A 56,968-nucleotide genomic window follows, 5' to 3' on the forward strand; every position below is an offset into this window, starting at 1 on the left:
AAGACCCCTTGCCGGTCACCTCTGACCGGCAAGGGGTCTGCCCTTTCTACCGTTTGCGCAGCAGCAGTACTGCGGAGTCGACATGCGGAGGTGGGGTGAAGGCCTTGCGGGGAAGGCGTAAGCCGATCGACAGGTCGTAGTGCCGGAACCACCGGTTCGCCCCCGGTGCGTCGCCGCGGATCCACCGGTTCGCCACCTGCCGCTGCAGCACGAGATCGGCCGACACCAGGCGGGATCCTGGCGCCAGCAAACGCTTCAGCAGTGCGGTGGAGACGTTGTACGGCGGACTCGACACCACTCGGAACGGCCGGGACGGCAACCGCAGATCAGCGGCATCGTTCCGGACCACCGTCACCGGTGCGTCCGCGAACCTCCGCCGCAAGCGGTCGACCCGGCCAGGGTGGAGTTCGACAGCGACCACCCGGGCTCCGGCCCGGACCAGCGGAGCGGTCAGCGCACCGAGTCCTGCTCCGATATCGAGGACGAGTTCGCCGGGCTCCACCCCGGCGGCGTCCACGACCCGTTGGGCCCAACGACTATCGAGCGGATGCCATCCCCAGGCACCCCGCGCCTGCCCGGAGCCGGGCACGACGGACCATCACAAAGTACGTAATCATGCGGCCGACCATAGACCGTCGCACCGCAAGCCCTCAAAGCATTTTCGTCACCGCGCGGGTACGACGGTCGCCTGAGTGACCGTCGTACCCGCGTTCCGGAGGTCGTGCGCTCGGCGGGTACTCATCCGAACGCCTCCCAGCCACCCAGGCGCGGTGGCCGTTGGCGCTCACTATTCCAGCGCCTCCGGAGCAGGCAATCGTTTCGACAGAGATGGAAATATCGTTGTCTTATAGGCTTTTCGGGCTCGTGCCGAGTGATCGGACAGTCGCCGACGTACGGCGCTCAGCCAGCTCGAGGCGCTCCCTGCGGGCTGCTGTCAGACCGTCCTTGGCGAGTTCACGGCGTACGTCGAGAACGCGGACGGGCAGCGCGTCGGTCATCAGCAACGGCGCGTACTCGGCCTGGTCGGTCTTCCAGCCGTCGCCGTCGCGGGTGAAGGTGAAACGGACCAGGAGGCCTTCGGCCTTGGTGCTGTTGGGTTCGCGATGCGCGGCGACGAGGTTGCCGAGGCCGTACGCGACCCACTTGCCGTTGTGCTGCTCCATCGGCTGCACTACATGGGCATGGTGCCCGATCAGCAGGTCGATGTTGCTGTCGGCAAGCAGTTGCGGCGCGACCTCACGCTGCTGGTCGTTGAGCTTCGGCGAGTACTCCGTGCCCCAGTGGCAGCTGACCACGACGATCTCGGCGCCGCGGTCGCGGGCGTCCTGAGCGCGCAGTGTGATCGTGGGAACGCTGATCTTGCCGGCCCGCCAGGTCTCGCCGTTCGGGTACGGCAGGCCGTTGAAGCCGAACGTGAAGCTCAGGAACGCGATCTTCACCCCGTGTACGTCGACGATCGTGGGCGTCTCGGCCTCGGCTCGGCTGCGGGCAGTGCCGGAGTGCTCGAGGCCGGCCTGCTCGAGCGTCTTCAGGGTGCGATCCACGCCGGGTGCACCGCCGTCGAAACTGTGATTGCTTGCCGTGGTGCAGACGTCGTACCCGGTCTGTTTGAGGGCGGCGGCCATCTGTGGCGGGCCTTGGAAGAGTGGGTAGCCGTGGTACGGGCCGCCTAGTGGCGCCAGTGGCGTCTCGAGGTGTGCGACCGCGATGTCGGCCTGTTGAACGAGCGGCTTGACGCTGCCCATCAGCGGGGCGAAGTCCCAGGCGCCGTCGCGGCCGTCGCGGCGGGCGGTCGTCCAGAGGCGCTCGTGCAGCAGTACGTCGCCTGTGGCGACCAGGGTGATCCGGTCGGGTCCGTCGGTCGGCTTCGCCTTCTGCGGCGGCGCTTCGACGCCATTGCTGTTGCCGTTGCCGCTGCCGTTGTCTTGGCCGTTGCCAGTGCCGTCGCCCGGGTCCGCGGCCGTATCGGCGATGCAGCCCGCTGTTGCCACCGCTCCGGCTCCGGCCAGCATCGCGCCGAGCACCGTCCGCCGTCGTACCGCCATCGCAACCCCCAAGCCCTCAACCCCAGTCGGACAGGAGACGCCTCCATCCCAGGTTTGGTTGCCGCGGTGGCTCGATCGTGTTCTACGTCATCTCCGGCGCCAACTGCCGGTGGCTCTAGGCGATCAGGTTGTTGCTGTCCGGGCGATCGGCCTCGGCCGCCGGGTTGTCCTGGCAGGCGCCGACAAGGGCGTCGAGCGACAGGTCGAGGGTGGCCGCGACGGCGGCGACCGTGAAGAGGGCCGGCGTCGGGATGCGGCCGGTCTCGATCTTGCGGAGAGTATCGACGGAGACCCCACAGGCCGCCGCGACATCGACCATGCTGCGCTCGCCCCGGGCTTCGCGGAGCAGGCGGCCGAGCTGCCGGCCGCGTTCGCGATCCCAGCTGGAAAGAGGTGGTCGGACCATAAGCGTGATAATAGTACCGGTATAACTATCCGGGAAGACGAAGGAAGCATCCGATGGTCGAGCTGAAGACACCCGCGGAGATCGAGCACATGCGCGCGGCCGGCCGAGTCGTTGCGAACGCACTCGCCGCGGTGAAGAAGGAGGCCGCGGTCGGGGTCTCGCTGCGCGAGCTGGACGAGGTCGCACGCGACGTACTGCGGTCCGCCGGAGCGGTGTCGCTGTTCGAGGGCTACCAGCCCGGGTTCGCCGGCAGCCCGTTCAGCGGCGTCATCTGTACGTCGGTCAACGACGCGGTGCTGCACGGACTCCCCAGCGACCAGAAACTCGCCGACGGCGACCTCCTGAACGTCGACTGCGGCGCCTCGATCGAAGGCTGGTGCGCTGACTCGGCCACCAGCTTCTGCGTCGGCGCACCGCGACCCGAAGACCTGGAACTCATCGCCACCACCGAACAGGCCCTCGCAGCCGGCATCGCCGCCGCAGTCCCCGGCAACCGTCTCGGCGACGTCGGCGCCGCCATCGGCCGCATCGGCCGCGCCGCCAACCTCGGCACCAACCTCGACTTCGGCGGCCACGGCATCGGCCGCCGCATGCACGAAGACCCGCACATCCCCAACGGCGGCCGACCCGGCCGAGGCCTCAAACTCCGCGCCGGCCACGTGTTCGCCATCGAACCCTGGTTCTGGACCGGCCCTGGCACCACCTACGTCATCGACGAAGACGGCTGGACCCTCCGCTCCGCCGACCGAACCCGAGGAGCCCACGCCGAACACACCGTGGCCCTCACCGCCCACGGCCCCGAAATCCTCACCCTCCCGTAGCGGCACTAGTCTTTTCGGGATGTCCGCCGAAGCCAACGCAGCGTTGCCGGAGATCGCACGGCGCTTGGTGCGGACGACCTTCGGGGAGCGGGCGACCGAGCCACGCGCGCTGGCGTCGGGCGAGTGGTCCCAGGCGTTCGAGTTGTCCCTCGACGGCGCGGAGGCGGTCCTGCGCATAGGTGCTCACGGCACGGACTTCGCGAAGGACGAGATCGCGGCGGGTCTTGCCGGACCCCATCTCCCCGTTCCGGCCATGCTGACGAGAGGCATGGTCGAAGGCTGGCACTACGCGATCTCGGCACGTGCGCACGGAACGGCCTTCGACGATCTCTCCGCCGACGACGCCACCGACGCACTGCCGCCTCTGCTGAACGCGATCGACGACATCGGCAGGATGGACCTCACCAGCACGACTGGCTACGGCATCTGGACACCCGACCGACGAGCGCCGTACACGTCCTGGGTGGACGCACTCCTGGCTATCGGCACCGAGACTGCACGGGTGCCTGGCTGGCGGGCGGCACTGGCCGACTCCGACATCGGACTGGGACCATTCGAGGCCGGACTGACCGCGATCGCCGCGCTCGCGCCGTACCTGCCTGCCGAGCGTCGGATGATCCACGGCGACCTGCTCAGCCGCAACGTGCTTGTTGCCGACGGCAACGTCAGCGCCGTACTGGACTGGGGCAACGCGATGTACGGCGACAGCCTCTACGACGCCGCCTGGCTCATCTACTGGTGGCCGTGGTACCCAGACTGGCGAACCATCGACATCAACGCCGCCCTGCTGGCCCACTGGCGCGCCACCGGACCGCTCCCGGCCAATCTCCGCGAGCGGTTGCACGCCTACCTCATCCATATCGGTCTCGATGCCATCGCCTACTGCACCTTCCAGCGCCGCTGGGACGAGGTACGGGCGAACGCCGAGACCGTGGTCGCGCTGGCCGAGAGCGCGCCGGGCGAGATCGGCCTCGAGTAGCGCAACCCGACGGGTGCGGTGAGGCCGGGCGGGAGTTGGACTTCGTGGCGAACATGTGTTCGACTGTAGTGCATGAGGTGGGCAGGTCAGCAAATCGATGTGGAGACTCCGGGGACGTTGCCGGGGCTCGGGTCGATCGCGGGTCTGGTTCGGTCGGTGACGACGCCGGAGTTCCGCGGGATCACGTTCCATGAGGTGCTCGCGCGGTCCGCGCTGAACTCGGTGCCGGGGACGATGCTGCCGTTCAACTGGACGATCAACCCGTACCGCGGCTGCACGCACGCCTGCCGGTACTGCTTCGCCCGCCCGACACACCAGTATCTGGAGCTCGACCAGGGCGAGGACTTCGATCAGCAGATCGTGGTGAAGACCAACGTCGCGGACGTACTGCGGCGTGAACTCGCGCGACCGTCGTGGACCCACGAGCCAGTTGCCCTAGGCACCAATACCGACCCGTACCAGCGCGCCGAGGGCCGCTATCGCCTGATGCCCGGGATCATCGAGGCGCTGGCAGGTTCCGGTACGCCGCTGTCCGTGCTGACCAAGGGCACGCTGCTGCGGCGCGACCTCGATCTCCTGACAGCGGCCGCCGAGCAGGTGCACGTCGGCGTCGCGATCTCCCTTGCCCTGCTGGACGAGGAGCTGCGGAAGACGCTCGAGCCCGGCGTACCGTCGGTCCGCGGACGTCTCGACCTCATCCGTGCGGTGCGCGACGCTGGCCTACCGTGCGGCGTGATGGTGGCTCCGGTGCTTCCGTGGCTGACGGACTCGTCCGAGCAATTGGATCAGCTGTTCGCCGAGCTCTCCGCAGCCGGCGCGACCGGCGTCACTCCGCTCGTCCTCCACCTCCGCCCAGGTGTGAAGGAATGGTTCATGGGCTGGCTGGCGCGCGAGCATCCCGAGCTGGTCGGCCGCTACGAATCCCTCTACGGCCACGGCACCAACGCGTCCCCCAGCTACCGCAACGCCTTCGAGTCCAAGGTCCGCCCCCTACTCAACAAACACGGCTTCGGCCGCACGTCGAGCCACAGATCCCACGAGCCCAGCCGCCCACCCCGACGTACCACCCAACGATCAGACACTCAACAAGAAGCGCTGTTCTAGCCATCCCGGAGTGTAGCCGTGCGCCGGTTCGGCGCGGGCCGATTGAGATACTTCGGCGGTGGATGGTGAGGCGATGGGGGTCGGAGTGCGGTCGGACGTGCTGCCTGGGCGGAGCGCATCGGCGGACGGCGCCGGATGGCTAGTGCGGCCTGCGGTGGTGGAGGACATCGAGGTGATCGCGGAGTTGCGGGCCGAGGTGATGCGCCCGGACCTGGAACGCCTGGGGCGCTACGACGAGCACCGTGTTCGGCAGCGGTTCCGTGACTCGTTCTCCAAGCAGCACACGTCGGTCATCATGGTCGACGGAGAGCTCGCAGGATGCATCACGCTCCGGCCTGCCGAAGGTCGGCTGTGGCTGGAGCACTTCTACCTGGCACCGCGACTTCAGGGGCGAGGCCTTGGGTCCGCCGTCTTGCGCGCAGCACTTGACGAAGCCGACGCCCAGGGCGTGACCGTGGCCTTGAACGTCCTGCAGGGCAGCGATGCGCGTCGCCTCTACGAACGCCACGGATTCGTCCTGGAATCCGAGGACCCGATCGACGTCTTCATGATCCGCCCGCCGGCCAACGGTGTGCAGACCGACAGGTAGTGCACCTGCGATACACCGTACACAAGGACATACGAGCGCTCAGCTGCACTGCGGACGGTCCGACACCACCTGTCCAACTGCACGCCGCCACCCCTTGCTGAGGACCCACATGCGTGTACTCCACGGTGTAGCAGCCATCGCGTAGAGCTTCAGCGGAAGGTGTTGGCGTTTGCGCGGGCCCATTCTCGGTAGGGCAGGGCGGGGCGGCCGAGGATTTGAGGGACTGTGGGCTCGGGGGTCATGGGGTGCTCGGCCATCATGCGGAAGCCGTCCAGTAGCCACTGGGCTGTCTCGAGGCCGATCAGCGGAGCGAGGCGATCGAGGTAGGCCTGAGGGGTCAGCTCCTCGTACTTCAGTTCTCGGCCGATCGCCGCGGCGATGTGCTCGACCTGCTCGGGTGCGGTCAGACCTTCGGGTCCGCTCATCATCAGCTTCTGGCCGGTGAAGGTCTCGTCGAGGAGTACGACGCGCGCCACCGCGGCGATGTCGCCGAGGTCGATCGGTGTCTGCACCGCACCGGCGTACGGCGTCCGGACCACACCTGAGGTCTTGATCGACTCAGCCCAGTCGAGCGTGTTGTTCATGAACTGGCCCGGCCGCAGGAAGGTCCACTCGAAGCCGCCGGCCTCGATCGCGCGCTCGATCCGGTAGTAGTGCCACGTCGACGGATCCCCCTGCGCCTCGTACTCCGCAGGTTCGCCGGACAGTACGACGACCCGCCGTACGCCGGCGTCCTGCGCGCACCGGACGAAGTCGTCCACGTACGCCGGAAGCGGCGCGAGGTACACGGTGTCGACACCAGCCAGCGCGGCAGGCAAGGTCGCCGGCTTCCCCAGGTACCCGTGGGCGATCTCGACCCCGTCGGGCAGCGCCGCCCGCTCCGGGTGGTTGGTGAGCGCCCGCACCGGAGCGCCGGCCGTCACCAGCTCGTCCACCAGCAGCCGCCCCACACTCCCGGTCGCGCCAGTCACCAGGATGGTCATGCCGTTCTCCTCACCCTCGGAACCTAATTTCCGTAGGGTATACGGGAATTGTGCCGAGCGCCTATGGTTGGCCTGTGACGGAGCGGCGAAGCGGTGAGGGACAGCCAGAGCGGACCCTGGCGCTGCTGTGGCGGAACCACCGCAACCCCGCCGCGGACAAGCAGCCGACCGTCCTTCGCGGACGCGGCGCCGGACGACGGCCGTCGCTCGACGTCAACGGCGTCGTCGCGGCGGCGATCCGGCTGGCGGACACACAAGGTCTGGCCGCCGCGTCGATGGGTGGGGTCGCGAAGGAGCTCGGCGTCGGCACGATGACGCTCTACACGTACGTGCCGTCCAAGGAGGAGTTGCTCGACCTGATGGTCGACCAGGTGCTCGGTGAACGTGAGCTCCCGGGCCCCGGCGCGCCCAGGCCGCACGACTGGCGCGACCAGGTGGAGATCTACTCAGACCAGACGCGAGCGATGTTCCAGCGCCACCCCTGGCTGTCGCAGGTGTCCACGATCCGCCCGCCGGTGGGCCCGGGCATGCTAGCCGGCCGCGAGTACCTGCTGTCCGCGCTGCTCGAGATCGGACTCACACCCCGCGGGACCAACCTGGCCGCGCTCGCCATCACGACGTACGTCGACTCGGCCGCTGGGCTGGAGGCGGAGAGTGAACTGATCGAGCAGTCGACCGGCCAGACGAACGACGCCTGGTGGTACGAGCGCAACGACCTCTGGGAGACGTACTTCGACGTCGATCAGCACCCCGCGATGACGGCGATCTGGAATGCGAACGGCTACCAGGGCACGACCCGCGAGGCGGCGACCGAGTCGTATCGTTACGGCCTCGACCGCCTCCTGGACGGCATCCAAGCGACAGCCCTCGAGAGCTGAGTCAGCGCCGAGGTTCAGCGGCGGCGGAAGATGCCCCTACGTTTCTTGGGAGGTTCCGCGGGCCGCTCTTCAGGAACGTCGTCGTCCGCGGTGAGGATGTCGCGGGCCAGACCCGCCACGTCCGGGTTGAGACCAGGCGTGGCCAGCGTGACGGTCGCCAGCGATCCCAGGATCGTCACCGGCCGCTCCCGCTGCGCCTCGACCGCTGCCAGCAAACGCCAGCCCATCAACTCGGCGACGTCAGCCCGCGCTGACGGATCGACCCAAGCAGTGGTCGCCAACGCGAACAGAGCCGATTCGGTGATCCAGTCCTCCGGCCCGTAAGCGAGGTCAGCCAAAACCTGTCGCCGAACCGACTCCGCCCACGGCTGGTCGGTCCGGTGATGCGCGATCCCCAGACAGGCCCACGTCTGCACAGTCCGGATCCACCCCGCCCAGTCGCCCGGCGCTCCGGTCGGCGACGCCGGCGGATGCACCAAGACACCGAGCAGGTCTTCCAGCGGAGTGCTCGCCAACAACACCGCATGGTCGTATGCAGCCGGTACGCTCGCCCATCCTGAACGAGCCCTGACGCCGGACGACTCACCGAAGTCGGCCACGCGGGCGACCGCCGCAGCGCCCTCCGCACTTGGCGGAGCGACCGCGGGTCGCGCGACGCTGCCGTCGTACTGCCAGACGACGGTCTCGACCGGTCGGCACTGAGAGCCCTGCAGAGACACCGGGAGTCGCGGATCCGGCGGAAGGATCTCGCTGACCGTCACCTCGGAGCCCGGCACGGCCAGGCCGAAGGCGAGCAACGCACTCGGCGGCTCGATCGCGGACACAGCCAGCGTTGCGCCTTGAGCAGAGGCACCCTGCGCCAGCATTTGGTCGAGGACGTTGATGACAGCCTCGGTCGGGTCCGGGATGCCGCCGAGCCAGACCTGCCGTGACCGGTCGGTCAGCTCGCCCGCGGCGTGCTGCTTCTCGTGGCTGCCGGGCTCCGCCGAGCGGAGCAGGTCGGCGATCGCGACGAGATCGTCGACAGCACCGTCCCGCCGGAACAGCAGACTGTGCCGCTCGACCAACGAACAGTCGTGGACCGGGTCGATCGCGAGGCTCCGTTCGGCCCACGAGATCCCCTCGTCCAGCCGGCCCGCATCGCCCAGCATCCCGGCGATGTCGGCGTACACCGCGACGTTGCCGGGCTGATAGGCGAGCGCGCGTTCCAGCGCGGCGAGCGCCTCGTCGGTGCGACCCTGGCTCCGCAGGGCGTAGCCGACCGCGATGGCCGCGCGGTCGGTCGGTTCGACCCGTTCCGACTCGATCGCGTACGACGTTGCCTCGTCGAGCGATCCGAGTCGCCGGGTCAGGACCGACGCCAGCCAGAGCAGGTTCCCGGAGCCCGGATGCGCGGCGACCAGGTTCCGCACGAGTTGAACGTACGGCGCGAATGCTGGAGCCAGCTCCTCCGGGCAAGGATCGGGGACGGCCTTGAGCAGCTGGATGAACACGTTCAGCAGCTCGTCCGGATCGAGTTTGGCGGCCAGTTCGGAGTCGAGCACCCACGGCACGTCGGCCCAGGCCATGCCCGGTTCGTGCCCTTGGACCGAGACCAGCAGGCTGAGGGCTTCTGCGTACTGACCGCGGAAGGCGAGCGCGTGCGCCCGCGCCACCGCAGTGCCGAGGTACACGTCGCCGTCCAGCGTCCACAGGTCGACGCCGCCCTCGGGATGGGTCAGCAAGGTCGCCAGGACTGCATGCGCGTCCGGCAGCGACGGTGCCGTCGCCAGCGCGTTCGCCACGTGGTCGGCCGCGTGACCGACCTCGTTGTCGTCCAGCGCCAGCCGAGCCAGGCTCAGTTCACCCTCGGCCGCCAGACGCGGATCTCCCACCCCTTCACTCATCGCGCCAGTATTTGCGGGCGGAGGGTCACTCCCACTCGATGGCGTCCCGAGCAGGTGCCGAGTGCCGCGCAGTAGGCGTGGGGCTGGGAGTGATCCTCCGGGGTCACTCCCACTCGATGGTGCCTGGTGGCTTGCTGGTGATGTCGACGGTGACGCGGTTGATCTCGTCGACCTCGTTGGTGATCCGGGTCGAGATCCGCTCCAGTACGTCGTACGGCAGCCGCGCCCAGTCGGCCGTCATCGCGTCCTCACTGGTGACGGGACGCAGTACGACGGGGTGGCCGTAGGTCCGGCCGTCGCCCTGGACACCGACCGAGCGAACGTCGGCCAGCAGCACCACCGGGAACTGCCAGATGTCGCGGTCGAGGCCGGCCGCGGTCAGCTCGGTGCGGGCGATCAGGTCGGCGGCGCGCAGGATGTCCAGCCGCTCCTTGGTGACCTCGCCGATGATCCGGATGCTCAGGCCGGGGCCCGGGAACGGGTGCCGGTAGACCATGGTCTCGGGCAGCCCGACCGCCAGGCCGAGCTCGCGGACCTCGTCCTTGAACAGCGTCCGCAGCGGCTCGATCAGGCTGAACTGCAGGTCGTCGGGCAGACCGCCGACGTTGTGGTGCGACTTGATGTTCGCCGCACCCGCGCCGCCGCCGGACTCGACCACGTCCGGGTAGAGCGTGCCCTGGACCAGGAACTCGATGTGCCGCTCGGCGTCCACCTTGCGCGCGGTCGCCTCGAAGGTCCGGATGAACTCGCGGCCGACGATCTTCCGCTTCTGCTCCGGGTCGGTCACGCCGGCCAGCGCGGACAGGAACTGGTCCTCGGCGTCGACCACCTCGAGCCGGATCCCGGTCGCGGCGACGAAGTCCTTCTCGATCTGCTCCGACTCACCCGACCGCTGGAGGCCGTGGTCGACGTACACGCAGGTCAACTGGTCGCCGATCGCCTTGTGCACCAGGGCCGCGGCGACCGCGGAGTCGACACCGCCGGACAGCGCGCACAGCACCTGCTTGTCGCCGACCTGCTGGCGGATCAGCTCGACCTGCTCGTCGACGACGTTCGTGGTGGTCCAGTCGCCCGAGCAGCCCGCGATGTCGTAGAGGAAGTGCTCCAGCACCGCCTGCCCGGCCTGCGAGTGCAGCACCTCCGGGTGCCACTGCACGCCGGCCAGCCGCCGGTCCAGGTCCTCGAACGCCGCCACCGGCGCGCCGCCGGAGGCCGCGAGTACGGCGAAACCGGCGGGCGGCGCGTGCACCGCGTCACCGTGGGACATCCAGACGTTGAGGTCCTCGGGAATCCCGGCCAGCAGGGTCCCGGCCGAACTCACCGTCACCGGCGTACGACCGAACTCGCGTAGCCCGGTCCGGCGCACCTCGCCGCCGAGCGTCTGCGCCATCGCCTGGAAGCCGTAGCAGATCCCGAACGCCGGTACGCCGGCCTCGAACAGCCCGGACTCGACCCGCGGCGCGCCCTCGGCGTACACCGACTGCGGACCGCCGGACAGGATGATCGCCTTCGGCCCCCGCGCCAGCATCTCCTCGACCGGCATCGAGTGCGGCACGATCTCGGAGTACACCTTGGCCTCGCGGACCCGGCGCGCGATCAACTGCGCGTACTGCGCCCCGAAGTCGACGACCAGGACCAACTCATGCTCAGTCACCTGCAAAGGGTATCGGTGCAGGTCAGCCGGGCTGTAATCCGACCAGCAACCGTTTCGGCGCGCGGAACGACAGCAGCTCGATCATCGGCGGCTCCTCCACCAGCCTGACGGTCGCCAGCAGGTCCGCCGCACACTCCAGCGCCACCCTCGCCTCCAGCCGAGCCAGCCCGGCCCCCAGGCAGCGGTGGATCCCGATCCCGAACGCCAGATCGGCCGGCCCACCATGTCCCGTCAACCCCAGCAGCACCGGCGCTCCCGCCGGGACCTCAACGTCACCGATCACCGCGGGCCTGGAGGTGACCCGCCGCCAGGTCGGCACCGACGAGGCCTCCCGCAGCACCTCCTCCACACCATCTGCCGAACGCCTGCCGATAGTGCGGTGGAAGGCAGTGGAGATCAGTTGGGTGGTGGTCTCCTGGCCCGCGATGAGCAGGAAGTACGCGACCGCGCACACCTCCTCGTCGCTCAGCCCCAGCCCAACCAGTACGCCGAACAGGTCGTCCTCAGTCGCCTGAGCGACCCGCTTCCGCAGCCAGCCGTAGAACTCCGCGGCACTGTGCGCGAGTTCCAACTGCCGATCCTCGTCGGGCCAGCCCCAGAACAGCTCGAGCGAATCCAGACTCCACGCCTTCAACGCCGGTACGTCGACATCCGCCAACCTAAGCATTTCGAGCACAACCAGCGCCGGCGGCTCCGCCGCGACCGCCTGCACGAGATCCACGTGCTCACCGTCAGCGAGGGCTCTGGTCGCAGCAGCCACCCGTGCAGCCGTCAGCTCTCGGGCGAGAGGCTCGACGGCGGCCACTCGTGCCGGGCTGAAGAAGCGGGCCACCGCGGCCCGGATCAGGCGGTGTGACTCCCCCGCGTTGTTGGCCAACGTCGGCGGCAACGCGAACCCGACCGCCGACAGCACCCGCAACGCCTTCACGGACAACGGTCTGTGAGCCAGTACGGCGTTGTCCGGCCGGAACGTCGCCGGATCCAGCAGCACCTCACGCGCCTCAGCCGGATCGTCGACAACCCAGTATCCGAGCCCCTCGTCGTACCGCGCCGGGCAACCGCTCATCCGAACCAGCCGGGCGCAGCGGCCGTGAACGCCTTCCGGTCCAGTCGCCCCGCGCCGACCGGAATCCGCCCGATCACTGGCACCCCGGTGGTCACCGGAAGGTCCTCCAGGTTGCACTGCTCAGCCAGGTCAGGCTCCGCAGGCCAGGACCCGATGATCAGCCCCTCAATGGGAAGCCCGCGGCTCCGGAGCGCCTCGACGGTCAGACCGGTGTGGTTCAGCGTGCCCAGACCCGAGCGAGCAACCACCACAAACGTGAATGGCCTGGTGAGGTGGGAAGCCAGGTCGGCGAGGTCATGGCCCGCATCGTCGAGCCCGACCAGAAGCCCACCGGCTCCTTCCACCAGAACGGTGTCCCAAGTCGTGGCGAGGTCGTCGATGGACTTGGCCTGCGACTCCACCGATGGGAGGGGCACTTGTGCGCGGCGGGCCGCTGTTGTGGGAGCGAGCGGATCGCGCAGGCGGACACCCTCGTGCAACTCGGTGAGCCCGGTCAGCCGGCGGACCTCAGCCAGGTCGCCCGGCTCATCCGGCCCAACACCGGTCTGAGCCGGCTTGACCACCGCGACAGGCCCAGTAGCCCTGGCAGCCAGGGCGGCGGTCGCGATGGTTTTGCCTACTTCTGTGTCTGTGCCTGTGATGAGGATGATCATGAGACCTGGCCGATCGCGGCGAGGATGACGGCGCAGGCGTGGTCCAGGTCTTCGTCGGACAAGCCTGCGTGGGCAGTGAGGCGGAGGCGGCTGATCCCGTCGGGGACGGTCGGCGGACGAAAGCTTCCGACGCGTACGCCGTTGTCCAGACAGAGCTCGGCAGCACGGACCGCCTCACGCGGACCAGGCATCGGGACCGAGACGACCGCACCGGATGAAGGCGGCACACCACAAGCCGACGCCAACCGAGCCGCTGCGGAGTGGATCGCGGAGGGCCGCTCGGGTTCGTCCTGAAGCACCCGCAGAGCAGCAAGAGCAGCAGCACACGCCGCCGGATTCAGACCCGTGTCGTAGATGAAGGGACGCGACCGGTTGATCAGATGATCGCGAAGAAGAGCGGGCCCAAGCACGACGCCTCCCTGCGCGGCCAGCGCCTTGGACAGCGTCATCGTGACGATCACATGCTCCAGACCAGCCAGCCCCGCGGCATGCACCGAACCACGACCGCCACCGGTCACCCCGAGCCCATGCGCCTCGTCCACCAGCAGTACGGCGTCCTGCTCGCGGGCAACCGCGGCCAACTCGACCAACGGCGCCTCGTCGCTCAGCACGCTGAAGACCGACTCCGTCAGCACCAGCGCATGCGGTTCGTTGCGCTCAGCAAGCACCTTGCCGACCGCGTCCACGTCGTTGTGCGGAACGACCTCGACCCGCGACCGCGACAACCGGCTCCCGTCGATGAGCGACGCATGCACGTGATCGTCCGACACCACGAGCGTCCCTGGCCCACCGAGCGCCGTGACCACACCGAGGTTGGCGAGATAGCCCGAGGAGAACACGAGTGCCGTCTCCTGGCCGACGTACGCCGCCAGCGACGACTCGAGTTCCTCGTGCAGGGCCGTCGTACCAGTGACCAAGCGGGACGCGGTGGATCCGGTCCCCCAGTGGCAGACGGCGTCGGCCGCGGCCTCGATCACACGCGGATCGGACGCCAGGCCGAGGTAGTCGTTGCCGGCAAGATCGATCAGCCGCTCGTCGGCCGCGCGAACCCGGAGCCGGCGGGTCAGACCGCGAGCCTCCAACGCGGCCGCTTTGGGGCCGAGCCAGTCCTCGAGCATCAGCCGACCTCCTCCACGGCCCCGGTGATCGCCGCCGCAATGGTGGCGATCTCCTCGTCGGTGCAGACGTACGGCGGCATCGTGTAGACGAGATCGCGGAACGGCCGCACCCACACCCCACGCCGAAGCGCCGCCTCGGTCATCCGCGGCAAGTCGACCGGCCCACCCAGTTGTACGACGCCGACCGCGCCGATCACGCGGACGTCCTTGACCCCGGGCAACGACGCCGCCGGTGCGAGCCCCGCTGACAACCCTGCCGAGATCTGAGCGACGCGGCCGGCCCAGTCCTGGGACAGCAGGAGGTCGATCGACGCGAGGGCGGCCGAGCATGCCAGGGGGTTCGCCATGAAGGTCGGGCCGTGCATCAGCGCACCGCCGGGTCCGTTCGACACCGTGTGCGCGACGTCCGTTGTACACAAAGTGGCGGCCAGCGACAGGTAACCGCCGGTCAGTGCCTTGCCGACGCAGAGGATGTCCGGGTCGATGCCCGCGTGCTCGGAGGCGAAGAGCGTGCCGGTCCGGCCGAATCCGGTGGCGATCTCGTCCAGGATCAGCAGGAACCCGTGCCGGTCCGCGATCTCCCGCAGTACGCGCAGACAGGCCGGGCTGTAGGGGTACATGCCGCCCGCGCCCTGCAGGATCGGCTCGACGATGATGCCGGCGATCTCAGCAGCGTGCCGCTCCGCCAACGCCGACACGGAAGACGCCCAGGCAAGGAACTCCGGATCGTCGTCCGGGCGGTCGAAACCGGCCGGCGGCTGCGGGCCGAACACCTGCTCCTTCAGTGCACCGGTGAACAGCGAGTGCATCCCGTTCACCGGGTCGCACACGCTCATCGGCGCGAACGTGTCGCCGTGGTACCCGCCGCGGACCGTCAGCATCCGGGTCCGGCCGTTGTTGCCTCGGGCAACCTGGTACTGGAGCGCGAGCTTGATCGCGACCTCGACCGACACCGAGCCCGAGTCGCAGAAGAAGACGTGCCGCAACGGTTCGGGGCTGATCTCCACCAGCCGGTCGGCCAGCCGGATCGCCGGCTCGTGGGTCAGCCCGCCGAACATCACGTGGCTGAAGTCGTCCACCTGGCTCTTCACGGCCGCGTCCAGCACCGGGTTGCGGTAGCCGTGGATCATGCACCACCAGGACGCCATCGCATCGATCGCCTCGACGCTGCCACCGTCCCCGTCGTCCAGTTGCAGACGTACGCCGGACGCGCCCCGGACCATCCGCACCGGTGACGGAGCACTGAGTGAGGAGTACGGATGCCACAGCAGCTCCGCGTCACGCGCCAACATGCCGGACATCAGGACGAGACCTCACCGTGCACCGAGCACTTCGCGGTCCAGCCCATCGGGTGGACCTGGACGATCATGCGACGGCGGCACTGGTCGCAGTACCGCGGTGGCTCCAGTGTCAGCGCTTGGCGGCAGGCGTCGTGGTCTCCGTCAGCGGCCTCGCGGCCGCAGCGACCGCAGTAGACGAGCGTGGTCATAGCGTCTTCTGGAGCTCTTTGACCGGCATCTTGAGCTCGGCCAGCAGGTCGAGGTCCGCGGTCGCCGGGCGGCCCAGCGTGGTCAGGTAGTTGCCGACGATGACGGCGTTGATCCCGCCGAGCAGACCGTCGCGGGTGCCGAGGTCTCCCAGGGTCAGCTCGCGGCCACCGGCGTACCGCAGGACCGTGCGCGGCATCGCGAGCCGGAACGCGGCGATGGTCCGCAGCGCGTCCTTGCCGGCCATCACCTCCATGTCGCCGAACGGCGTCCCCGGGCGCGGGTTGAGGAAGTTCAGCGGCACCTCGTGCGGGTCCAGCTCGGCCAGCTGCGCGGCCAGCTCGGCGCGCTGCTCCAGCGTCTCGCCCATCCCGACCAGCCCGCCGCAGCACAGCTCCATGCCGGAGTCCCTGATCATCTGGCAGGTGTCCCAGCGCTCCTCGAAGGAGTGGGTGGTGACGACGTCACCGAAGTACGAGCGGGCCGACTCGAGGTTGTGGTTGTAGCGGTGGACGCCCATCGCCTTGAGCTCGTCCACCTGCTCCTGCGTCAGCATGCCGAGCGAGCAGGCGATGTTGATGTCGACCTCGGCGTTGATCGCCTCGATGCCGGCCTTCACCTGCGACATCAGCCGCTCGTCCGGGCCGCGGACGGCGGCCACGATGCAGAACTCGGTCGCACCGGTCTTCGCGGTCTCCTTGGCCGCCTCGACCAGCTCCGGGATGTTCAGCCAGACCGAGCGCACCGGCGAGGTGAACTGACCGGACTGCGAGCAGAAGTGACAGTCCTCCGGGCAGCCGCCGGTCTTCAGCGAGATGATGCCCTCGACCTCGACCTCCTCGCCGCACCACTTCACCCGTACGTCGTGGGCGAGTGCGAGCAGCTCGGGCAGCCGGTCGTCGGGCGACCGGAGAACCTCGACCAGTTGTTCCTGGCTCAGTCCGACGCCCTGTTCCAGAACCTGCTCACGTGCCACGTCCAGGATGTCGCCCATGGTTCTCCCTGCCTCATCGAACGGTCGGCTCACAGTAGGACAGCCGAGTACGTCGGCACTGCGGTGGGCGTCACGTGAAACACCTGGGGGCGACCTGACTCAGCCACTCTCCGCACACCCGGGGAAACTTTTTGGATTTTTCTCCAGAACCTCGTAACCCCCTGTAGAAGGGCTCGTTGATGTGTACAGAGGCGGTTACCGCAAGGAAGACCGCCACTCGATTACAGGCAGCGACGAAAAGCTGATCATTACGATCAGCACGCAGAGTGGTCACAACCACTCGCGACAGCTCGAAACTCCTGGAATCGGATGTAGAGTGGGGTACCAAGAGCTCGGGTCGCCAGCTGTGGTTGGTGACCCGATCCCAAAGCGCCGGGCGCCTCACCCCGGCTTGAGTGGGTCCCTCGGGAAACGATTTGGGCGGAAACGTTCCCGAGGGACCTGCTCCCTTTTCCGGGCCTTTTCAGAAATGCCCCACAAACCTCAGCAGCCACACAAGTGCTGAGGTTTTCTCATTTCACCTGATCACTGTCCGAAGTATTGTCGTTACGTTACGACTCCGTCACAGACTGCTTCGGGACGATCGGCAACCGCAGGGCCCCGGGCGCATCGGCCGGTACGACGGGATGCGCCGGCCGCACCGGCTGGATCCGCTGGTACGCCGATCCGGGGGCCGGCCGGGCGTCGTCCTCACCCTTGTTCGGCCAGAACGCCAGCGCCCGCTCCGCCTGGGCGGTGATCGTCAGCGACGGGTTGACGCCCAGGTTCGCCGAGATCGCCGACCCGTCCAGGATGTGCAGGCCGTCGTACCCGTAGACCCGGTGGTACGGGTCGACCACGCCGGTCACCGCGGAGTCGCCGATCGCGCAGCCGCCGATGAAGTGCGCGGTCATCGGCACATTGAACGGTTCGCCGATGGTGCCGCCCGGCGTACCGCGCATCAGCTTCGCCATCCGCCGGACCACCTGGTTCGCGACCGGGATCCACGACGGGTTCGGAGCGCCGTGGCCCTGCTTCGAGGTCAGGCGCCACCGGCCCAGCCGGTCCCGCTTGCCGAACGTGGTGATCGAGTTGTCCGCGGTCTGCATCACCAGCGCGATCACGGTCCGCTCCGACCAGTGCTTCAGGTCGTACAGCCGGCGGATGTTCTTCCGCTGCACGCGGAGCTCGCGCAACCAGGTCCGCCAGCGCGGCCGGTCGCCGTCGCCGTCGGTCAGCACGGTCTGCAGCAGCGACATCACGTTGCTGCCCTTGCCGTACCGGACCGGTTCGATGTGGGTGATGTCGTCCGGGTGGAACGACGACGTGATCGCGACGCCACGGCTGTAGTCGACGTCACGGTCCCTCGCGATTGCCCCCAGCAACGACTCCGAGTTGGTCCGGGTGAGCACACCGAGCCGGTCGGACAGCCGCGGCAGTTTGCCCTCGTCACGCAGCCGGTGCAGCAGTTTCGCCGTACCCAGGGCCGACGCGGCGAACACCACCTGCTCGGCCGTGAATCGCTTGGTCTGCTTGCGATGCGAGGTACGCCGTACGTCGACGGCGTACCCACCACCGGGAAGCGGCTCGACCGAGGTCGCCGTGGTCATCGGATGGACCACGGCGCCGGCCTTCTCGGCGAGGTAGAGGTAGTTCTTGGTCAGCGTGTTCTTCGCGTTGTGCCGGCAGCCGGTCATGCACTCGCCGCAGTCGATACAGCCGGTACGCCGCGGGCCCGCACCACCGAAGTACGGGTCGTCGACCTCGACGCCGGGCTCGCCGAAGAAGACACCGACCGGGGTCGGGTGGAACGTCTCGCCCACGCCCATGTCGTCGGCGACCTGCTTCATCACCTGGTCGGCCGGGGTGAAACCCGGGTAGGTGGTGACGCCGAGCATCCGCTTCGCCTGGTCGTAGTACGGCGCGAGCTCGGCCTTCCAGTCGGTGATGTGCGCCCACTGGCGGTCGGTGTAGAACGCCGGCAGCGGCTCGTACAGCGTGTTGGCGTAGACCAGGCTGCCGCCGCCGACGCCGGCTCCGGACAGGATGATCACGTCGCGGAGCGCGCTGATCCGCTGGATGCCGTACCAGCCGAGCTGCGGCGCGAACAGGAACCGCTTCGTGTCCCACGAGTTCTTCGCGAACCCGGCATCGTCGAACCGCGCGCCGGCTTCGAGTACGGCGACCTTGTAGCCCTTCTCGGTCAGCCGCAGCGCGCTGACGCTGCCGCCGAAGCCCGAACCGATGATCAGGACGTCGTAGTCGAAGCTCATGCACGGCCCAGTTTCTTCAGCACGCGCAGAGCGCCGGTCATCAGTTCGGCGTACGTCTGGTCGGACAGCCCGTGCGAGGCCGCGATCGGCAGGACCCGCTGGGTCGCGATCGCCTGCGGGTCGACGTACCGGCGGATGCCCTCGACGCCCTGGCGGCGCCCGAGCCCGGAGGACCGCATGCCGCCCATCGGGGTGTCGATCGAGCCGAACGTCGCCGCGTAGCCCTCGTTCACGTTGACCGAGCCGGCCGTCAACTGGGCCGCGACCGCGCGGCCACGCTTGCCGTCCCGGGTCCAGACGCTCGCGTTCAGGCCGTACTCGCCCTCGTTCGCGCGCTGGATCGCCTCGGACTCGTCGGAGAACCGGTAGATCGACACCACCGGGCCGAAGGTCTCGTTGTCGAAGCACTGCATCTCCGGCGTCACCCCGGACAGCACGGTCGGCTCGTAGAACAGCGGGCCGATGTCCGGCCGCGCCTTGCCACCGGCCAGTACGACGGCGCCCTTGGCCCGCGCGTCCTCGACGTGCCGGGTCACGGTCTCCAGCTGAGCCTTCGAGATGAGCGAGCCCATGTCGACGTCCCAGCCGGTCCCCGCGGACAGCCGGATCTTCTTCACCCGGTCCAGGAACGCCGTCACGAACGCGTCGTACACCTGGTCGGCGACGTAGAGGCGCTCCATCGAGACGCACAGCTGCCCGGCGCTGGCGAAGCACGCCCGGACCGCGCCGTCGGCCGCACGGTGCACGTCGGCATCACGCAGTACGAGCATGGGGTTCTTGCCACCGAGCTCGAGGCTGCAGCCGATCAGCCGCTCGCCCGCCTGCCGGGCCACCAGCCGGCCGGTCTTGGTCGAGCCGGTGAAACAGATGTAGTCGGTGTTCTGGATGATCGCGCCGCCGACGGTCGGGCCGTCACCGTTGACCGGCTGCCATGCCTCCCGCGGCAGACCCGCCTCGTAGAGCAGCTCGATCGCCCGGAGCGCGGTCAGCGGGGTCTGGCTGTCCGGCTTGTGGACGACGGTGTTGCCCGCGAGCACCGCCGGCAGACCATCGGCCATCGCCATGCTGAGCGGGTAGTTCCACGGCGAGATGATGCCGACGACACCCTTCGGCACGAACCGCTGCTCGGCCCGGGTCAGGACCGGGAACATGCCCAGCTTGCGCTGCGGCTCGAGCAGCTCGGCCGCCTTGCGCCCGTAGTACCGAGCGGTCAGCGCGACATGCGCGACCTCCTCGAACGCCTGCTTGCGCGCCTTGCCCGACTCACGGATCACCAGATCCACCAGCTCGTGCCGGTGGTCGAGGACCAGATCGTGGTACCTCAGCAGGATCGCGGCCCGCTCGGCCAACGGCACCCGCTGCCAGGTCTGCTGGGTCTTCCGCGCCGACCGGACCGCGGCTTCCACGTCGTCCGGGGCAGACACGGGCAGATCCGCGATCGGCTGACCGGTCGCCGGGGCGTACGACGTCCGGGTACCGGCGGTGGCCCGCAGCAGCCCCGAAAGCCGCCGGATGACCGACTGATCGGTCGCGTACGACGCGGTCGGATCGAGCTCGGGATCCGCCGGAATCGAGGTCTGCTCGCTCATTGATCCAGGCTACCTGCCGGTAATAGCCATGTCAGCCCTAGGGAATTCCCTCGTGTCTGCCCTGCATCTGCACGTGCATCGACCAGTAGGGTGATCCGTTGAACCTGCGAAGGGGTGGAACGTCAAAATGGTTGACAGCGGGGGGCTTTGGACGCCTCCTGAGGACGAGCTCGGCGAGGCTCTGCAGACTGCCCAGTTGCTGATCGAGGAGGGCCGCGCCGACGAGGCCGGGCCGTATCAGCAACGCGTCATCGAGCTGGCCAGGGAGCGGGCCGGGGAACACCCGGACCACTACGAGGCCAAGCACCTGATGGCGGCGACGCAGTACGAGTTGGCCGGCTCCCTGAACGCATCCGGCCGGCACGAGGAAGCGCTTGCCGCCTTGCACGAGGCCCAACTCGGCTACACCGAGCTCAGTGACGCCGGCGTCCTGGACGCGACGTCGTTCCTGGCCGACGTACGCGCGCGGCGGGCGATGACCCAGGCGCATCGCGGTCACGGCGCGACCGCCGTACTGGAGATGGACGGCGCGGTGATCGCGTACGGGCAGCTGGTCAGCGGCCCGGACGGGCCGAAGTACCAGCCGGACTTCGCCCGGGTGCTCGCGATGAACGCGCTGATCCTGCGACGGTACGGCGATCCCGCGCTCGCGGTCGCCTCGGCCGACGCGGCGACCCAGCTGTTCCTGCAGCTGGCCGACCAGATCAACGACAGCCCGCAGTCACTGTCGTACGCGCGGTACCTCTGCTCGGCGACCGCGGTCTCGGCCGACGTGCACGCCGCGGAGGGCAGGCTCGACCTCGCGCTCGAGGCGGACGAGATCGGCCTGACCACGGCCGACACCCTCGCCGACTCCGAGTCGGCGACGGACCTGCGCACGCTCGTCGCCGCGCTGACGCGGAAGGGCAAGCACCTCGGCGTCGTCGGCCGGATCATGGACGGCGAGGCCTGCCTGCGGACGGCGTTCGACACCGACGCGGAGACGGCCGCGCGAGTGACCGAGGAGCTGGACCGTGGTCTCCCGCTGAACCTGGTCTCGGCGCTGGAGAACGCGGAGATCAAGCTCGGGCCGTTCGAGCAGTACCACCGGCTGGTGGCGCTGAGCGAGCCTGCGCCGGGGATGACGCTGGCGACGGTGTCCGGGCGGACCGATCCCGAGTCGGCCGCCGTACGCGCGAGTGAGCTGGCTGAGCTGGTCGGGCCGTTGCTGCTTCAGGATGTGGACGCGGCGCTGACGCTGGGCCTGGAGTCGCATTACCTGTTCGCGATCTCGTCAGAGCGCGAGTCGCATCGGATGCGGTACGAGACAAGCACCTATGCGCCGATCTGGGCGAAGGTGCTGCTCGACATCTCGGCGGCCTACCACCAGGCGGGCCGGAGCGAGATGGCTCTCGACCTGGCCGGCTGGTGCGCGGAGGTCGCGACGGCGCTCATCCCGTTCACCGACGACGACACCGTGATGAAGGACCTGGCCGGCTCCTGCTACCGGCATCACGGCGACCTGCTCGCCGCCACCGGCGACCTGATGGCCTCCCAGCACGCCCACGACGCCGCCGAGCAACTCCAGCTGGGCCGGTAACCGCCGGGTCATTGACGGCCCATCTCCCCGGGCGGACGCTGACGCTTAGTGCTCCGTCACGGAGTACGCAAAGGGGGAGATGGTCATGGATGTGGTGGAACTGCACCGGCGGACGACCGACAACTTCGTCCGGCTGGTCAATGAGGTCGGGCCGGATCAGTGGACCGCGCCGACGCCGTGCGAGGACTGGGACGTGCGAACACTGGTCAACCACGTCGTCGGTGAGGCGCGCTGGACCGTACCGCTGATGGAAGGCCAGACGATCGCCGAGGTCGGCGACTCGCTCGACGGCGACCTGCTCGGCGACGATCCCGTCGCGGCCGCCACCGCTGCCGCCCGCGCCGCCAAGAGCGCCGCGAACCGGCCGATCGACAAGGTGCACCTCTCGTACGGCGAGGAGGATTCGTCGGAGTACCTGCGCCAACTGGCCGCCGACTACCTCGTCCACGGCTGGGATCTGGCCGCGGCGCTCGGTACGGACGCTCAACTCGATGCCGAGGCGGTCGACGAGGTCGCCGCCTGGTTCGCGGAGCGCGAGGACATCTACCGCTCGTCCGGCGCGATCGCCGACCGGGTCGAGGGGTTCACCGAGCCGGCCGACGTACTGATCGGCGCGTTCGGGCGCGATCCGCGCTGGTCGACGGCAGGCGGCGCCATCGCTCGCTTCGGTGCGGCGTTCGACCGGCAGGACCTGGAGGCGGTGATGGCGCTCGTGACCGACGACTGTGTGTTCGAGTCCACCTCGCCGTCGCCGGATGGCGCGCGGTTCGAGGGGGCGGCCGCCGTACGGGCGGAGTGGGAGAAGCTGTTCGCCGGGACCGAGGATCCGCGGTTCGAGACCGAGGAGACGGTGGTTCTCGGCAATCGTGCCGTGGTGCGGTGGCGGTACTCGTGGCGGGAGGCGTCCGGTGAGCGCGGTCATGTGCGCGGGGTCGACGTACTGCGCCTGCGGGACGGGAAGGTGGCGGAGAAGCTGTCCTATGTGAAGGGCTAGCTGTCCTGGACCTCGGTCTTCAGGGCGCCGACGAACAGGCCGGCTTCGACTTCGGTCATGCCTGTCTCGGAGACGACCAGCGCAGTCGCCTGGTGGAGTTCACCCGCGGCCTTGAGGGCGCGGGTGCGCTCGGCCAGGTTCGTGCCCGGCCTGCGGACGAGCGGCGTCCCGGTGGTGGGCGGCACGTACCGGCCGAGGCGGATGTCGTCGACGAGTTCCTTGGCCGCCTTCAGGTCCAGGCCGGTTCGGTCCCGGATCAGTTTGACCGCGTGCACCGTCTTCTTCGTGGTGATCAGGAAGCGCACCTGGTCCACGTCGTCTGCGGAGAGTCTGGCCCGCGCGGCGGCGAGGGCAACGTTGTCTGCGTCCTGGCTGCTCCGTCGGCTGAACAATCCCATGCGGCAATCCTTCCAGAACTCGACAACCAACGAGCACCCGACGCACGTCGGCCTACCCGGCGAGCGTTCTCCGGATCTCGGGCCAGGCGAGGGCTCCGAGTTGGCGGTCGGCCTCGGCCGTTCCACCGCGGGCCATCCGGTGCCCGCCGGTCTTGGCCTGCTCGCCGGGGAACAGCGGCCGGTGCCCGGCTCGCGCCGCGAACACGGTGCGCGTACCGAGTTCGCCGCGCGACCTCGCGATCTGCTCGGCGAACTCCACCGACGGCCAGACCTTGTCGTCCCCGCCCGCGACCAGCAGCACCTCGCCCCGGATCCGTTCCACCGGGATCCGGGCCGCTTCCGCTTCGGCGGCGTACCGCTCGAGGCTCTGCCGGTACCAGCCGACGAAGCTCGGCGGGTCGTCGTCCGCCTTCCAGTCCGGGTCGTACGGCACGAACGGCAGCGGTTCGCCCTGCCAGGTCCACGCGGACGTGAGCGTCCCGGCTTGGGACCATCCCCAGACGTAGGCGCTCGGCGACAACCCGATCACCGCGTCGATCCGTTCGTCACGCGCACCGAGCAGCAGCGCTGCCTCCGCGCCGCGGGACATACCCATCACGACCAGCCGGTCGTTGCGGGCCGCCAGCTCGTCCAGCGGGAACGACTCCAGCGGGATCTCGCTGATCGGTCCGTCGAACCACTGCGGCGCCAGTACGTCGTACCCCTCGGCCTCGAGGATCCGGGCGCGCTCCAGGTCCGGCGTACCGCTGGATCCGTGCAGGAGCAGGACGCCCGTACTCAACCGACGACGACCTCGACCCGCTGGAACTCCTTGAGCTCCGTGTAGCCGGTGGTGGCCATCGCGCGCTTGAGCGCGCCGACCAGGTTCATCGTGCCGTCCGGGACCCAGGACGGGCCGAACAGGATCTGCTCGAGCGTCCCGGTGACGCCGACCTCGACCCGCTCGCCGCGGGGCAGGTCCGCGTGCCAGGCCTCGGCACCCCAGTGGAAGCCGCCGCCCGGTGCGTCGCTCGCCCGGGCCAACGGCGAACCGACCATGACCGCGTCGGCACCACAGGCGATCGCCTTCGCCACGTCGCCGGACCGGCCGACCGACCCGTCGGCGATCACGTGCACGTAGCGACCACCGGACTCGTCCATGTAGTCGCGCCGCGCGGCCGCGACGTCAGCCACCGCCGACGCCATCGGCACGGCGACACCGAGCACCTTGCGCGTGGTGTGCGCCGCACCGCCACCGAAGCCGACCAGTACGCCCGCCGCCCCGGTCCGCATCAGGTGCAACGCTGCCTGGTGCGTCGCGCACCCGCCCACGATCACCGGTACGTCGAGGTCGTAGATGAACTGCTTCAGGTTCAGCGGCTCCGCCTGGCCTGACACATGCTCGGCGGAGACCGTCGTACCGCGGATGACGAACAGGTCGACGCCGGCGTCCACGACATGCTTGGCGAACTGCTTGGTCCGCTGGGGCGACAGCGCGCCGGCGACGGTGACGCCGGAGTCGCGGATCTCCTGCACCCGCTGCGAGATCAGCTCGGGCTTGATCGGCGCCGAGTAGATCTCCTGCAACCGGGTGGTCGCCTGCTCCAGGCTGATCGACGTGATCTCCTCGAGCAGGCTGGTCGGGTCCTCGTACCGGGTCCAGAGGCCTTCGAGGTTGAGTACGCCGAGACCGCCGGCCTTGCCGATCGCGATCGCGCTGGCCGGCGACATCACCGAGTCCATCGGCGCGGCCAGGATCGGCAACTCGAACCGGTAGGCGTCGATCTGCCAGGCCACCGAGACCTCCTCGGGGTCCCGCGTCCGCCGCGACGGCACGATCGCGATGTCGTCGAACGCGTACGCCTGCCGCCCCCGCTTCGCGCGGCCGATCTCGATCTCGGTCATGCCCGCAGCCTACCGGCCGCTCCACCCCAGGTCAGGACGCCCCCGAACCCCCAGGTGACCGGCCCTTCGAACATCCGTGTACGAACAACCCCTCCAGGTCCGGTCTCACGCGGTCGGCTCAGGCGGCGGGTCAGGCCAGCTGCGCTGCCGTTCCAGCTCCGCTCGCAACTTGGGACCGAGGAGGCTTTCAATCTCGGCGCCGCGGTCGCCTGGGTTCGGCAGCATTTCGACGAACGAGACCGCGATCACGTTGTCGACATCCGCATCCGCGCCGTACTCCGTTTCCAGGAAGTCGACAAGCGGCCGCACGACCTGACCACGCCCGGAGGCGACGAGGTCGGCAGCCTCCAACACGATCTCGCCCATGAACGCGTGCGGCAGCGGGCGCCCCCGGTGTTCCTCAGCATGCGATACGACTCGACTACGGAGTCCTGGGACGGCGTCACCCAGCCGATAGAGAAAGTCCACCGTAGCCGCAGGCACCGACTGGATGTCTGCTTGGAACCGACGCAGGCGAGCCGCTCGGAGCCGGGGCTCGAGGAGCTCAAGAACGCCCGCGTATCTGCCATCCGGCTCCGGAAGATTCGCTACGAAGGTCGTTTCGATCAACTCGTCGATCTCAGGATCGTGACCGAGCTCCGACTCGAGGAATGCGAAGAGGTGACGCATGGTCGCGACGTCCTCAGGAGGGCCCTCCATCGCACGTCGTCCGCAGTCCAGCGCGAGATCCTGCAGGAATCCTTGGAGGTCCGGCGCTCCGAGTCCAAGTTCGGCGTACTCCTCAGCGTTGGTCTGCCGAAACAACTCCATTTCAGGGCGGAGACTCGGCACCGCCGCATACAGTCGCTGTTCCAGTGCATCCTCGGCTTCGGACATCAGTTCGGCCTCTTCGTATTCAGTGCGTTGGTCAATCGCTTCATCAGAGCCCGGGCGATCCTGATGTCACGGGCGGAAGCATCAGGATGCCGCTCGACCCAGTTCGCCAGGTCCCTCTTGGTCTGCTCAGCCTTCTGGATGTGACGCGTCCAATGGGTCCGTCGACCGGTCAGGAGCTCGTTCCGTACGGCGTCCATTGTGGTGCCATCACCCGTCCGTTTCGGATTGGAGGTCCCTTTGTAGAGGTTCTTGACGATGTCCTGGAGCTTGCCGTCGGCAACGACAGGCATCTCGGCCGGCGGCTGCTGCTCGAGCCCGCGCGGCTCGCTCTCAGGTTGTCGAGACGATCCACTGGAACTGCCCGTGGTGGTCCGGCCTCGGGCGCCGGCGGTCATGAGGAGGATGCCGGAGAGGCCTAGGGCGGTGGCGGCTTCGGTGGTGATGGCGGTGGTGATGATGCCGCCGGTGGCGAGGGCCAGGGCGCCAGGTGGGAAGAGGGCGAAGAGGGCCAGGACGGTCAGGGTGAAGCCGACGATCAGGAGTACGTCGTCCAGGGCGTCCAGGAGATGGGCGTTGACGGCGAGGTGGTCGTCGGGTTCGGTGCCGGTGAGCCGGAGGTAGAGGAGGAGGGTGCCGATGCAGAGTGCACCTAGGGCCACCAGGACGCGGAGACGGGCTGCGGCGATCAGGTCGCCGAGGGGTGACTTGGCGGTACGGCGTACTTCGAACAAACCCGCGATAAGTCGCCAGAGGATCCAGAGAAGGGCAACGGCTGCGGACCCGAGCATCACCTTGGCGCCAGCGCCGGTGGCGAGCGATTGCTGGAGACCTGCTCTGGACGGGAAGGATCCGACAATCGCGAGTAGCAGGGCTGGGATCATCAGAGCCAGCCAGACGATGGCCAGTAGTGCTCGGCGTTTCCACCTGATGGCCGCGAGGAGGGTCTGCCGGACGTGGAGGCCGCGCCAGGCCTGACGATCCCCCGCTGCTTGCATCTCGGTGACGATCTCGCTGACGACGCCACGGAGCGGCTCGGCCGTGGCAGGTGTGGTTCGAGCGGCGAGATACCACAGCGATCGGCGTACGAGGATGAAGCGCGACGCGACCCAGCCGCTCCACGGGAGGGCGGTCAGGCTGAAGCGGAGTACGGCGAGTCGACCACCAGGGAGCAGCGCTCCGCGTACGACGGACCTGGCCCGGTGCAAGGTCCTCAGGTCAAGGGCCATCGCGATCGCGAGTCCGACGAGAGGCACGAGCCAGAGGACATTCTCCAGCGCGCTGTTGAACGGCTCGGCCGACGACTTCGAGTTGACCGCGACGTAATTGTGCAAGGTGTGCAGGCCACAGGCGACGCCGATCGGAAGTAGACCGAACAGCTTGGCCCACCGTCGTCCCCGGAGCAGGAGCCCAATGCCCAGGGCCGCGAGCGCCGACCACGCCAGGTGGATGCTCGTGCCGGACGAGAGGGACCCGAGCTTCATCAGGTCGGAAACGTCGAGCGAGCCGGCCGGGGCCGGGAACGCCGTCGAGAGGACCTGCTTGATTCCTGGGATGTACGGCGAGCTGAAGCCCGGCAGGATCCAGCCGCCGCCCGAGATCGGAATGGCCTGGTCAGAGTCAGTCCCGAAGCGGCCGACGGCTTCGAGCAAGCCGAAGCCTGCACCCAGGGCGGCGCCGAGGACGACGTAGTCGGTGAGACCGTGCTGGAGACGCGAGCGGACGTTGATGCCGATCAGGAGCAGCGGCACGATCTTGACCAGCTCTTCGATGGTCGGATCGATCGTGTAGCTCGCCTGCCTGATCGCATCCGACAACTGCAGGTCAGAGCCGGCCGCGAGGCCCCGCGCCACGAGGAGCTCGAGCACCAGCCCCAGTGCTCCACATGCGTAGACACCGACCGCGACGGTCAGGAGTGCTGTCGGAAGGCGGATTGTGCGGGTGGGCCAGGCGAGGACGAGGAGTTGGAGGACGCCGTACAGCGTGGCGGCCAGCATCAGCAGAACCATGAAGCCCCAGCCATCCGGTACGCAGAGTCACCGGAGGTTAACTGGCTGGAGGGTCAGTGGACGAAGAACTGCCCCGCACAGGTTGTGCGGGGCAGTTCGGAGGTGGTCAGTGGCCGGAGTAGTTGGGGGCTTCGACTGTCATCTGGATGTCGTGGGGGTGGGACTCCTGGAGGCCGGCTGAGGTGATGCGGACGAAGCGGCCCTTCTCCTGGAGCTCCGGGACGGTGCGGGAGCCGCAGTAGAACATCGACTGGCGGAGGCCGCCGATGAGCTGGTGCGCTACGGCGGCCAGCGGGCCGCGGTAGGGGACCTGGCCCTCGACGCCTTCGGCGATGAGCTTCTCGTCGCTGCCGACGTCGCTCTGGAAGTAGCGGTCCTTGGAGTAGGACTTGCGCAGGCCGCCGGCCGACGACATCGCGCCGAGCGAACCCATTCCGCGGTAGGCCTTGAACTGCTTGCCGTTGATGAAGACCAGGTCGCCCGGCGACTCCTCGCAACCGGCCAGCAGCGAGCCCAGCATCACGGTGTCCGCGCCGGCGACGAGCGCCTTGGCGATGTCACCGGAGTACTGCAGGCCGCCGTCCCCGATCACCGGTACGCCGGCCGGCTTGCACGCCAGCGATGCCTCGTAGATCGCGGTGACCTGCGGAACCCCGACGCCCGACACGACACGCGTCGTACAGATCGAGCCCGGTCCGACGCCGACCTTGACGCCGTCCGCGCCGGCCTCGACCAGAGCCGCGGCGCCCTCGCGGGTGCCGACGTTGCCGCCGACAATGTCCACGCCGCGGGTCGCCGAGTCCGCCTTGAGCCTGCGGATGATCTCCAGCTGCGCCTGCGAGTGACCGTGCGCGGTGTCCACGACGAGTACGTCGACACCCGCCTCGACCAGCGTCATCGCGCGCTTGTACGCCTCGCCGAAGAAGCCGATCGCGGCGCCGACCATCAACCGGCCGGAGCCGTCCTTGGTGGACAGCGGGAACTTGTCGCGCTTGACGAAGTCCTTCAGCGTGATCAGGCCGGTCAGCTTGCCGGCGTCGTCGACCAGCGGCAGCTTCTCCACCTTGTGCTTGCTGAGCAGCGCCATCGCGTCGTCGGCGGAGATGCCCTGCTTGCCGGTGATCAGCGGCTGCTTGGTCATCACCTCGCGCACCGGCCGGGACAGGTCGTTCTCGAACCGCATGTCGCGGTTCGTCACGATGCCGACGAGTACGCCGGCGTTGTCCACCACCGGGACGCCGGAGATCCGGTACTGCGCGCAGAGCGCGTCGGCCTCGCCGATGCTGGCGTCGGGGCCGATGGTGATCGGCTGCGCGATCATGCCGGATTCGGAACGCTTGACCAGGTCGACCTGCTGGGCCTGGTCCTCGATCGAGAGGTTGCGGTGCAGGACACCGAGGCCGCCCTGGCGGGCCATGGCGATCGCCATCCGTGCCTCGGTGACGGTGTCCATCGCGCTGGACAGCAGCGGGATGTTCACCTCGATGTTGCGGCTGACCCGGGACCGGGTGCTCGCTTCGGACGGGATGACGTCGGACTCGTTGGGCTGCAGCAGCACGTCGTCGAAGGTGAGGCCGAGGACTGCGAACTTGTCGGGAACTCCAGCGGGTGTGATGTCCATGGGGGAAACAGGCACCTTTGCACGGCGAGATCGGAACCCCATCCTAGCCGCGCCGCACGAGTCCCCCGAACCGCCCGGTCACACCACCCCCGCCGCGGACCGGCGGCGGGGTGGTGTGCGGGTCAGTTCGTCCGCTTGTTGACCACGCCCAGGATCTGCAGCACGGTCTTGTCCTCCAGCGAGCCGTGGGTGCGCTCGATGGCGGCGTGCCTGCCCTCGGCGTACTGGCCGGTGGAGTGCTTGCCCTTGGCGTAGTCCACCTTCACGGAACCGGTCGCGACCTCGCCGCTGGAGTGCTTCGCGTCCGTGGTGCCGCTGAAGAACGTCTCGGCACTCTTCAGCTCGGCCACGACCCCGGACGGGGTCGGCAGCACCGGCAGGACCTTCTCCAGCAGGCCGGTCAGGCCGCCGCCCGCAGGCGTCTGGTCGTCACCGGGCGCGTCGTCGCCAGGCGGCTGGTCGGCGCTCGGCTTCTGCTCGTCACCAGGCTGATCGGGCGCCGGGTTCGTGTCGCCCGGGGCCGTCTGGCTGCCGCTGCCCGAACCGGCGTCGCCGCCGGTGCTCGAGTCGCTGGAGCCCGTGCCGGTGTCGCCGCTCGGCGGCGCCGTCGGGCTGCCGGTGTCCGTGCCGGTCTCGCCGTTGGCCGGCGGGGTCGACGGCGGGTCGGTCGGCTCCGTGGCCGGCGGCGTCGTCGGGTCCGTCGGCGGCGGCGTAGTCGGGTCCGTCGTCGGGTCCTGGGTCGGATCCGTGGTCGGGTCCTGTGTCGGGTCCGACGTGGGCGGGTCCGTCGGGTCGGAGCCCGGCTCGTCGGTCTTGCCGTCGCCCGTCTGGTCCGGCGGCTGCGTCGTCTGCGTGGTCGGCGGCGCCACCGGCTGCTGGATGATGCTCGGCAGCTCCTTCGGGAGCGGCCGGGCCAGCGGCGGGTTCACGTCGGTGGTCGCCTGCGGGAGCTGGTCGGCCGCGACGGTCTCGTCGGACTTCGCCTTCTCCTCGGCGGCCTTCTCTTCCTGCTTCTTCTGGTAGTCCTTGGCGACCTTGACGATCTTGGTCTTGTCGACCACCGGCATACCGTCGAGCTGTTCCTTCGGGAAGCTGGTCTGCGGGCGGACCGCGTCGACCATCTTCTCGATGACCTTCTCGTACGGCGACAACGGGTCGCCGGTGACCGCGGCGGCCACTCCGGAGACCGACAGCGCGGCCACGGCGGCGACACCGAGTGCCAGACCGCGGGCCGCCACCTTGCGGGCGAACGGGTCCGTCACCGGGTTCAGAGCCGCGCAGCGCGCCAGGAAGCTCTCCGGGTCGTCGATCGTCTCGACCGGGAGCTCGTCCTCGACCTCCACCGCGAGCCGTAGCTCGGCCAGCAGCTTGACGGCCGGGTCGTGCTCTCCCGCGCCGAGCGCGGTCTCCCCACCAGCGGCCAGCAGGTCGAGTAGTGCGTCATCAGCGTCGATCGCGTCGAGGTCGAAACGGTCAGCCATGATGCCCCTCCCCTGCTCCTCGTTCCAGCTGTGCCTCATGCCCCACAAACCCCCTGAGCGTGTTCAACGCTCGATGTTGTGCGACCCTCACCGCCCCCGGTGTCATCCCCAGTGCCCGGCCGGTCTCCTCGGCTGACATCCCCGCTACCACCCGGAGCCGCAGGATCTCCCGCAGCTTCTCCGGCAACTTGTCCAGCAGCCCCATGATGTGCTGGACCTCCGAATGCCGGACCGCGTGCTCCTCCGGCGTCGGTGACTCGTCCGCGCCGTCCGGCAGGTCCGGCGTCGAAACGTCGGCCACCGCGAACGCACGCTGGGCATCGGCGACCTTGCGGGCCGCGATGCCGTAGACGAAAGCCTCGAAGGGCCTCCCCTCGTCGCGGTACCGGCCGAGAGCGCCGAACACCGCGACACAAACCTCCTGCGCGACGTCGTCGACCATGTCGGCGCCGCCCGGATAGGTCCACAGCCTCGACCGCACATAGCGGTGGGCCACGGCACGCACCCTGGTGAGCAGGTCGTTCAGAGCTGTCCGATCGCCTTCGCTCGCGCGCGCGGCAAGATCTCGAAGCTCGACCCGGTCGTGGGTGTGTGGTACTTGGACCTCGGTCACCCTCGCCCCCCTCGTGTCGGACCGGTCAGCCTGAAAGATGGTACGGCTCTCACCTTCCCTTGCCTAGTGGCAATTCGTGATCACCACCAGATTCTGGTCACGATCTGTCACTACTGCCCCGTACGGATCCCGTACTGCGCGATCTCCCGAAAGATCGTGGTCCGCACATGCCCAGTTCGGCCGCCGCGGTATCTCAGATTAAGACAGCGGGCGGGTCTCACAGTGAGACGTCCCTAGCTGGGGGCCTCGAAGTGGATGAGCTCGGAGGCCTGGTCGCCGCCCCAGTCGATCGGGGTGCGGCCGGTCTCCCGCCATCCGGCCCGCCGGTACAGCCGCTCGGCCGCGCCGCGATTGCCGACGACCTCCAAGGACAGCTTCCGCCCGAGCTCGGCCGCCGCCTTCACCGAATGGTCCAGCAACTGCCGTCCGATCCCCGCGCGAGTCGCCTTCGGATCCACGAACAACCGCTCCACGGACACCCCGTCAGACCCGTTGGCGGTCAGCGCCACGTGCCCCACCACGCGCCCGTCGCTGACGGCCACCCAGCACCCGAGCCCGTCCTCCGGCGTCAGCCACTTCCGCGCATCCGCCGGCCAGTTCACCGGATACCCAGCCACCTCATGCACATCCCGCAACAGCCGGACGCAGATGTCCAGATCCTGCTCGCCACGTTCTCTGATCAGCGTCACGAGCCCATCCCAACAGAACACCGCCCCGGCAGGACTGCCGGGGCGGTGCTGTGGAACTACTCCCTGAGGATCAGTGACCGTGACCGTGGCCGTGACCGGCTGCGGCGGGCTCCTCTTCCTCGGGCTTGTCGACCACCAGGGTCTCGGTGGTCAGCAGCAGCGCGGCGATCGAGCCGGCGTTGGCGAGCGCGGACCGGGTCACCTTGACCGGGTCCAGCACGCCCTGGGCCAGCAGGTCGCCGTACTCGCCGGTGGCGGCGTTGAAGCCGCTCCCGGACTCGAGCTCGGCAACCTTCGAGGTCACCACGTAGCCCTCGTAACCGCCGTTCTCGGCGATCCAGCGCAGCGGCTCGACGATCGACTTGCGAACGATCCGCACGCCGGTGGCCTCGTCGCCCTCGAGGTCGAGGTCGCCGTCCAGCACGGTGGACGCGTGCACGAGAGCGGAGCCGCCACCGGCGACGATGCCCTCCTCGATCGCGGCCCGGGTCGCGGACACCGCGTCCTCGATCCGGTGCTTCTTCTCCTTCAGCTCGACCTCGGTGGCCGCGCCGACCTTGATGACGCAGACGCCGCCGGCCAGCTTGGCCAGCCGCTCCTGCAGCTTCTCGCGGTCCCAGTCGGAGTCGGTGCGCTCGATCTCGGCCTTGATCTGGTTGACCCGGCCCTCGATGTCGTCGGACTTGCCGGCGCCCTCGACCACCGTGGTGTTGTCCTTGGAGACCACGATCCGGCGCGCCGAACCGAGCACCTCCAGCCCGACCTGGTCCAGCTTCAGCCCGACCTCCGGAGCAACGACCTGCGCGCCGGTCAGCGCGGCCAGGTCCTCCAGCATCGCCTTGCGGCGGTCACCGAAGCCCGGCGCCTTGACGGCGACGGAGGTGAAGTTGCCGCGGATCTTGTTCACCACGAGGGTGGACAGGGCCTCGGCCTCGACGTCCTCGGAGATGATCAGCAGGGTCTTGCCGGACTGCACAACCTTCTCCAGCAGCGGCAGCAGGTCCGCGATCGCGGAGATCTTGCCCTGGTTGATCAGGATGTACGGGTCCTCCAGCACCGCTTCGCCGGCCTCGGCGTCGGTGATGAAGTACGGCGAGATGTAGCCCTTGTCGAACTGCATGCCCTCGGTGAACTCGAGCTCGGTGCCGAACGTGTTCGACTCCTCGACGGTGATCACACCGTCCTTGCCGACCTTGTCGAAGGCGTCCGCGATCAGGGCGCCGATCTCGGCGTCCCGGGCGGAGATGGTGGCGACGTGCGCCATGTCGCCCTTGTCGTCCACCGCGCGAGCGGTGTCGACCAGCTTGGCGGAGACAGCCTCGACGGCCGCCTCGATACCGCGCTTGAGGCCCATCGGGTTGGCGCCGGCGGCGACCGCCCGCAGGCCCTCGTGCACCAGTGCCTGCGCCAGCACCGTCGCGGTGGTGGTGCCGTCACCGGCGATGTCGTTGGTCTTGGTGGCGACCTCCTTGGCCAGCTGCGCACCAAGGTTCTCGAACGGGTCGTCCAGCTCGACCTCACGGGCGACGGTGACACCGTCGTTGGTGATGGTCGGGGCGCCCCACTTCTTGTCCAGGACGACGTAGCGGCCCTTCGGCCCCAGCGTCACCTTCACCGTGTTCGCGAGCTTGTCGACGCCGCGCTCCAGCGCGCGCCGAGCGTTCTCGTCGAACTCGAGGATCTTCGGCATGAAAAATCCAGTCCCTCTCTGAAATTCGCGCTTTCGTGACAGCAGTTCCGGGCTCGCTGCCCCGGACCGACTCCGCCCCGGCGCCGGAGGGCACCAGGGCGGTGTCAGTCAGGAACAGCGAGCGGCCGTCACTTGCTGACGACTGCGAGGATGTCGCGGGCGCCCAGGATCAGGTAGTCCTGGCCGTCGTACTTGACCTCGGTGCCGCCGTACTTGGAGTAGATGACCTTGTCGCCGACAGCGACGTCCAGCGGGACGCGGTTGCCGTTGTCGTCGATCCGGCCGGGGCCGACGGCGAGGATCTCGCCCTCCTGGGGCTTCTCCTTGGCGGTGTCCGGGATCACCAGGCCGGACTTCGTGGTCTGCTCGGCTTCGAGCGGCGCGACGAGGACGCGGTCCTCGAGCGGCTTGATCGTGACCGACACTTGCTGACCTCCACGGTCGATTTGCTTGTCTGCAGTTCAGGGTGGTCGCGCTCCCCTGCCGTCGCGGGGGTCAGAGGCCGGACCGCTGGCACCCTCGGGTGGAGAGTGCCAACACCGAATCTAGGCCGCGATTAGCACTCGGTCAACTCGAGTGCCAGACTTCCTCTGTCGGCGGAGTCTGTGACCGGCCGGGTACGGATTGTGGTCGAACGCTGGGCCTGACCCCGGTCGCCGTGCGACCGTTTCCCCAGGAGGGCATCCCAGCGGGTCCGAGGAGCGACCATGGCCATCAGCTTCCCGTCTCTACCCCAGCTGTCCGGGCGCACCATCGCGGTCCTTGCCGCGGTGGGCGCGGTGGCCGTCGGACTGGTCGCCGCCGGAGCGTCGAAGGACCAGCCGGCCACCCCGAGCGTTGCAGCTCCCGCCGCGGATCAGCCGGCGGAGCAGGCCCCGGCCGATCAGTCGACCGACACGACCCGCACGTCCGCCGAGGCAGAGACCAAGGCCGCGGCCGCACTGCCACAGTGCCGCGCGGCCATCCTGGTTCCGGTCAACAGCAGCTGGGGCATCCCGATGCCGTCGATCTACGCGAGCAAGAGCACCACCTGCAACCTCATGTACGGCGACGACCCGAATCGCGGCTCCACCGTGTACGGCGACCCCGACACCGCGATCCAGGTCCTGCAGCGCAACCTGAACTTCTGCTACGGCACCCACCTCGCAGTCGACGGCCTTTACGGCAGCAACACTCGCGCAGCGGTCAAGACGGTGCAGCGCAAGCACAAGCTCGTGGTGGACGGCATCTACGGGCCCAAGACCCGCTCGGCCATGAACTGGCGCCTCTACTCCTCCGCCACCAACAGCTGGAGCAGGAGCTGCTCGAGCCCGCTCTAAAGTTGCGGGGTGACTGTCACCGCGTTGCTGGACGGGCCGGGCGCCGAGGTGCTCGCTGAGGCCTGCGCGGCGTACCAGCCCGGCAAGGAGCTGCAGCTGGTCGAGAGGCTGCGGCGCAGGTACGACGCGACGCTTGTGACGATCGCGGTCACCCAGGCATCGCTGCGGCACCGGGCCGTCGCCAAGTTCGGAGCGGATGCGGACCGGATGTACTTCACCCCGGACGGTCTGGAGCAAGCCACCAGGACCACGGTCGGCACGCACCGGGCCGCACGCATCGCAGCGGCGTTGCCGGGCAGCAGTGTGGTCGACCTGGGCTGCGGAATCGGTGGCGACCTGATCAGTGCGGCCCGCGCCGGCCTGCGGGTCACGGGCGTCGAACGCGACCCGGAGACAGCAGCTACAGCCCGCGCCAACCTGGCCGCGCTCGGCCTGCCCGGTGAGGTCATGGTCGGGGACGCCGAGTTCACCGAGCTCACGCCGTACGACGTGGTGTTCGCGGACCCTGCTCGGCGGGCCGATGGTCGGCGCGTGTTCGACCACAATGCCTACTCGCCTCCGTGGACCTTTGTCACCGAGCTCCTGCAGCGCACTGCCTGCGTGAAGGTCGCGCCTGGCATCCCGCACGACGCCGTACCCGAGGACGTCGAGGCGGAGTGGATCTCCGACGCCGGTGAGGTGAAGGAGGCCGCTCTGTGGTCCGGGGCGCTCTACACCGGCACCCCGCGGCGGGCGACGTTGCTGCCCAGTGGCGTGAGCGTGGCGGATGCACCCGAGGCTGAGAGCGGTCCGGTCGAGCGGTACATCTATGAGCCGGATGGTGCCGTTGTGCGGGCCGGTCTGGTGACCGCAGTGGGCGCTGCAGTCGACGGGTGGCTGCTCGACCCGCGGATCGCGTACGTCACCGCACCGAAGCTCGTGCCGACCCCGCTCGCGTCAGCGTACGAGGTGGTGGAGGAGCTGCCGTACAAGGAGAAGGCGCTGCGGTCCTGGGTCCGCACGCAGGGCATCGGCACGCTCGAGATCAAGAAGCGCGGGGTGGACGTCGACCCGGCCCAGCTCCGGAAGAAGCTCTCTCCGAAGGGTCCGGGCACAGCCACCCTGATCATCACGCGCATTGGTCGCGACGCCGTCGCCTACTCCTGCCGCCGGGTCAAGATCGAGCCCTGAGCCATTCGAGCGCCGCCAGGCCCAGGCCCTGCTTGTACTCGCCGATCGGACCAGGACCGGCGCCCTTCATGCAGAAGCCCGCGTGGGCGGCCAGGATGGCACTGAGGTCGTCACGGTCGAGACGGGCGGTCAGCGGATGCTTGGCGGCGTACGGCTCGGGATCGAGACCGTGCCAGGCGGCGGTGGACGGGAGCGCGATCACGTCGAGGGACGCCGATCCACGGCGGGCGTGCGGCCAGTCGACGAAGTACACCTGCTCGGCGCCGAGCAGGATGTTGTGCGGGTAGAGATCGCCGTGCACCAGTTCGTTGCCCTGGACAACCTCCAGGCCGCGGTCCTCCAGGGCGATCAGGTGCGTCCGATCCCAGCCGGGTACGTCGCGCGCCTCGCGCCAGCCGCCGAGTCGCGGGAAGTCGGTGGGCAGACCGTCCGGCGCCGGGTGGGCGGTGATCGCCTCCAGGACCCGCTCCAGCTCATCCGGTCGCCACGGATGCTGCGGTTCGCGGCCGTCGACGTATTCGAAGACGAGGACCAGATAGGCGCCGTACGACGCTGTGCCGATGAGACGGGGCGCGGACACACCGGACGGGAGTCGCGTCGTGATGCGCGCCTCGTCCACATACATCGCGTACTCGATCGGCCAGTCCTCGCTGGAGATCGCCTTCGCGAACACACGCCGTCCATCGACCAGGTCGAGCTGGGACGCCAGTCCGGGCGAGTAGCCGCCAGCGCAGTTCGTGGCGGACGTGACCCGGCCGCCGGCAAGCTCCTCGATCAGCGCACGCACGGGCTCCGGGAGGCCCTCCCACCGGAGTCTGTCCTTGCTGGCTGGCATGCTGTGAACTCCCTTCGGGCCGGACTTGCATTGTGAGTGCATTCGAACATATGATCGATCTCGCGAGCGGGTCCCCGGGTGACCTGCCGGTGGGCGAGGTGCTGCGTCTGCTGCCGCACTCCCCGGGGATCCGCCACTAAACGGGCGACGTCCGGTCTGAGGAGGCGGACGTCGACTGAGTGTCACGCGGGTGCAGTCGGGCGTTCACCTGGGTTCGGCAGAGTAGGTGGCAGAACCGGTTGGCCGCTGACCGTTCACCTGGGGAGCAGGCGGCGAAGTCACCCCAGGTCTCTGCCCGCTGCCGTGCTCTTCCCCGCACTGCAGTGCACTTCGAACCGTTCCACGACCGGCAGGCGGAAGCGTGCCACCGCGATCGACCCGACCGCGATCGGCAACAACGCCTTCGGACCGTACTGCGGGAGTGGCTCTATACGCGGGCTGCCCGTGCCATGGGCAGTTGCTGTGCCGTTCAGAGCAGTGGTGGTGAAGTTGGCGACCACGGTGTTCCAGTCGGTCGGTCGGCGGAGCATGGCGTGGCCCTCCCCGGCGAGCGCGTACATCGTGACCGGAGTGCCGGCCGCGCGAAGGCGTTCGGCGTACGCGGCGGTCGCGTGCGGATCGGTCATCGTGTCGTCCGTGCCATGGGCGAACGTCACCGGCGGACGCAGCGCGGTCAGCGGCTCGCCCTCGGGCAGCCAAGGAGCCAAGGCCAGTACGCCGGCCACCCGAGGATGATTGCCCGCGGCTACGACCGCCCGGCCACCCATCGAGTGCCCGATCAGCACCACCCGGCGGATCACCGGTGGCAGTCCGTCCAGGACCGCCCGGAGATCAACGGCAGAGTCGGCGGCGGACCCGTTCCACCCGCGGTACCGATAGCGCAGCAACCCGACCGCCGCAGCGGGGACCGCCGACCGGGCAGCCAGAGCGAACGGCCACATCCGCAGGATCGGCGCCCGCCACAGATGAGGAACCGCGGTCGAATGCTCCTGCCCGCCATGAGCCAGCACCACCAGATCCGTCGCCCCGGCGGGATGCCAGACCAGATCCACAGCAGGACCGGTCCTGGTCATGGACGGCCGTAGATGTCCGCGGGGTCCCGACGGATGCCCATCATCCGGCCGTCGGCGGCGAGCTCGGTGAAACCGTGCCGCCGGTAGAGCTCGTGCGCGTCCTCGGTCCCGAGCATGACGCGGCGTACTCCCTGCAACTCGGGATGGTCGAGCAGCGTGGCCACGACGAACTTCCCCAGCCCATGCCCGCGCTGCTCGGGCACCACGAACACATCCGCGATCCACGCGAACGTCGCCCGGTCCGTCACCGCGCGAGCGAACGCGACCATCGCCCCGTCCGCCGTGAACACCCCGACGTTCAGCGACCCCGCGATCGACCGCGCCACGACCTCCCGCGGAATCCCTGGCGCCCAGTACGACGTACTCAGGAAGCCGTGCACCACGTCGACGTCGATCCGGGTTGTGTCGTCGTCGGCCTCGAACCCGTGCGGGTGTGTCCACTTCATTTGTTCAGCACCTCGGTGATCGGCATCGACGAGTCGGCGGGCAACCCCAACGGCGACGGAGACTTCCCGGCGCGGACCAGCTCCGAGCCGAGCGCTGCCACCATCGCGCCGTTGTCGGTGCACAACCCCGGCCGCGGCACCCGTACGGCGATACCTGCCGCGGAGCACCGTTCCTCGGCCATCACGCGCAGCCGTGAGTTCGCCGCGACACCGCCACCGATCAACAGGTGCTCGAAGCCCCGGTCCTTGCACGCGTCGATCGCCTTGCGGGTCAGTACGTCGCACACCGCCTCCTGGAAGGCCGCGGCGACATGGTTCACCGGCACGTCCTCACCGTCGCGACGCCGCGCCTCGACCCAGCGCGCGACCGCGGTCTTCAAACCGGAGAAGGAGAAATCGAACCGGTGCCGCTCGAGATCGCGCTGCGACGTCAGCCCCCGCGGGAACGTCACGTAGAGCCGGTCGCCACCGTCCCGTGCCGCCTTGTCGACATATGGACCTCCCGGGAACGGCAGCCCCAGCACCCGCGCGACCTTGTCGAAGGCCTCGCCCGCGGCGTCGTCGATGGTGCTCCCCATCGGCAGCACGCCCTCGGTGATGTCCTCGACCGCGAGCAACGACGAGTGCCCGCCCGACACCAGCATCGCGACACAGCCCTTGGGCAGGTCGCCGTGCTCCAAGGTGTCGACGGCGACATGCGCCGCGAGGTGGTTCACGCCGTACAGCGGTTTGTCGAGCGACAGCGCGAGCCCCTTGGCCGCGGCCACGCCGACCAGCAGCGCACCGGCGAGGCCTGGCCCGCTGGTGACCGCGACGGCGTCGACGTCGGTCGGTTTGATCCCGGCGGTCTCGCAGGCGCGCCGGATCGTCGGCACCATCGCCTCCAGGTGCGCGCGACTCGCCACCTCCGGTACGACGCCGCCGAACCGGGCGTGCTCCTCGACACTGGACGCGATCGCGTCGGCGAGCAGCGTCTGCCCGCGGACGATCCCGACCCCGGTCTCGTCGCACGACGTCTCGATCCCCAGGATGAGGGGCTCGTTCGCCATCACAATTCCTCCCGCCACCGCATGATCACCGCATCCTCGCCACCGGCGTAGTACCCGCGCCGCCGGCTGATCTCCTCGAAACCAAAGCTTTCATAGAGCCCACCGGCCGATCGATTGCCCGCAGCAACTTCCAGCAGCACGGTTCGGCCGGCACAGCGCGCCAGCGCCGCCGTCATCAACTGTCCGCCGATCCCGGTACGGCGCTCGGCCGGGGTCACCGCGATCCGCAGCAACTCGACCACGTCCAGCGTGACCGGTGGCACCAGGAGTACGACGTACCCGACGGCCGCGCCCTCGTCCGCGACCAGGATCACCCGATCCTCGGCCAGCCGGTCGAACTCGGTCGTCCACGAGACCGTACTCCAGGCCTCCGGCCCGAAGCACACCTCGTCCAACGCGACCAGAGCGGGCAGATCGTCCGCGGTCGCCGGTCGAATGGCTGGTCTCACTTCGGCAGCACGCTCTTCGGCCCGGCGGACATCGTCACGTCGGGCCGGCGCAGGTACAGCGGGTCGGGCTCGACGACGTCGAGCGTCCCGGTCGCGACTCCGGTCGCAAGCACCTCGGCCGACGGGTACTCGGCGACATCGACGTCCGCCACACCGAGCGCCTCGGCGTACAGGACCGCGCCCCGGCCGATCACCGGCAGACCCGACAGCACGTGCGCGACCTCGGCCGGACGATCCACCGCCGGTCCTTCCAGGCGTCGTCGGCTGCCGTCGGCAGCCGGGCCGTCGTACAGAGCCCAGTAGATCTCCTTGCGCCGCGCGTCGGTCGCGACGGCAACCGGCAGCGTCAGCGACGACTGCCGCGCCAGGATGTCCAGGCTGCAGACGCCGGCGACCTCGATCCCGAGTACGTCGGCCATGGTCCGGGCAGTCACCAGTCCGACCCGCAATCCGGTGAACGGGCCCGGACCGATGCCCACCGCGATCCGGGTCAGGTCCCGCGCCGTACAGCCGGCGGTCTCCAGCGCCGCGGCGATCGCCGGCGCGAGCAGCTCGCCGTGCCGCAACGCGTCGACGGTCGTCGAGGACGCGACGATCTCACCGCTCAGCGGATCGGCCAGCGCAACGGTGACGGCCGCGCTCGAGGTGTCAAAGGCAAGCAACATGTCAGTTCTTCTCCAGTACGGACACCCGGACACCGGATGCGGCCCAGCGCGGGCCCACGGGGATGATCCGCAGCTCACGTGTCTCGTCGGTGTCGTCGTCGCCGCGGGTGACCACGATGTCCAGCCGGTCCGGCGCCAGCGACTCGGCCAAACCGTGGCCCCACTCGACCACCGTGACCGCGTCGTCCAGGCTCGCGTCCAGGTCGAGGTCGTCCAACTCGGCGATCCCACCCAGCCGGTACGCGTCCACGTGCACGAGCGCCGGACCGCCTGCCAGCGACGGGTGCACCCGCGAGATCACAAACGTCGGCGACGTGATGTCACCGCGCACCTTCAGCCCCGCACCGAGGCCCTGCGTGAACGTCGTCTTGCCCGCGCCGAGGTCGCCGGACAGCACGAGTACGTCGCCCGCGCGCAACTGGCCCGCGAGCTCCTCGCCGATCGCCCGCATGTCGTCGGCCGTCGGCACGGTCAGCTCGACCGGCATCGCCTTCGCCAGGATCAGGTTGTGGTCCTGCCGCTCGACCAGCGAGTAGCCGCGGCGCCGCCAGAACTCCACGGTGTCGGGCAGTTCGACCCGGGCGATCAACTGGACCCGATTCAGTCCCCGCTGTACGGCGACCTCCTCGGCGCACCCGACCATCGCGGACGCGACCCCGTGCCCCTGGTGCCGCGGGTCGACCGAGACGCGGCGCAGGTTCAGCACGTCGCCGGTCTCCTCGAACAGCATCGCGCCGGAGGGAACACCGTTGCTGCGAACCAGCAGACCGCCGTACTGCGCAATAGCGGCGGCCACTGTGGTCGCGTTCTCGGACAGGGCGGTGGACGGCGGGTCGAGCACGCGCCGGGCGGAGAACGCGTGGTGGATCACCGCAACGATCTGGTCGACGTGGTCGGACGTCGCGTCCACTACGTGCAGGTCGGTCATGTGTGTCCCAGGGATTGTTCGGCTCGCTCGATCATGCCAAGGAGGGCGGCGGTGAACTCATCGTGGTGCTCGATCAGGCCCAGGTGACCGCAGTTCTTCACCTCGACCAGCTCCGCGCCGGGCACCCGCCGGACGATCTCCTCGGCGTGGGCGAAGGGGGTCAGGTGGTCGCGATCGCCACCGATCACCACGCACTCCACCTTCTGCAACGGCTCCAGGGAGTCGAACTTGTCGTGCAGCGCGAAGATCGGGTAGAACTCCGCGATCACCGAGATCGGCGTCGCCGCGATCATCTCGTTGACGAACTCGGTGTACGCCGGCGGTACCTCCGAGCCGAACGAGTACTTCCGGGTCAGCAGGTAGCTGATGTCCGTCCCGGCCTTCCGGCTGCGCTCCACCACGTCGGGGATCCGCGCCAGCACCGACACCGTCGGCGTGGCCAGGGTGCGGAGCATCATCCCGAGCTTGCCCGGCACGATGATCGGGACCTGGTCCAGGCCGCCCGCGCTGGTCGAGCACAACCCGACCCCGATGATCCGGTCACCGAACAGCTCCGGATGCTGCTCGGCCAGCGCCATGATCGACATGCCACCCATCGAGTGACCGATCAGGATCACCGGACCGGTCGGCGCGAACTCCGCCATGATCCCGTGCAGGTCGCGGCCGAGCTGCTCGATGCTGACGTGCTCCTTCGGCGAGCGCCCGGACCGGCCGTGCGAGCGCTGGTCGTAGAACACCAGCGTGCCGATGCCGGCCAGGTCGCGGCGCTCGAAGTGCCAGCAGTCCATGTTCAGGCCGTAGCCGTGCGCGAAGATGACGGTCAGGTCCTCCGGCGGCAGCGGCAGCTTGCTGTGCTGACTCTTTCCCCGCCCCACCGCCCCGGTCAGGCCGAACCGGCGCTTCGGTTGCGCAGGCCGGCGGGACCGCTTCAGCTCGTCGACCTCGACGTACAGCTCGACGCCGTCGTCGGCCGTGAAGACGTGTGGTGCACCGCGCATCGAGCCGAACGGCTCGGCCTCGAGCTGCGCACGCTGACCGGACCGGCGGCCGATCACCTGCCGCTCGACGGCGACGCCGGCCGCCGCTCCCGCGGCGAGCACTCCGACCGCGGCCCCGATCAGACCAGCAGTCCGTCCTGCTTTGGACATACCGGTCTACCTTTCGACTGGGGTGGTGGGGTGAGCACTGTCGACGTACCGGCGGGGAATCCGGGCACCCAGCCGGGTCACGATCTCGTAGTTGATGGTCCCCGCGGCGTCGGCCCAGTCGTCCGCCGTCGGCTCGCCGTTGGTCCCGGGGCCGAACAGCACCACCTCGTCGCCCGCGGCCGCCTCATCGTCCTCGAGGTTGACCACGCACTGATCCATGCAGATCCGGCCGACGACAGTACGGCGATGTCCACCGAACAGGACCGGTGCTCCGTTCGACGCGTGCCGCGGCAGGCCGTCGCCGTACCCGAGCGGGATCAGACCGAGGGTGGACGGCCGTGGCGCGGTCCAGGTCAGGCCGTACGAGACGCCCGCTCCGGCCGGCACCCGCTTCACCATCGCGAGCCGTGCCTTCAGCGTCATCGCCGGGCGCAGCCCCAGCTCCGCCGACGGCAACGCATGCCCGAACGGCGAGAGCCCGTACGTCGCGACGCCCGGGCGGACCAGGTTGAAGTGGGTCTCAGGGAGCGCGAGCGTGGCACCCGAGTTCGCCAGATGCTTGAACTCGGCGTCGACGCCGAACGACTCGGCGATCTCGATCGCCTCCTGGAACGTGGCCAGCTGAGCCTCGTTCGCCGGGCTCTTCGGCTCGTCCGACGACGACAGATGCGACCAGATGCCCCGCACCTCGATCCGGCCCGACTGCTGCTCGCGGACGGCGGCGCGGATCAGCGCGGGCCACTCCTCGGGTACGGCGCCGCCGCGACTCATGCCGGTGTCGATCTTCAGGTGCACCCGGGCCGGCCGGTCGGTCACCCCGGCGGCGAGCTCGTCGATCTCCCAGGGCGCGCCGGCGGACAGGTCGATGCCGGCGGCGATCGCATCCGACAGCGGCTCGCCCGGCGTGGTCAACCAGCAGAAGATCGGACCGGTGTCGCCGGCCTCGCGCAGCGCGAGCGCCTCCTCGAGTACGGCGGCGCCGATCCAGTCGGCACCGGCCTCGCGAGCAGCCCGGGCGACCGGGACCATCCCGTGCCCGTAGCCGTCGGCCTTGACCACGGTCATCAGCTGCGCGCCGTCGGCACGAGCACGCAGCGTGGCCACGTTATGGCGGATCGCGGCCAGATCAACCACCGCCTCGGCGCGGACCGGGCGGTCGTCGCTAAGTGACTGGAGGGTAGACATAGCCCTTCCAGTGTCTCAGGCGCCGTCGATCAGGTCGGCAAGGGCGGCCATGTCGTGGAACACCGCGTCCGCCGCGGCCAGCTTCGCAGGGTCCGTCATCCCGGCGTACCCGAAGACCTTCATGCCGGCCGCGTTGGCCGCGGCGACGCCCAGCGGGCTGTCCTCGACGACCACGCAGTCGGCCGGTTTCACGCCCAGTTCCTGCGCCGCGTGCAGGAACAGATCGGGCGCGGGCTTGCCGTGGGCAACGTCCTCGGCGCTGAAGATCCGGCCCTCGAAACGGTCCAGGAACCCGACCGCGGTGAGCGCCGTACGGATCCGGCGGTGCGTGCCGGACGAGGCCAGGCAGTACCTGATTCCCTCTGCGTCGAGGTGGTCGAGGACAGCTTCGACGCCCGCGATCGCCTGCAAATGAGCGAACCCGTCGAACAGGCGCTGGTGGTACCGGTCCTCCAGGTCAGCCGGCAACGGCCGTCCGAGCTGCGCCTCGGCCTTCTGCCGCATGGACGCCATACTGCCGCCCATGAAGTCACGCACCGCTTCCTCGAACGTGTAGGGCAACCCGGCCTCGGTCAGCAGCTCGGCCAGGATCGAGTTGGCCAGTCGCTCGGAGTCCACCAGTACGCCGTCGTTGTCGAAGATCACCAGACCGATCACCCCAGCACCCTACGAAACGCGGCCACCGTGACGGAGACCGCCACGGTGGCCGCAGGTTCGCGAGAGCGAACGGCTGTCAGTTCTCCTGGATGGAGAAGTCGGTGAAGTCGAACCGCTTCTTGGCGTTGGCGGTGGACACGATCTCGACGCCGAAGTCGACCTGCCAAGTGGTGGCCTTCGGCGCCCAGCCACGGTTGACCATGTCGGTGAAGAAGCTCGCCAGCGGCATCGTGCCGGACTTCTGCGTGACCTGCGACACGTAGGCGGTGTAGCCGTTCTGGTGCCACACGTCGTAGGTGAAGCCACCGAAGTTCACGGTGCCCACCTTGCGGCCGGCCGGGACCTGGCCCTTGTTCTCGGTCCAGATCATCAGCTCGTTGTTCAGACCGTCACCGATCCAGGCGTCGAACGCGACGTTGTAGATGCAGCCGTCGCAGCTGGCCGGGGTCGTCGCCGCGAACTTGGCCGACTGGATCTTCGACAACGCGACGTCGTCGTAGTCCTTGTGCACGTTCGGGTACGCCTGGACACCCTTGTCGCCGGGCAGCGGCTGGGTGACGTCGACGTACCAGCTGTTGTAGTTGCAGGCGCCCAGCGTGTAGGTGCCGTTGTCGTTGTTCCACATGTTGTTGTGCACGTAGTACGCGCCGAACGTCCGGCCCTCGCCCGAGTTGTTCGACGAGGTCGTGGTCCAGGTCGGGTTGGTGCAGACCTGGCCCGCGCTCGGCGGCGCCGTGGTCGTGGGCGTCGTGGTCGACGGGGTCGTGGTTGACGGAGTCGTCGTCGTGGGGGTCGACGTCGGCGGCTTCGTCGGGGTCGACGTGGTCGTCGGCGCGCTGGTCGGCGGCTTCGTCGGGGTGGTGGTCTGGGTCGGCGTCGGGGTGGTCGGCTGTGCCGGTGCCGCGACGAAGTCGTAGTGCGCGGTATAGGTCAGCTTGGTGCCGGCGCTGTACCTGTTGCCGTCATAGCGGAGGGCACGCAGGCGGTAGGACTTGTCATCGGTCCGGCTCGGGTCGATCGAAAGGATGGCCGGTCCGGAGGCCGTGGCGGTGATGGCGACGGGCTTCTTGCCGAAGCCGTGCAGCACCGTACAGCCGGATTTCGCGTCCAGGACGCAGGTTTCGACGCGTCCGACGCTCGGGAGGTCGGTGACCGTGCTGTCCGCGACGCTGTCCGTGGTCACTGCATCAGGGGATCCCTTGGCCGCTTGGACGGCGATCGGCGCGGCGATGAGTGCGCCGATGGCAAGGAATACCGCTGGAATGACCACGCGGCTCCGGGCAGTTCGGGTGGGGGGCATGGAAAAGGTTCCTTCGTTGCTCGACGGACCTGCACTGACTGCCCCAGAACTCCAGCGTGGCCCACGACTGTTCGATTGAATCCCCAGGGGGACCGGCACTGCCGGCCTTGGCGTTCACATTCGCTCTCGCGGGTACGACGCGCCTGACGTTATCCAACCGTGATGTGAAAGGCCAACTCCGGGGTCCCGACTTTACGCGTAGTTAGCGTGCAACGGGCGGACCCACGAGCGCGTCCGTAGGGTGTGAAGATGCGGATGATCGCAGTGGCCGGCGCCGGGCTGCTGCTCGCCCTGACCGCCTGCGGGAACGAGTCGACCGCCGGCGGAACACTCACCGGAAAGTCCTGGCTGTCGACCGCCGTGACCGAGAACGGCGCCCCGAAACAGCTCGCCCAGAACACCCGGGTCCGGCTCCAGTTCACCGATGACGGACGTTTGATTGCCGATGCCGGCTGTAACTCCATGCAGTCGAAGGTGTCGACCAGTGACGGCAAGCTGACGCTCAAGGACGATCTGGTGATGACGGACATGGGCTGCCCCGGCCGGCAGGACCAGGACGGCTGGCTGTCCGGCATCCTGTCCAGCAAGCCGTCCTGGAAGGTTGACGACGACACCCTCAACGTGACGTCCGGCGGTACGACGATCGCCCTCCAGGACCGTGAGACCGCGGAACCGGACCTGGCCCTCGACGGCACCAAGTGGGCGTTGAGCACCGTGATCACCGGCGAGGTCGCCTCCCACCAGGCCGGCTCGGAGAAGGCGTGGATGACGCTGAACGGCGAGCGGGTCACCGGATCGACCGGCTGCAACGACTTCCAGGGCATAGTGGCGCAGGCTCCCGGCAAGCTGACCTTCGGGGAGCTCGCGACCACTCGCCGCGCCTGTGCGGGTGACGCGGCGAAGCTTGAGTCCAGTCTCCTGAACGGTCTGAAGGGCGAGGTCTCCTACGAGATCGACTCCAGCAGACTCGAGCTTCGCAACGCCGCCGGCGGCTTGGACTTCACCGCCGTCCGCTGAGTCTGAGGTCGAAGGCCTGGACCTCGTTCTGTGGCGTCTCGTAGGAGACGAGCAGGCGACCGTCCTCGGCGAGCGTCGCCCGCTGCGCAGCGGTCAGCGGGATCGACCAGTGCTGGACACCGGGGGTGACATTCTGCGTCGCCTGCTTCACCAGGTGACCGCTCATGTCCGGTGACCACGGCGGGATGCCACCGTCGGTGACCGCGCATGGTGTCAGGCCGTAGTCGGGTGGCGGGTCCGCGGCGAGCGTGCAACTCGTCGTCCACAACGGGATCGCCCCGAGCTCACCGGTGGTCAGGAACGCACGCACCGTACCGCTGCCGCGAGAGTTCGTCACCACGTCCACGCTGCTCCCGCGGAGTGCGGCGGACAGGATCTTGAGGTCGGTCGTGGGGACGCGGCCGGAGATCGGTACGCCGTTCCGCGCGGACTGCGCGATGGTCTGCGGTGACAGGGCGCCGTTGAGGTTGGGGTTGGAGACGTTGGGCGGCGCCGGTGTGGTCGGGCGGTCGGCCGGAGGCGTGTAGCCCGGCAGCGTCGCGAGACCCCAGCGGTACGGGTCGGACTGGACCGACCCGAGCGCCGACCAACCGAGTCGCGTGCTCATGTCGATGTGCCTGAGCGTCGTCGTACCAGCTGCTGACGTGTCGTCGTTGTCGTACGGCGTGATGTTCAGGCCCAGGCGCGACGGGTCGACGGCCGCGGGGAGGTCGGCCAGCGGGATCTTGACCTCGAGGTCGTAGCCACCACCGGCGTACGCGTGCGGCACGGTCGTCTCGTTGCTGCCGACCCACTGTGCGGTCGACGCGACCTGCACGCCGGGTGCGTTGCCGGTGTCGAGCGAACCGCTGGAGTAGCCCTGGTGGTTGTCGGCGTCGCGCTCCCAGCACGGACCTCCGCTCTGACTGAACGGGAAGATGCCGAGCTTGAACGTGTTCGCGGTGTCCATCAACGCCTGCGACGCGTTGCCGCGCGGGTCGAGCAGGATCTCCACCGAGTCCGCCTGCCAGTGGCCGACACACTCGGCCGGCGTGACGGCGTACGACTGGTAGTCGTCGCGGACGTGGATGAAGAAGTACAGCGCGTCGTCCGACCAGCTCACCTTGGCCGTACTGCCTTCACCCGTTGGGGAAACGCCACAGTCGTCGACACCAGTGCAGGTGGACGCGCCCTGCCAGATCCGGCCGAGGTCGAGCGTCGGCCCCGGGTACTCGCCTGGGTCCGCCTTGCCGTCGACGACTGGGGTTGCCTGCGGGATCACGGTGGTCGGGACCAACGTCAGCGTCAACGTCTCGCCACCGGCACCACCGGCGTACGTCGTCCTGATCGGGATCGACACGTTCTGCTGAGCGGGCAGGGCGGTGTCGGTGTTGGTGACCTTGAACGTGACTGTCGTGTCAGCGCCTGGTTGGGCAGCGTAGGGTTTCGAGGCCGCGTCGACAGTGAAGTTCGCCGGGAGCTCGAGCGACACCGCGCCACTCTGCGGCTCGGCGGACCAGTTGTGCACGACCACCGGTACGTCGATCGTCTGACCGATCCCCATCGACTGGATCGCCGGAGACCGACCGAGCCGGTTGGCCTGCGGCGCGGTCGTCGACAGCCATTCGTCGTACTCCTGCCAGTTACCCCAGCGCTGGAACCGGCCCTCGGCAGCGGAGACGATCCGTACGACGTTGTCCGTGTAGCCGGTGGCCTTCGCGGTGGTGTAGGTGGCCGCGATCTTCGCGTTCTGGTCGACCGTCGCGGTGGCGGATGGGGTCACTGTGAAGGTGATGTCGGCATTGGGGTTCGCGGGCACGGGCTTCGGGGCGTCGACTGTCCAGCCGGCCGGTACCTGGAGGCTTACGTTGCCTTTGGCAAGCTTCCCCTTGGGTGCCTTGAGGTGGACGGTCGCGTCGAACGGTTCACCGGCGACGTTGTAGAAGCGGTCGAACGTCAGGTACTCCAAGGTGCCCAGTGGGAGGCCGCCGGGATCAGGCTTGGTCGCGCCGAACAGGATCGCGTCGTCGCGGCCGGCCGCTGGATTGGCGTTCGGCTGGAACGGGACGAACGACTGGGTCATCCCGAACCGGGGACAGGCTGGTACCGAGGTGTTCTTGAACATCACCCGGCTCTGCGTCGGGTAGGCGGCCCGGCCCTCGTCGGCCACCTGCTGCCAGATCTTGGGCGTCCCGACCGGTTTGCCTTGGACGTTCCCAGCCGGCCACTTGTACGGCGAGTCGTATCCGGTCCACACGCCCGCGACGGTGTCCAGGCCGGTCGGTGTGAACCCGGTGGTGCAGTTCGCGGCGGTCGTCGTACCGCCAGTGCCCGCTGTGGTGCCGCCGGAGAAGACCTTCTTCACCTGCCACGTGCTCAGCGCATGCGGGCCCGTCAGCTGCTCGGGGAACTTGGTCGGATCGGCGGCTGCGAGCACGCCCTCCCAGATCAGCCGCCCGGCCTGCTGGTGGTTGCCGTGTCCCGCGGCGAGCGTCGGCGTGAACCCGATGTACACCTCGGGCTGCGTCTCCCGGATCACCCGAGTCACCCGGCGCAGCGTCTCCTCCTCGTCCCAGAAGTACTGCGTCAACGGCGCACTCTGGTTGTAGAAGAAGTCGATCCGGTCCAGGTTGAAGATGTCCACGGTGCCCGAGCGGTAGTGCGCGACCCGGTCCTCGTTCTCGCGCCGAAGCCCCAGCTCCGGGCCGAGCTCGGTGCCGGCCGCATTCCCGCCGCCCTCACCGCGCGTCACCATGATCACGCCACACTTCACGCCGTACTGCTGATGCCAGACGCCACACGGCCCGATGATGCTGGTGTCGTCGTCCGGATGGGCCCACTCCCCCATCACGTCGATCTTCGTGTTCCGATCAGCCACATACGGCTTGCCCGCCGAGTCCTCGGCGGAGGTTCGCGCCTGGGCCGGCAGCGGCAACGCGGCAATCAGAGCAAGAGCAGCAACCACAACAATTCGCTTCACAGCGCACACTCCAAGGGCGGCGGAGTTCACCAGCAACCCCTTTCCTACCCACAACCCACCAATCCCACGCCGCCGAGCGCGCGCTCCTCCGTTGCGTGCTCGACCCGGCTGCGTGCGGATGAACGGGGGGTACGGGGTGCTTATTAGTGCACCTGCGCGTACGCACGTCGCCGTGTACGGCGTCTCGCAGGTGCACTACCCGTCCTTCGGTACACCATGTGGCCAGGCTGATGCTGCGCGACGATCTGCGGTTGGTGCGTCGGGCAATGGTGTGGAGGCGCGGCGCGTGGCGGCGGCGAGGTGCTAGTCGGCGAGGATGCGGCGGGTGGCTTCGGGGAGGGCTGCGGCTACCGAGAGGGCTGTGATGGGGCCCGAGGCGGAGGCGAGGGTGGCTGCGGCGGCGTGGAGGTGGGCGCCTACGGAGGCTGCGTCGAGGGGGGTGAGGCCGCCGGCCAGGAGGGCGCCGCAGAGGCCGGCCAGGACGTCGCCGGCGCCGGCCGTGGCGAGCCAGGGAGTGGCGTTCGTGTTGACGCGGACCTGGCCGTCGGGGGCGGCGATGACGGTGGTCGCGCCCTTGAGCAGGATCGTCACGTCGAAGCGCTCGGCCGCCAGGCGGGCGTGCTCGAGGCGTTGGGCCTCCACTTTCGAGCGTTCGACGCCGAGCATCCGGGCCAGTTCACCGGCGTGCGGAGTCACGAGTACGCCGGTGTGGTCACCGGAGTCGTCGAGTGCCTTCAGGCCGTCCGCGTCGAGGACCACCGGCTCCTCGGCGTCGAGCAGGTCGCGGACGCGCGCGACGTCGAAATCGTCGCCGAGGCCGGATCCGATCGCCCACGCCTGGACCCGGCCGTCCCCGGCCACCACCTCCGGATGCGCCGACCGGACCTCGACCGCGACGGCGTCCGGACCGACGTACCTCACCATTCCGAGTGGGCCCGCGAGGGCGCCAGCAGTGGCTATCACCGCGGCGCCGGGGTACTGGGTGGAGCCGGCGATCAGGCCGAGGACGCCGCGGGAGTACTTGTCGGACTCGCCTGTCGGGACTGGGTAGCGCGCGCGGATGTCGGCGGGTTGGAGGACTGCGACCGCGGCGGGTGGGAGGTCGAGGCCGATGTCGACCAGGTGGACCGGGCCGCAGGCGCTGGCGGCGGGGTCGATGAAGTGGCAGATCTTGTGTGTGCCGAAGGTGACGGTGAGGGCGGCGCGGACGTGCGGCTCCGGGGTCTCGCCAGTGTCGACGTCGACGCCTGAGGGGGTGTCGACGGCAACGATCGGTACGCCGTACTCGCCGGCCAGCTCGACCGCGGCGAGCGCGTCGGGGCGGAGACCGGGGCGGCCGCCGATGCCGACGATGCCGTCGACCACCACGTCGGCGTCGGGGATGTCGGCGGTCGAGCCAATGCGTCCGCCGGCTGCCAGCAGCCCGTCGAGGCCGGCTTCGTGAGCTTTGGAGGAGAGCAGTACGGCGGTCACCTGTGCGCCGCGACGTGCCAGGCGGACACCGGCGTACAGGGCGTCACCGCCGTTGTCGCCGGAGCCGATCAGGAGGACGACGCGGGCGCCGTACGTGCGGCCGAGGAAGTTGCTGATGGCAACGGCGAGGCCGGTGGCGGCGCGTTGCATGAGGGTGCCTTCGGGGAGGCGCGCCATCAGGTCGGCCTCGGCGGCGCGGACCTGCTCGACTGTGTGTGCGCGACGCATGAGTTCAGCCCTCCAGGACGACTACCGCTGAGGCGATGCCGGCGTCGTGGCTCAGGGAGAGGTGGAGGCTTTGGACGCCGAGACGGCTGGCCTGGGCGGCGACTGTCCCGCTGATCTCGAGCCAGGGGCGGCCGGTCTCGTCGGTCTGTACTTCGGCGTCGTGCCAATGCATGCCGGCCGGGGCGCCGAGGGCCTTCGCCAGAGCTTCCTTCGCTGCGAACCGGGCTGCCAGTGATGCGGGCGGTTTCACTGCCTCGGTCGCCGTGAACACACGGTCCCGCAGACCGGGCGTGCGATCCAGCGTCTTCATGAACCGCTCCACGTCGACCACATCAATACCCACGCCGACGATCATGTTCCTCACCCTAGCTGGCAGCCAGAAGCACCCACCGAACAGCACGCCGCGGGTGGGGTGGTGGTGAGGGTTAGGGGGGTGAGGGGGTGGAGGTGGATTGGCGGACTCGCATTTCTACGGCCAGGTCCATTCGGAGGGCGGCGGGGGTGATGCCTCTGGCGAGGTCGAGGACCAGGCGGGTGGCCAGTTCGGCCATTTGGCGGAGGGGTTGGTGGACGGTGGTGAGGGTGGGGCCTACCCATTGCGCCACCGGGAGGTCGTCGTAGCCGACGACCGAGAGGTCGCGCGGGATGTCGAGACCGAGTTCACGCGCGGCCTGGTAGACGCCGAGAGCCTGCATGTCGCTGCCGGCGAAGATCGCCGTCGGCCGGTCCTTCAGACCCAGCAGAGCTGTGGCTTCCCAATGCCCGCTCTCGACCCCGAAGTCCCCCGACCGAATCAGCTCCGGATCAACCGGTACGCCGGTTGACCGCAGCGCGTCCGTGTATCCGTCGACCCGCTGCCGCGAGCACAGCGTCTCCACCGGCCCACCGATCATCCCGATCCGCCGGTGCCCAAGCTTCAGCAGGTGCATCGTCGCCATCCGCCCGCCGTTCCAGTTGGCCGAACCGATGGACGGTACGTCGTCCCCCTCGTCGCCGACCGGATCGACCACCACGAACGGGATCCGCCGCGCCTCCAACTGCGCCCGCTGGTCCGGGTCGAGATCGGAGAACACCATGATCACGCCGAGCGGCCGCCGGCTCAGCACCGACTCGATCCACTCCTGCCGCGGCCGCCGGGAGGCACCGCACTCGGACAGCACCAGCTCGACACCCTCGGCGCGAACCACTCCCTCGACACCGTGGATCAGCTCGACCGCCCAGTCGCCACCGATCTGGTGGAAGACGAGATCGATCATCGGACTGCTCGCCGTACCACTGGTACGCCGTCGATACCCGTGCTCCTGGATCAGACTCTCGACCTTGGCCCGGGTCTCCACGGACACGTCGGCACGACCGTTCAGCACCTTGGACACGGTGGGCACGGAGACGCCGGCCTGCTCAGCGATCTGCGCGATCGTCACCCGCTCTCCCACAACGAGCACGATACAACTCGACCCGAAACTTTCGATCTAGCGGTAGATCGTGCGCCCCTCGGAGTCGGGGATCCCGCTCAGGCGGTAGAAGTACGTGTTGACCTGGTCGCGCCACTCGCGGGCATTGGCGAGCTGCTCCTCGAGGCGAGTGCTGATGTTCTCCCGCGTGACGGGTTCGAACCGGTCGGCGATCGCCTTCCAGCGGGTCAGCATCGTCTCGACCTCGTCGTACCCCTGGAAGTGGGTGTCGTAGATCTGCTGGAGGACCGTCCGCCCGTTCTGCAGCACGTGGTCGTAGGGAACGTGGTGGAAGAACAGCAGCAACTCGTCCGGGCAGGTGTAGACGCTTTCGTAGCGACCGGCCAACGGCTCCGGATACTGCCCGGTGAACCCCGACCCCGTGGCGACCGTGCGGTCGACGCCGACACCGTTGCGGTCCGCGAAGTGGTACGTCCCCCACGCGGAGTACTCGTACCCGTTGACGCTCGGCCCGTAATGCGACCCCGGCGACACCATGAAACCGACACCGAGCGGCGCGGTGTAGCGCTCGTACGTCCGCCACGAGTCGGCCATGATCGACACCAGTTCCGATCGGGTCCGGTCGTCCATCGCGAACGTCGCCGCCGCCCACTCGTGCAACAGGCTGACCGGATCCGCCGACGGATCCCAGGCGAGCCGGCCGTACGCATACAAATTGCTCTGGGCAAGTTTATGCCCGGTCCAGTTCGCATCGTCACCAACGTTGGACACAGCAACGATCGCCTTGGTGCGGTCGGCAACAGTCGGCCCACCGGCACCGGTCGTGTCGAACTGCAGGATCTCCCGCCACCACGGACCGAGGTAGCACAGGTCCTTCTGCTGCCCGGTGTACTCCTGGGTCACCTGCAACTCGAGCGCGAACCGCGTCTCCTGCAACTCCCCCAGCGACGGCGACACTGGCTCGCGCGCCTGGAAGTCCAGCGGCCCGTGCTTCACCTGCAGTACGACGTTGTCCTCGAACCGCCCGTCCAGCGGGATGAAATGGTCGTACGCCGCCCGCGCCCGGTCGGTACTGCGATCACGCCAGTCCTGGTGGGAGTCGTACACGAAGCACCGCCAGAAGACGGTCCCACCGTACGGCGCCAGGGCCTGGGCGAGCAGGTTCGCACCATCGGCGTGGGTCCGCTCGTAGACGTGCGGTCCCGGCCGGTTCTCCGAGTCCGCCTTGACCACGAAACCGCCGAGATCCGGTACGGCGTCGTACACCCGGCTGACCGCGGCCGACCACCACCGGATCACTCGCGGGTCGAGTGGGTCGGCGGTATCGAGGTCGCTGAGCTCCATCGGCGCCGCGAAGTTCACCGAGAGGTACACCGCGATCCCGTACTCACGGAACACCGCGGCCAGCCGGGACACGTCCGGCAGGTGGTCGGTGATCAGCCGGGTCTCGGCCGAGTGCACGTTGACGTTGTTGATCGCCACCGCGTTGAGGCCGATCGAGGCCAGCAACCGGGCGTACCCGCGGACCCTGGTGAGATCCGCCACGACCCGGCCGTCGCGGAAGAAGATCGATCCACCGGAGTACCCGCGCTCGACCGCGCCCATCCGCGGATGCGGCACCAGGTTGTCCCAGTGGTCCAGCATCCGGATCGCGATGGCCGGCCGTTCGACCACGACGAACTCGCTGGTCATCCACTCGAAGTACCGCAGCACGTAGAAGTAGCCGTACAGCAGGCCACGCCCGGCCTCGGCGGCGACGACGAGATTGTTGCCGCGTCGCGCCACTACGAAGCCCTCGGCTCCCAATCCCTCGTCGGGGAGCGCGGCCTCGACCTCTGGCCACAAAGGCGTCTCGCGCACCCGGCCAAGGGTGCACAGGGCAACTTCCACGTCGTTGCGGATCCGCCGGGTCTGCCGGAGCTCGGCCCGGATCGTCTGCGCCAGCGCGCCGGACGCATGGATGGTGACCTCGGGCAGCCGCTGAGTACCGAGCCAGCAGGGGTCAACTGTCATGCCTCGACCACGCTCCCGAGCGACCCCTCACTCATCCCGAAAGTTTCGACGTCACTTCCGGTGCTGGACTGCGAACACACCGTACGGACCGAGCCACGGACCGTCAAGAGCCGAGTAAACGGTTTCCCGGCGCTCCGCCGGAGTCCTGGTTGAGACGAAGCCCACTCCGGCCCGGTGTGGGTGCACCGTGCGCGGGTGGGAAGAATGGAGCTCATGCTGCAGCCGTCGCGGGAGGTGACTCCCTATACCGAGCTGGACCGGGCCGCCTGGGCGCAACTCGCCGAGACCACCGTGTCCCCGCTCACCGCCGAGGAGATCGAACGGCTGCGCGGTCTCGGCGACGAGATCGACATGGACGAGGTGCGCGAGGTCTACCTCCCGCTGTCCAGGATCTTGTCGCTGTACGTCCGGCACGCCCGTGCGCTGCACGCGGACACCGAGAGCTTCCTCGGCAAACCGGCCGAGACGCGGACGCCGTTCGTGATCGGCATCGGCGGCTCGGTTGCCGTCGGCAAGTCGACCACCGCCCGGTTGCTGCGCGAACTGCTGGCCCGCTGGCCCGAGCACCCCCGGGTCGCGCTGGTCACCACCGACGGCTTCCTCTGGCCGAACGCCGAGCTCGAGCGCCGGAACCTGATGATGCGCAAGGGCTTCCCGGAGTCGTACGACCGCAAGTCACTGCTGCGCTTCGTGGTCGAGGTGAAGTCCGGGATGGACGCGGTCGAGGCGCCGGTCTACTCCCACCTGCACTACGACCGGATGCCCGGCGTCCGGACCACCGTCGAGCAGCCCGACATCCTGCTGCTCGAGGGCCTGAACGTCCTGCAGCCCGCGCCGCGGCACGCGGACGGCAAGAGCGGCCTGGCGGTCAGCGACTTCTTCGACTTCTCCGTGTACGTCGACGGGGCCGCCGACGACATCCGCAGCTGGTACGTGCACCGCTTCCTCAAGCTGTGGGAGACGGCCTTCCGCAACCCGGAGTCCTACTTCGTCCGGTACGGCGAGCTGAGCCGCGAGGAAGCGATCAAGAAGGCCGAGTCGCTCTGGGACGGCATCAACGGCCCCAACCTGCGCGAGAACATCCTGCCGACCCGCTCCCGCGCGACGCTCGTCCTCCGCAAGGGCGCGGACCACGCCGTCCGCTGGGTCCGCCTTCGTAAGCTCTAACAGCCGCGGGACAGGTGCCGGCCGAGGACGCGGACGGTCTCGGCGGTGGCGACGGCGTCACTACGAGCGTTGCCGTGGCGGCCGTCCGAGCTGTAGAGGCTGGGATCGGTCGACAACGGGTGGTCCGTCAGGTGAACGTG

53 protein-coding genes (1 of these 53 running past the window's edge) are annotated in these 56,968 nt (G+C 68.9%); 11 read left to right on the top strand and 42 right to left on the bottom strand.

What is annotated here, in order from left to right:
- Window positions 1-46: 46 nt before the first annotated feature.
- The 3 genes from ACGFH6_RS03375 to ACGFH6_RS03385 form a co-directional block, all read right to left on the bottom strand.
- Window positions 47-589 (bottom strand): rRNA adenine N(6)-methyltransferase family protein, encoded by a 543-nt coding sequence (locus tag ACGFH6_RS03375; protein ID WP_393380095.1) that lies wholly within the window; start codon window positions 587-589, stop codon window positions 47-49.
- A gap of 256 nt (window positions 590-845) precedes the next feature.
- Window positions 846-2,045 carry a CapA family protein gene (locus tag ACGFH6_RS03380; RefSeq protein WP_393380097.1) on the bottom strand — a complete coding sequence of 400 codons (1,200 nt, stop codon included), beginning with the start codon at window positions 2,043-2,045 and terminating at the stop codon, window positions 846-848.
- A 115-nt stretch (window positions 2,046-2,160) separates the two neighbouring features.
- Window positions 2,161-2,451 (bottom strand): helix-turn-helix domain-containing protein, encoded by a 291-nt coding sequence (locus ACGFH6_RS03385; protein ID WP_393380098.1) that lies wholly within the window; start codon window positions 2,449-2,451, stop codon window positions 2,161-2,163.
- Between the two features lie 53 nt (window positions 2,452-2,504).
- Here ACGFH6_RS03385 and map point away from each other — a divergent pair, with 53 nt between their 5' ends.
- From map to ACGFH6_RS03405, 4 genes are all read left to right on the top strand, one after another.
- Entirely contained in the window at window positions 2,505-3,272 is a 768-nt protein-coding gene (gene map / locus ACGFH6_RS03390) for a type I methionyl aminopeptidase (protein ID WP_393380099.1), read from the top strand.
- Between the two features lie 19 nt (window positions 3,273-3,291).
- Window positions 3,292-4,251: an aminoglycoside phosphotransferase family protein gene (locus tag ACGFH6_RS03395; RefSeq protein WP_393380101.1), complete on the top strand. Its 960-nt coding sequence runs from the start codon at window positions 3,292-3,294 to the stop codon at window positions 4,249-4,251.
- Window positions 4,252-4,323: 72 nt separating this feature from the next.
- Window positions 4,324-5,355: an Rv2578c family radical SAM protein gene (locus ACGFH6_RS03400; RefSeq protein WP_393380103.1), complete on the top strand. Its 1,032-nt coding sequence runs from the start codon at window positions 4,324-4,326 to the stop codon at window positions 5,353-5,355.
- Between the two features lie 58 nt (window positions 5,356-5,413).
- Window positions 5,414-5,944 (top strand): GNAT family N-acetyltransferase, encoded by a 531-nt coding sequence (locus ACGFH6_RS03405; RefSeq protein ID WP_393380105.1) that lies wholly within the window; start codon window positions 5,414-5,416, stop codon window positions 5,942-5,944.
- A 149-nt stretch (window positions 5,945-6,093) separates the two neighbouring features.
- On the opposite strand, the gene ACGFH6_RS03410 is transcribed toward ACGFH6_RS03405, so the two are convergent.
- Window positions 6,094-6,927: an SDR family oxidoreductase gene (locus tag ACGFH6_RS03410; RefSeq protein ID WP_393380107.1), complete on the bottom strand. Its 834-nt coding sequence runs from the start codon at window positions 6,925-6,927 to the stop codon at window positions 6,094-6,096.
- Between the two features lie 74 nt (window positions 6,928-7,001).
- Here ACGFH6_RS03410 and ACGFH6_RS03415 point away from each other — a divergent pair, with 74 nt between their 5' ends.
- The gene (locus tag ACGFH6_RS03415; RefSeq protein WP_393380108.1) at window positions 7,002-7,805 is read left to right on the top strand and encodes a TetR/AcrR family transcriptional regulator; all 804 of its coding nucleotides are present in this window, start codon (window positions 7,002-7,004) and stop codon (window positions 7,803-7,805) included.
- A 14-nt stretch (window positions 7,806-7,819) separates the two neighbouring features.
- Here the strand turns inward: ACGFH6_RS03415 and ACGFH6_RS03420 are convergent, their stop codons facing one another.
- From ACGFH6_RS03420 to ACGFH6_RS03465, 10 genes are all read right to left on the bottom strand, one after another.
- On the bottom strand, window positions 7,820-9,691 hold the full coding sequence (locus ACGFH6_RS03420; RefSeq protein WP_393380109.1) for a tetratricopeptide repeat protein: 1,872 nt from the start codon (window positions 9,689-9,691) through the stop codon (window positions 7,820-7,822).
- 103 nt (window positions 9,692-9,794) lie between these two features.
- On the bottom strand, window positions 9,795-11,345 hold the full coding sequence (gene guaA, locus ACGFH6_RS03425) for a glutamine-hydrolyzing GMP synthase (RefSeq protein ID WP_393380111.1): 1,551 nt from the start codon (window positions 11,343-11,345) through the stop codon (window positions 9,795-9,797).
- 22 nt (window positions 11,346-11,367) lie between these two features.
- Window positions 11,368-12,411, bottom strand: coding sequence for a hypothetical protein (locus ACGFH6_RS03430; RefSeq protein ID WP_393380113.1), 1,044 nt, complete (start codon window positions 12,409-12,411; stop codon window positions 11,368-11,370).
- Complete coding sequence (gene bioD, locus ACGFH6_RS03435) at window positions 12,408-13,064, bottom strand: dethiobiotin synthase (RefSeq protein ID WP_393380114.1); 657 nt, start codon at window positions 13,062-13,064, stop codon at window positions 12,408-12,410. Before bioD ends, ACGFH6_RS03430 begins: the two co-directional genes overlap by 4 nt.
- Window positions 13,061-14,182: an 8-amino-7-oxononanoate synthase gene (locus tag ACGFH6_RS03440; protein ID WP_393380116.1), complete on the bottom strand. Its 1,122-nt coding sequence runs from the start codon at window positions 14,180-14,182 to the stop codon at window positions 13,061-13,063. The genes bioD and ACGFH6_RS03440 overlap by 4 nt, the downstream gene beginning before the upstream one ends.
- A complete protein-coding gene (locus ACGFH6_RS03445) occupies window positions 14,182-15,483 on the bottom strand; it encodes an adenosylmethionine--8-amino-7-oxononanoate transaminase (RefSeq protein ID WP_393380118.1) in 1,302 nt (433 codons plus the stop codon). The genes ACGFH6_RS03440 and ACGFH6_RS03445 overlap by 1 nt, the downstream gene beginning before the upstream one ends.
- Entirely contained in the window at window positions 15,483-15,671 is a 189-nt protein-coding gene (locus ACGFH6_RS03450; protein ID WP_393380119.1) for a hypothetical protein, read from the bottom strand. The genes ACGFH6_RS03445 and ACGFH6_RS03450 overlap by 1 nt, the downstream gene beginning before the upstream one ends.
- On the bottom strand, window positions 15,668-16,663 hold the full coding sequence (gene bioB, locus ACGFH6_RS03455; protein WP_393380121.1) for a biotin synthase BioB: 996 nt from the start codon (window positions 16,661-16,663) through the stop codon (window positions 15,668-15,670). The genes ACGFH6_RS03450 and bioB overlap by 4 nt, the downstream gene beginning before the upstream one ends.
- Window positions 16,664-17,214: 551 nt before the next feature.
- Window positions 17,215-18,915: a GMC family oxidoreductase N-terminal domain-containing protein gene (locus tag ACGFH6_RS03460; RefSeq protein ID WP_393380122.1), complete on the bottom strand. Its 1,701-nt coding sequence runs from the start codon at window positions 18,913-18,915 to the stop codon at window positions 17,215-17,217.
- Window positions 18,912-20,504, bottom strand: coding sequence for a succinic semialdehyde dehydrogenase (locus ACGFH6_RS03465; protein ID WP_393380124.1), 1,593 nt, complete (start codon window positions 20,502-20,504; stop codon window positions 18,912-18,914). The genes ACGFH6_RS03460 and ACGFH6_RS03465 overlap by 4 nt, the downstream gene beginning before the upstream one ends.
- 127 nt (window positions 20,505-20,631) lie before the next feature.
- Between ACGFH6_RS03465 and ACGFH6_RS03470 the strand changes: the two genes are divergently transcribed.
- Entirely contained in the window at window positions 20,632-22,083 is a 1,452-nt protein-coding gene (locus ACGFH6_RS03470; protein ID WP_393380125.1) for a hypothetical protein, read from the top strand.
- Window positions 22,084-22,168: 85 nt separating this feature from the next.
- Entirely contained in the window at window positions 22,169-23,077 is a 909-nt protein-coding gene (locus ACGFH6_RS03475; protein WP_393380126.1) for a TIGR03086 family metal-binding protein, read from the top strand.
- Here the strand turns inward: ACGFH6_RS03475 and ACGFH6_RS03480 are convergent.
- The 11 genes from ACGFH6_RS03480 to groES form a co-directional block, all read right to left on the bottom strand.
- The gene (locus ACGFH6_RS03480; protein ID WP_393380128.1) at window positions 23,074-23,475 is read right to left on the bottom strand and encodes a hypothetical protein; all 402 of its coding nucleotides are present in this window, start codon (window positions 23,473-23,475) and stop codon (window positions 23,074-23,076) included. The genes ACGFH6_RS03475 and ACGFH6_RS03480 overlap by 4 nt on opposite strands.
- Before the next feature lie 52 nt (window positions 23,476-23,527).
- Window positions 23,528-24,256, bottom strand: coding sequence for an alpha/beta fold hydrolase (locus tag ACGFH6_RS03485; protein WP_393380129.1), 729 nt, complete (start codon window positions 24,254-24,256; stop codon window positions 23,528-23,530).
- Entirely contained in the window at window positions 24,253-25,359 is a 1,107-nt protein-coding gene (locus tag ACGFH6_RS03490; RefSeq protein WP_393380131.1) for a GuaB3 family IMP dehydrogenase-related protein, read from the bottom strand. Before ACGFH6_RS03490 ends, ACGFH6_RS03485 begins: the two co-directional genes overlap by 4 nt.
- A gap of 105 nt (window positions 25,360-25,464) precedes the next feature.
- Window positions 25,465-26,235, bottom strand: a complete 771-nt coding sequence (locus ACGFH6_RS03495; RefSeq protein WP_393380133.1) for a hypothetical protein — start codon at window positions 26,233-26,235, stop codon at window positions 25,465-25,467.
- Complete coding sequence (locus ACGFH6_RS03500) at window positions 26,235-28,241, bottom strand: hypothetical protein (RefSeq protein ID WP_393380135.1); 2,007 nt, start codon at window positions 28,239-28,241, stop codon at window positions 26,235-26,237. Before ACGFH6_RS03500 ends, ACGFH6_RS03495 begins: the two co-directional genes overlap by 1 nt.
- 106 nt (window positions 28,242-28,347) lie before the next feature.
- A complete protein-coding gene (gene guaB, locus ACGFH6_RS03505; protein ID WP_393380136.1) occupies window positions 28,348-29,862 on the bottom strand; it encodes an IMP dehydrogenase in 1,515 nt (504 codons plus the stop codon).
- A 122-nt stretch (window positions 29,863-29,984) separates the two neighbouring features.
- Window positions 29,985-31,343: a hypothetical protein gene (locus ACGFH6_RS03510; protein ID WP_393380138.1), complete on the bottom strand. Its 1,359-nt coding sequence runs from the start codon at window positions 31,341-31,343 to the stop codon at window positions 29,985-29,987.
- Complete coding sequence (gene shbA, locus ACGFH6_RS03515; protein WP_131360831.1) at window positions 31,336-31,956, bottom strand: RNA polymerase sigma factor ShbA; 621 nt, start codon at window positions 31,954-31,956, stop codon at window positions 31,336-31,338. The genes ACGFH6_RS03510 and shbA overlap by 8 nt, the downstream gene beginning before the upstream one ends.
- 233 nt (window positions 31,957-32,189) lie before the next feature.
- The gene (locus ACGFH6_RS03520) at window positions 32,190-32,645 is read right to left on the bottom strand and encodes a GNAT family N-acetyltransferase (protein WP_393380140.1); all 456 of its coding nucleotides are present in this window, start codon (window positions 32,643-32,645) and stop codon (window positions 32,190-32,192) included.
- A gap of 70 nt (window positions 32,646-32,715) precedes the next feature.
- The gene (gene groL, locus ACGFH6_RS03525) at window positions 32,716-34,335 is read right to left on the bottom strand and encodes a chaperonin GroEL (RefSeq protein ID WP_393380141.1); all 1,620 of its coding nucleotides are present in this window, start codon (window positions 34,333-34,335) and stop codon (window positions 32,716-32,718) included.
- Window positions 34,336-34,463: 128 nt separating this feature from the next.
- On the bottom strand, window positions 34,464-34,760 hold the full coding sequence (gene groES / locus ACGFH6_RS03530; protein ID WP_130384566.1) for a co-chaperone GroES: 297 nt from the start codon (window positions 34,758-34,760) through the stop codon (window positions 34,464-34,466).
- Window positions 34,761-35,042: 282 nt separating this feature from the next.
- Between groES and ACGFH6_RS03535 the strand changes: the two genes are divergently transcribed.
- Entirely contained in the window at window positions 35,043-35,654 is a 612-nt protein-coding gene (locus ACGFH6_RS03535) for a peptidoglycan-binding protein (protein ID WP_393380143.1), read from the top strand.
- 9 nt (window positions 35,655-35,663) lie between these two features.
- The gene (locus ACGFH6_RS03540) at window positions 35,664-36,824 is read left to right on the top strand and encodes a methyltransferase domain-containing protein (protein ID WP_393380145.1); all 1,161 of its coding nucleotides are present in this window, start codon (window positions 35,664-35,666) and stop codon (window positions 36,822-36,824) included.
- On the opposite strand, the gene ACGFH6_RS03545 is transcribed toward ACGFH6_RS03540, so the two are convergent.
- The 11 genes from ACGFH6_RS03545 to ACGFH6_RS03595 all read right to left on the bottom strand — a co-directional run bounded on the left by ACGFH6_RS03545 (window position 36,808) and on the right by ACGFH6_RS03595 (window position 46,529).
- A complete protein-coding gene (locus ACGFH6_RS03545; protein WP_393380146.1) occupies window positions 36,808-37,659 on the bottom strand; it encodes a phosphotransferase in 852 nt (283 codons plus the stop codon). The genes ACGFH6_RS03540 and ACGFH6_RS03545 overlap by 17 nt on opposite strands.
- A 278-nt stretch (window positions 37,660-37,937) precedes the next feature.
- Window positions 37,938-38,732: an alpha/beta fold hydrolase gene (locus ACGFH6_RS03550; RefSeq protein ID WP_393380148.1), complete on the bottom strand. Its 795-nt coding sequence runs from the start codon at window positions 38,730-38,732 to the stop codon at window positions 37,938-37,940.
- Window positions 38,729-39,178 carry a GNAT family N-acetyltransferase gene (locus ACGFH6_RS03555; protein ID WP_393380150.1) on the bottom strand — a complete coding sequence of 150 codons (450 nt, stop codon included), beginning with the start codon at window positions 39,176-39,178 and terminating at the stop codon, window positions 38,729-38,731. Before ACGFH6_RS03555 ends, ACGFH6_RS03550 begins: the two co-directional genes overlap by 4 nt.
- Window positions 39,175-40,227: a tRNA (adenosine(37)-N6)-threonylcarbamoyltransferase complex transferase subunit TsaD gene (tsaD, locus tag ACGFH6_RS03560; RefSeq protein WP_393380151.1), complete on the bottom strand. Its 1,053-nt coding sequence runs from the start codon at window positions 40,225-40,227 to the stop codon at window positions 39,175-39,177. Before tsaD ends, ACGFH6_RS03555 begins: the two co-directional genes overlap by 4 nt.
- Entirely contained in the window at window positions 40,227-40,676 is a 450-nt protein-coding gene (locus ACGFH6_RS03565) for a GNAT family N-acetyltransferase (RefSeq protein WP_393380153.1), read from the bottom strand. Before ACGFH6_RS03565 ends, tsaD begins: the two co-directional genes overlap by 1 nt.
- Entirely contained in the window at window positions 40,673-41,341 is a 669-nt protein-coding gene (gene tsaB, locus ACGFH6_RS03570) for a tRNA (adenosine(37)-N6)-threonylcarbamoyltransferase complex dimerization subunit type 1 TsaB (protein ID WP_393380155.1), read from the bottom strand. The genes ACGFH6_RS03565 and tsaB overlap by 4 nt, the downstream gene beginning before the upstream one ends.
- 1 nt (window position 41,342) lies before the next feature.
- The gene (gene tsaE, locus ACGFH6_RS03575; protein WP_393380157.1) at window positions 41,343-42,269 is read right to left on the bottom strand and encodes a tRNA (adenosine(37)-N6)-threonylcarbamoyltransferase complex ATPase subunit type 1 TsaE; all 927 of its coding nucleotides are present in this window, start codon (window positions 42,267-42,269) and stop codon (window positions 41,343-41,345) included.
- Window positions 42,266-43,417, bottom strand: coding sequence for an alpha/beta fold hydrolase (locus tag ACGFH6_RS03580; RefSeq protein ID WP_393380158.1), 1,152 nt, complete (start codon window positions 43,415-43,417; stop codon window positions 42,266-42,268). Before ACGFH6_RS03580 ends, tsaE begins: the two co-directional genes overlap by 4 nt.
- 6 nt (window positions 43,418-43,423) lie before the next feature.
- Window positions 43,424-44,602 (bottom strand): alanine racemase, encoded by a 1,179-nt coding sequence (gene alr, locus ACGFH6_RS03585; RefSeq protein ID WP_393380159.1) that lies wholly within the window; start codon window positions 44,600-44,602, stop codon window positions 43,424-43,426.
- A 15-nt stretch (window positions 44,603-44,617) separates the two neighbouring features.
- The gene (locus ACGFH6_RS03590; RefSeq protein WP_393380161.1) at window positions 44,618-45,259 is read right to left on the bottom strand and encodes an HAD family hydrolase; all 642 of its coding nucleotides are present in this window, start codon (window positions 45,257-45,259) and stop codon (window positions 44,618-44,620) included.
- A gap of 76 nt (window positions 45,260-45,335) precedes the next feature.
- Entirely contained in the window at window positions 45,336-46,529 is a 1,194-nt protein-coding gene (locus ACGFH6_RS03595) for a hypothetical protein (RefSeq protein ID WP_393380163.1), read from the bottom strand.
- A gap of 279 nt (window positions 46,530-46,808) precedes the next feature.
- On the opposite strand from ACGFH6_RS03595, the gene ACGFH6_RS03600 reads away from it, so the two are divergent.
- Window positions 46,809-47,576: an META domain-containing protein gene (locus ACGFH6_RS03600; protein WP_393380165.1), complete on the top strand. Its 768-nt coding sequence runs from the start codon at window positions 46,809-46,811 to the stop codon at window positions 47,574-47,576.
- Here ACGFH6_RS03600 and ACGFH6_RS03605 read toward each other — a convergent pair.
- From ACGFH6_RS03605 to ACGFH6_RS03625, 5 genes are all read right to left on the bottom strand, one after another.
- On the bottom strand, window positions 47,560-50,535 hold the full coding sequence (locus tag ACGFH6_RS03605) for a PIG-L family deacetylase (RefSeq protein ID WP_393380167.1): 2,976 nt from the start codon (window positions 50,533-50,535) through the stop codon (window positions 47,560-47,562). The genes ACGFH6_RS03600 and ACGFH6_RS03605 overlap by 17 nt on opposite strands.
- Window positions 50,536-50,838: 303 nt before the next feature.
- On the bottom strand, window positions 50,839-52,236 hold the full coding sequence (locus ACGFH6_RS03610; protein ID WP_393380169.1) for an NAD(P)H-hydrate dehydratase: 1,398 nt from the start codon (window positions 52,234-52,236) through the stop codon (window positions 50,839-50,841).
- Between the two features lie 4 nt (window positions 52,237-52,240).
- Window positions 52,241-52,591 (bottom strand): holo-ACP synthase, encoded by a 351-nt coding sequence (locus tag ACGFH6_RS03615; protein ID WP_131360863.1) that lies wholly within the window; start codon window positions 52,589-52,591, stop codon window positions 52,241-52,243.
- 70 nt (window positions 52,592-52,661) lie between these two features.
- Window positions 52,662-53,669, bottom strand: coding sequence for a LacI family DNA-binding transcriptional regulator (locus tag ACGFH6_RS03620; protein ID WP_393380171.1), 1,008 nt, complete (start codon window positions 53,667-53,669; stop codon window positions 52,662-52,664).
- A 36-nt stretch (window positions 53,670-53,705) separates the two neighbouring features.
- Window positions 53,706-55,661 carry an alpha-glucuronidase gene (locus ACGFH6_RS03625; RefSeq protein ID WP_393380173.1) on the bottom strand — a complete coding sequence of 652 codons (1,956 nt, stop codon included), beginning with the start codon at window positions 55,659-55,661 and terminating at the stop codon, window positions 53,706-53,708.
- 213 nt (window positions 55,662-55,874) lie between these two features.
- Here ACGFH6_RS03625 and coaA point away from each other — a divergent pair, with 213 nt between their 5' ends.
- Window positions 55,875-56,828: a type I pantothenate kinase gene (coaA, locus tag ACGFH6_RS03630; protein ID WP_393381147.1), complete on the top strand. Its 954-nt coding sequence runs from the start codon at window positions 55,875-55,877 to the stop codon at window positions 56,826-56,828.
- Here the strand turns inward: coaA and ACGFH6_RS03635 are convergent.
- Window positions 56,825-56,968, bottom strand: the end of a protein-coding gene (locus ACGFH6_RS03635) for an SGNH/GDSL hydrolase family protein (RefSeq protein ID WP_393380175.1). It continues 528 nt past the right edge of the window; only the last 144 of its 672 coding nucleotides appear in the window; its start codon lies beyond the right edge, outside the window; it ends in the stop codon at window positions 56,825-56,827. The two genes, coaA and ACGFH6_RS03635, sit on opposite strands and share 4 nt — an antisense overlap.

It is taken from the genome of Kribbella sp. NPDC049227, from assembly GCF_043197265.1.
Classification (GTDB): domain Bacteria; phylum Actinomycetota; class Actinomycetes; order Propionibacteriales; family Kribbellaceae; genus Kribbella.

Coding starts and splice junctions, on each gene's coding strand:
- ACGFH6_RS03615 (WP_131360863.1), bottom strand. CDS start 52,591: ATGATCGTCGGCGTGGGTATTGATGTGGTCGACGTGGAGCGGTTCATG.
- bioD (WP_393380114.1), bottom strand. CDS start 13,064: ATGATCATCCTCATCACAGGCACAGACACAGAAGTAGGCAAAACCATC.
- ACGFH6_RS03545 (WP_393380146.1), bottom strand. CDS start 37,659: ATGCCAGCCAGCAAGGACAGACTCCGGTGGGAGGGCCTCCCGGAGCCC.
- ACGFH6_RS03440 (WP_393380116.1), bottom strand. CDS start 14,182: ATGCTCGAGGACTGGCTCGGCCCCAAAGCGGCCGCGTTGGAGGCTCGC.
- ACGFH6_RS03510 (WP_393380138.1), bottom strand. CDS start 31,343: ATGGCTGACCGTTTCGACCTCGACGCGATCGACGCTGATGACGCACTA.
- ACGFH6_RS03380 (WP_393380097.1), bottom strand. CDS start 2,045: ATGGCGGTACGACGGCGGACGGTGCTCGGCGCGATGCTGGCCGGAGCC.
- ACGFH6_RS03535 (WP_393380143.1), top strand. CDS start 35,043: ATGGCCATCAGCTTCCCGTCTCTACCCCAGCTGTCCGGGCGCACCATC.
- ACGFH6_RS03445 (WP_393380118.1), bottom strand. CDS start 15,483: ATGTCCGGCATGTTGGCGCGTGACGCGGAGCTGCTGTGGCATCCGTAC.
- coaA (WP_393381147.1), top strand. CDS start 55,875: ATGCTGCAGCCGTCGCGGGAGGTGACTCCCTATACCGAGCTGGACCGG.
- map (WP_393380099.1), top strand. CDS start 2,505: ATGGTCGAGCTGAAGACACCCGCGGAGATCGAGCACATGCGCGCGGCC.
- ACGFH6_RS03450 (WP_393380119.1), bottom strand. CDS start 15,671: ATGACCACGCTCGTCTACTGCGGTCGCTGCGGCCGCGAGGCCGCTGAC.
- ACGFH6_RS03600 (WP_393380165.1), top strand. CDS start 46,809: ATGCGGATGATCGCAGTGGCCGGCGCCGGGCTGCTGCTCGCCCTGACC.
- bioB (WP_393380121.1), bottom strand. CDS start 16,663: ATGGGCGACATCCTGGACGTGGCACGTGAGCAGGTTCTGGAACAGGGC.
- ACGFH6_RS03430 (WP_393380113.1), bottom strand. CDS start 12,411: ATGAGCGGTTGCCCGGCGCGGTACGACGAGGGGCTCGGATACTGGGTT.
- ACGFH6_RS03610 (WP_393380169.1), bottom strand. CDS start 52,236: ATGCGTCGCGCACACACAGTCGAGCAGGTCCGCGCCGCCGAGGCCGAC.
- guaB (WP_393380136.1), bottom strand. CDS start 29,862: ATGGACATCACACCCGCTGGAGTTCCCGACAAGTTCGCAGTCCTCGGC.
- ACGFH6_RS03460 (WP_393380122.1), bottom strand. CDS start 18,915: ATGAGCTTCGACTACGACGTCCTGATCATCGGTTCGGGCTTCGGCGGC.
- ACGFH6_RS03465 (WP_393380124.1), bottom strand. CDS start 20,504: ATGAGCGAGCAGACCTCGATTCCGGCGGATCCCGAGCTCGATCCGACC.
- ACGFH6_RS03395 (WP_393380101.1), top strand. CDS start 3,292: ATGTCCGCCGAAGCCAACGCAGCGTTGCCGGAGATCGCACGGCGCTTG.
- alr (WP_393380159.1), bottom strand. CDS start 44,602: ATGTCTACCCTCCAGTCACTTAGCGACGACCGCCCGGTCCGCGCCGAG.
- ACGFH6_RS03480 (WP_393380128.1), bottom strand. CDS start 23,475: ATGGGATTGTTCAGCCGACGGAGCAGCCAGGACGCAGACAACGTTGCC.
- ACGFH6_RS03625 (WP_393380173.1), bottom strand. CDS start 55,661: ATGACAGTTGACCCCTGCTGGCTCGGTACTCAGCGGCTGCCCGAGGTC.
- ACGFH6_RS03400 (WP_393380103.1), top strand. CDS start 4,324: ATGAGGTGGGCAGGTCAGCAAATCGATGTGGAGACTCCGGGGACGTTG.
- groL (WP_393380141.1), bottom strand. CDS start 34,335: ATGCCGAAGATCCTCGAGTTCGACGAGAACGCTCGGCGCGCGCTGGAG.
- ACGFH6_RS03550 (WP_393380148.1), bottom strand. CDS start 38,732: ATGACCAGGACCGGTCCTGCTGTGGATCTGGTCTGGCATCCCGCCGGG.
- ACGFH6_RS03490 (WP_393380131.1), bottom strand. CDS start 25,359: ATGACCGAGATCGAGATCGGCCGCGCGAAGCGGGGGCGGCAGGCGTAC.
- ACGFH6_RS03475 (WP_393380126.1), top strand. CDS start 22,169: ATGGATGTGGTGGAACTGCACCGGCGGACGACCGACAACTTCGTCCGG.
- ACGFH6_RS03420 (WP_393380109.1), bottom strand. CDS start 9,691: ATGAGTGAAGGGGTGGGAGATCCGCGTCTGGCGGCCGAGGGTGAACTG.
- ACGFH6_RS03580 (WP_393380158.1), bottom strand. CDS start 43,417: ATGTCCAAAGCAGGACGGACTGCTGGTCTGATCGGGGCCGCGGTCGGA.
- ACGFH6_RS03555 (WP_393380150.1), bottom strand. CDS start 39,178: ATGAAGTGGACACACCCGCACGGGTTCGAGGCCGACGACGACACAACC.
- tsaD (WP_393380151.1), bottom strand. CDS start 40,227: ATGGCGAACGAGCCCCTCATCCTGGGGATCGAGACGTCGTGCGACGAG.
- ACGFH6_RS03410 (WP_393380107.1), bottom strand. CDS start 6,927: ATGACCATCCTGGTGACTGGCGCGACCGGGAGTGTGGGGCGGCTGCTG.
- ACGFH6_RS03470 (WP_393380125.1), top strand. CDS start 20,632: ATGGTTGACAGCGGGGGGCTTTGGACGCCTCCTGAGGACGAGCTCGGC.
- tsaE (WP_393380157.1), bottom strand. CDS start 42,269: ATGACCGACCTGCACGTAGTGGACGCGACGTCCGACCACGTCGACCAG.
- ACGFH6_RS03495 (WP_393380133.1), bottom strand. CDS start 26,235: ATGTCCGAAGCCGAGGATGCACTGGAACAGCGACTGTATGCGGCGGTG.
- ACGFH6_RS03385 (WP_393380098.1), bottom strand. CDS start 2,451: ATGGTCCGACCACCTCTTTCCAGCTGGGATCGCGAACGCGGCCGGCAG.
- ACGFH6_RS03500 (WP_393380135.1), bottom strand. CDS start 28,241: ATGGTTCTGCTGATGCTGGCCGCCACGCTGTACGGCGTCCTCCAACTC.
- tsaB (WP_393380155.1), bottom strand. CDS start 41,341: ATGTTGCTTGCCTTTGACACCTCGAGCGCGGCCGTCACCGTTGCGCTG.